The 46,524-nt window shown below is 30.8% G+C and carries 43 protein-coding genes and 2 pseudogenes; 21 read left to right on the forward strand and 24 right to left on the reverse strand.

The window, feature by feature from the left end; genetic code table 11:
• Nucleotides 1-54: 54 nt before the first annotated feature.
• The 14 genes from IX290_RS02630 to IX290_RS02695 form a co-directional block, all read right to left on the reverse strand.
• Nucleotides 55-1,326, reverse strand: a complete 1,272-nt coding sequence (locus IX290_RS02630) for a 2-hydroxycarboxylate transporter family protein (RefSeq protein WP_211491654.1) — start codon at nt 1,324-1,326, stop codon at nt 55-57.
• A 166-nt stretch (nt 1,327-1,492) separates the two neighbouring features.
• The gene (ade, locus tag IX290_RS02635) at nt 1,493-3,226 is read right to left on the reverse strand and encodes an adenine deaminase (RefSeq protein WP_211491655.1); all 1,734 of its coding nucleotides are present in this window, start codon (nt 3,224-3,226) and stop codon (nt 1,493-1,495) included.
• Nucleotides 3,227-3,492: 266 nt separating this feature from the next.
• Nucleotides 3,493-4,062, reverse strand: coding sequence for a 3'-5' exonuclease (locus tag IX290_RS02640; RefSeq protein ID WP_211491656.1), 570 nt, complete (start codon nt 4,060-4,062; stop codon nt 3,493-3,495).
• Between the two features lie 89 nt (nt 4,063-4,151).
• On the reverse strand, nt 4,152-5,324 hold the full coding sequence (locus IX290_RS02645) for a hypothetical protein (protein WP_211491657.1): 1,173 nt from the start codon (nt 5,322-5,324) through the stop codon (nt 4,152-4,154).
• A gap of 62 nt (nt 5,325-5,386) precedes the next feature.
• Nucleotides 5,387-6,115, reverse strand: a complete 729-nt coding sequence (locus tag IX290_RS02650; RefSeq protein WP_211491658.1) for an SDR family NAD(P)-dependent oxidoreductase — start codon at nt 6,113-6,115, stop codon at nt 5,387-5,389.
• 286 nt (nt 6,116-6,401) lie between these two features.
• On the reverse strand, nt 6,402-6,590 hold the full coding sequence (locus IX290_RS02655; protein WP_249168819.1) for a DUF4250 domain-containing protein: 189 nt from the start codon (nt 6,588-6,590) through the stop codon (nt 6,402-6,404).
• Entirely contained in the window at nt 6,583-8,217 is a 1,635-nt protein-coding gene (locus IX290_RS02660; RefSeq protein ID WP_211491659.1) for a BatD family protein, read from the reverse strand. Before IX290_RS02660 ends, IX290_RS02655 begins: the two co-directional genes overlap by 8 nt.
• A 12-nt stretch (nt 8,218-8,229) precedes the next feature.
• Nucleotides 8,230-9,453, reverse strand: coding sequence for a hypothetical protein (locus tag IX290_RS02665; protein ID WP_211491660.1), 1,224 nt, complete (start codon nt 9,451-9,453; stop codon nt 8,230-8,232).
• A complete protein-coding gene (locus IX290_RS02670) occupies nt 9,443-10,411 on the reverse strand; it encodes a VWA domain-containing protein (RefSeq protein ID WP_211491661.1) in 969 nt (322 codons plus the stop codon). Before IX290_RS02670 ends, IX290_RS02665 begins: the two co-directional genes overlap by 11 nt.
• Nucleotides 10,412-10,424: 13 nt before the next feature.
• Nucleotides 10,425-11,375, reverse strand: coding sequence for a VWA domain-containing protein (locus tag IX290_RS02675; RefSeq protein WP_211491662.1), 951 nt, complete (start codon nt 11,373-11,375; stop codon nt 10,425-10,427).
• Entirely contained in the window at nt 11,365-12,084 is a 720-nt protein-coding gene (locus tag IX290_RS02680) for a hypothetical protein (protein WP_211491663.1), read from the reverse strand. The genes IX290_RS02675 and IX290_RS02680 overlap by 11 nt, the downstream gene beginning before the upstream one ends.
• Entirely contained in the window at nt 12,081-12,893 is an 813-nt protein-coding gene (locus IX290_RS02685) for a DUF58 domain-containing protein (RefSeq protein WP_211491664.1), read from the reverse strand. Before IX290_RS02685 ends, IX290_RS02680 begins: the two co-directional genes overlap by 4 nt.
• Before the next feature lie 11 nt (nt 12,894-12,904).
• On the reverse strand, nt 12,905-13,867 hold the full coding sequence (locus tag IX290_RS02690) for a MoxR family ATPase (protein ID WP_211491665.1): 963 nt from the start codon (nt 13,865-13,867) through the stop codon (nt 12,905-12,907).
• Between the two features lie 78 nt (nt 13,868-13,945).
• Nucleotides 13,946-15,082 carry an aminotransferase class V-fold PLP-dependent enzyme gene (locus tag IX290_RS02695; protein WP_211491666.1) on the reverse strand — a complete coding sequence of 379 codons (1,137 nt, stop codon included), beginning with the start codon at nt 15,080-15,082 and terminating at the stop codon, nt 13,946-13,948.
• A 191-nt stretch (nt 15,083-15,273) separates the two neighbouring features.
• On the opposite strand from IX290_RS02695, the gene IX290_RS02700 reads away from it, so the two are divergent.
• Nucleotides 15,274-16,050, forward strand: coding sequence for a hypothetical protein (locus IX290_RS02700; protein ID WP_211491667.1), 777 nt, complete (start codon nt 15,274-15,276; stop codon nt 16,048-16,050).
• A gap of 214 nt (nt 16,051-16,264) precedes the next feature.
• On the opposite strand, the gene IX290_RS02705 is transcribed toward IX290_RS02700, so the two are convergent.
• Together IX290_RS02705 and ahpC are read right to left on the reverse strand one after the other, a co-directional pair.
• A complete protein-coding gene (locus IX290_RS02705; RefSeq protein ID WP_211491668.1) occupies nt 16,265-17,887 on the reverse strand; it encodes an FAD-dependent oxidoreductase in 1,623 nt (540 codons plus the stop codon).
• A gap of 21 nt (nt 17,888-17,908) precedes the next feature.
• On the reverse strand, nt 17,909-18,469 hold the full coding sequence (gene ahpC / locus IX290_RS02710) for an alkyl hydroperoxide reductase subunit C (RefSeq protein WP_211491669.1): 561 nt from the start codon (nt 18,467-18,469) through the stop codon (nt 17,909-17,911).
• Nucleotides 18,470-18,599: 130 nt separating this feature from the next.
• Here ahpC and IX290_RS02715 point away from each other — a divergent pair, with 130 nt between their 5' ends.
• Nucleotides 18,600-19,571 (forward strand): hypothetical protein, encoded by a 972-nt coding sequence (locus IX290_RS02715; RefSeq protein ID WP_211491670.1) that lies wholly within the window; start codon nt 18,600-18,602, stop codon nt 19,569-19,571.
• A gap of 26 nt (nt 19,572-19,597) precedes the next feature.
• Here IX290_RS02715 and tehA read toward each other — a convergent pair whose 3' ends face one another.
• Nucleotides 19,598-20,551 (reverse strand): dicarboxylate transporter/tellurite-resistance protein TehA, encoded by a 954-nt coding sequence (tehA, locus tag IX290_RS02720; protein WP_211491671.1) that lies wholly within the window; start codon nt 20,549-20,551, stop codon nt 19,598-19,600.
• 160 nt (nt 20,552-20,711) lie between these two features.
• Between tehA and IX290_RS02725 the strand changes: the two genes are divergently transcribed.
• The 4 genes and pseudogenes from IX290_RS02725 (at nt 20,712) to IX290_RS02740 (ending at nt 22,820) form a co-directional block, all read left to right on the forward strand.
• Nucleotides 20,712-20,969, forward strand: coding sequence for a hypothetical protein (locus IX290_RS02725; RefSeq protein ID WP_211491672.1), 258 nt, complete (start codon nt 20,712-20,714; stop codon nt 20,967-20,969).
• Nucleotides 20,970-21,087: 118 nt separating this feature from the next.
• Entirely contained in the window at nt 21,088-22,092 is a 1,005-nt protein-coding gene (locus IX290_RS02730) for a restriction endonuclease (RefSeq protein WP_211491673.1), read from the forward strand.
• Nucleotides 22,093-22,103: 11 nt separating this feature from the next.
• Nucleotides 22,104-22,274, forward strand: a pseudogene (locus tag IX290_RS02735) (DUF4299 family protein); the annotation flags it as partial.
• A 24-nt stretch (nt 22,275-22,298) separates the two neighbouring features.
• Nucleotides 22,299-22,820 carry a GNAT family protein gene (locus tag IX290_RS02740; RefSeq protein WP_211491674.1) on the forward strand — a complete coding sequence of 174 codons (522 nt, stop codon included), beginning with the start codon at nt 22,299-22,301 and terminating at the stop codon, nt 22,818-22,820.
• A gap of 250 nt (nt 22,821-23,070) precedes the next feature.
• Here the strand turns inward: IX290_RS02740 and IX290_RS02745 are convergent, their stop codons facing one another.
• The 6 genes from IX290_RS02745 to IX290_RS02770 all read right to left on the reverse strand — a co-directional run bounded on the left by IX290_RS02745 (nt 23,071) and on the right by IX290_RS02770 (nt 28,540).
• On the reverse strand, nt 23,071-23,793 hold the full coding sequence (locus IX290_RS02745; protein WP_211491675.1) for an ABC transporter ATP-binding protein: 723 nt from the start codon (nt 23,791-23,793) through the stop codon (nt 23,071-23,073).
• Nucleotides 23,793-24,584 carry an ABC transporter ATP-binding protein gene (locus IX290_RS02750; RefSeq protein ID WP_211491676.1) on the reverse strand — a complete coding sequence of 264 codons (792 nt, stop codon included), beginning with the start codon at nt 24,582-24,584 and terminating at the stop codon, nt 23,793-23,795. The genes IX290_RS02745 and IX290_RS02750 overlap by 1 nt, the downstream gene beginning before the upstream one ends.
• Nucleotides 24,577-25,548 carry a branched-chain amino acid ABC transporter permease gene (locus IX290_RS02755; RefSeq protein WP_211491677.1) on the reverse strand — a complete coding sequence of 324 codons (972 nt, stop codon included), beginning with the start codon at nt 25,546-25,548 and terminating at the stop codon, nt 24,577-24,579. The genes IX290_RS02750 and IX290_RS02755 overlap by 8 nt, the downstream gene beginning before the upstream one ends.
• 9 nt (nt 25,549-25,557) lie before the next feature.
• Entirely contained in the window at nt 25,558-26,442 is an 885-nt protein-coding gene (locus IX290_RS02760; RefSeq protein WP_211491678.1) for a branched-chain amino acid ABC transporter permease, read from the reverse strand.
• A gap of 56 nt (nt 26,443-26,498) precedes the next feature.
• Nucleotides 26,499-27,620: an ABC transporter substrate-binding protein gene (locus IX290_RS02765; RefSeq protein ID WP_211491679.1), complete on the reverse strand. Its 1,122-nt coding sequence runs from the start codon at nt 27,618-27,620 to the stop codon at nt 26,499-26,501.
• A 425-nt stretch (nt 27,621-28,045) separates the two neighbouring features.
• Nucleotides 28,046-28,540 (reverse strand): hypothetical protein, encoded by a 495-nt coding sequence (locus tag IX290_RS02770; RefSeq protein WP_211491680.1) that lies wholly within the window; start codon nt 28,538-28,540, stop codon nt 28,046-28,048.
• A 174-nt stretch (nt 28,541-28,714) separates the two neighbouring features.
• Between IX290_RS02770 and IX290_RS02775 the strand changes: the two genes are divergently transcribed.
• The 9 genes and pseudogenes from IX290_RS02775 (at nt 28,715) to IX290_RS02815 (ending at nt 39,834) form a co-directional block, all read left to right on the forward strand.
• Nucleotides 28,715-28,954, forward strand: a complete 240-nt coding sequence (locus IX290_RS02775; protein WP_211491681.1) for a TIGR03905 family TSCPD domain-containing protein — start codon at nt 28,715-28,717, stop codon at nt 28,952-28,954.
• Nucleotides 28,955-28,997: 43 nt separating this feature from the next.
• Nucleotides 28,998-30,525: pseudogene (locus tag IX290_RS02780) on the forward strand (ABC transporter substrate-binding protein).
• 56 nt (nt 30,526-30,581) lie between these two features.
• Complete coding sequence (locus IX290_RS02785) at nt 30,582-31,619, forward strand: M42 family metallopeptidase (RefSeq protein ID WP_211491682.1); 1,038 nt, start codon at nt 30,582-30,584, stop codon at nt 31,617-31,619.
• Between the two features lie 165 nt (nt 31,620-31,784).
• On the forward strand, nt 31,785-32,027 hold the full coding sequence (locus IX290_RS02790; protein WP_211491683.1) for a hypothetical protein: 243 nt from the start codon (nt 31,785-31,787) through the stop codon (nt 32,025-32,027).
• 30 nt (nt 32,028-32,057) lie between these two features.
• Complete coding sequence (locus IX290_RS02795) at nt 32,058-32,798, forward strand: toxin-antitoxin system YwqK family antitoxin (protein WP_211491684.1); 741 nt, start codon at nt 32,058-32,060, stop codon at nt 32,796-32,798.
• A 54-nt stretch (nt 32,799-32,852) separates the two neighbouring features.
• Nucleotides 32,853-34,322 carry a TolC family protein gene (locus IX290_RS02800; protein WP_211491685.1) on the forward strand — a complete coding sequence of 490 codons (1,470 nt, stop codon included), beginning with the start codon at nt 32,853-32,855 and terminating at the stop codon, nt 34,320-34,322.
• Complete coding sequence (locus tag IX290_RS02805) at nt 34,309-35,406, forward strand: efflux RND transporter periplasmic adaptor subunit (protein ID WP_211491686.1); 1,098 nt, start codon at nt 34,309-34,311, stop codon at nt 35,404-35,406. The genes IX290_RS02800 and IX290_RS02805 overlap by 14 nt, the downstream gene beginning before the upstream one ends.
• A 10-nt stretch (nt 35,407-35,416) precedes the next feature.
• Nucleotides 35,417-38,503: an efflux RND transporter permease subunit gene (locus IX290_RS02810; protein ID WP_211491687.1), complete on the forward strand. Its 3,087-nt coding sequence runs from the start codon at nt 35,417-35,419 to the stop codon at nt 38,501-38,503.
• 413 nt (nt 38,504-38,916) lie between these two features.
• Nucleotides 38,917-39,834: a homoserine kinase gene (locus IX290_RS02815; RefSeq protein ID WP_211491688.1), complete on the forward strand. Its 918-nt coding sequence runs from the start codon at nt 38,917-38,919 to the stop codon at nt 39,832-39,834.
• A gap of 233 nt (nt 39,835-40,067) precedes the next feature.
• Here IX290_RS02815 and IX290_RS02820 read toward each other — a convergent pair whose 3' ends face one another.
• On the reverse strand, nt 40,068-41,225 hold the full coding sequence (locus IX290_RS02820) for an amidohydrolase (protein WP_211491689.1): 1,158 nt from the start codon (nt 41,223-41,225) through the stop codon (nt 40,068-40,070).
• A gap of 222 nt (nt 41,226-41,447) precedes the next feature.
• On the opposite strand from IX290_RS02820, the gene IX290_RS02825 reads away from it, so the two are divergent.
• The 6 genes from IX290_RS02825 (at nt 41,448) to IX290_RS02850 (ending at nt 46,509) form a co-directional block, all read left to right on the forward strand.
• Nucleotides 41,448-41,720 (forward strand): HU family DNA-binding protein, encoded by a 273-nt coding sequence (locus IX290_RS02825; RefSeq protein WP_211491690.1) that lies wholly within the window; start codon nt 41,448-41,450, stop codon nt 41,718-41,720.
• A 93-nt stretch (nt 41,721-41,813) separates the two neighbouring features.
• Nucleotides 41,814-43,394, forward strand: a complete 1,581-nt coding sequence (locus IX290_RS02830) for an FAD-dependent protein (protein WP_211491691.1) — start codon at nt 41,814-41,816, stop codon at nt 43,392-43,394.
• 22 nt (nt 43,395-43,416) lie between these two features.
• Nucleotides 43,417-44,121 carry a Bax inhibitor-1/YccA family protein gene (locus IX290_RS02835; protein WP_211491692.1) on the forward strand — a complete coding sequence of 235 codons (705 nt, stop codon included), beginning with the start codon at nt 43,417-43,419 and terminating at the stop codon, nt 44,119-44,121.
• 13 nt (nt 44,122-44,134) lie between these two features.
• On the forward strand, nt 44,135-45,022 hold the full coding sequence (locus tag IX290_RS02840) for an autotransporter outer membrane beta-barrel domain-containing protein (RefSeq protein WP_211491693.1): 888 nt from the start codon (nt 44,135-44,137) through the stop codon (nt 45,020-45,022).
• A gap of 84 nt (nt 45,023-45,106) precedes the next feature.
• On the forward strand, nt 45,107-45,967 hold the full coding sequence (gene nfo, locus IX290_RS02845; protein WP_211491694.1) for a deoxyribonuclease IV: 861 nt from the start codon (nt 45,107-45,109) through the stop codon (nt 45,965-45,967).
• Nucleotides 45,968-45,987: 20 nt separating this feature from the next.
• Nucleotides 45,988-46,509 carry a nitroreductase family protein gene (locus IX290_RS02850; protein WP_211491695.1) on the forward strand — a complete coding sequence of 174 codons (522 nt, stop codon included), beginning with the start codon at nt 45,988-45,990 and terminating at the stop codon, nt 46,507-46,509.
• Nucleotides 46,510-46,524 lie beyond the last annotated feature (15 nt).

Genomic DNA, 46,524 nt, shown 5'->3' on the forward strand with positions numbered 1-46,524 from the left:
TACAAAAAAGAGAGCTGAGTAAAACATTTTTTTAAAAATGTTACTCAGCTTTTTTTATAGTAAAATATTTATTAAAAGTGATGTAAGAAGAAGCATAAATGCTCCACCTATTCTCGATGATATTTGAGAAAATGGCATAAGTTCCATTCTATGTGCAGCAGAAAGTACTGCAACGTCTCCTGTACCACCCATATTAGCCATACATAGTCCAGCTGTGATAGAACCTTCAATCATGTAGAATTCTACCATTCTTCCCACTATAGCAGTACCAATTACAGCACCAAATACAGTAGTAGCAACTAGGACAAGATATATAGGACTGAATGACTCAATCACTGTATGAAGGTCTGTGTAAGCTATACCGATACCAACTAACAGTGCAGAGGTAAAGTTTTTCATAATAAATGTAAACCATTTAGCACAGCAAGTTTCGTAGTATTCACTCATAAGTCCACCAATTTTTACAATTGCAACAGTGATAATCATAAGTGCATAAGGATGTATTGGTATAAATTTACTCAATAGACTTCCAAATATAAAGAATGATGTTGAGATAATTACTCCAATACCAAGCTCTTCGTAAGTTATATCTGATTCATAACTGTGAGCTATCATGGAATCATCCTGAACTTTTAGAAGCTTTCCATTTCCAGTAAGTGATGGATATTTTTTTCCAAGTTTGTCTAAAAGTCCTGCTGCAACTATTGCAAGAGCATTACCAAGTGCAACTGCAGGAACCATTACTGCGAGAAGCTCTGTAGGTTCTTTATGCATAGCTTGACCAAATATCTGTGATAGAGGTACAGCACCAGCACCCATTCCTCCACCCATTATAGGAATTGCAATGTAGAAGATAGAATTTATAAATCCATAATTTAATAGAAATCCAACAATACCAGTAAGTATAGTTGCAACAACAACTCCTCCAATTATTACTGGAAGATAACCTAATGCTGCTCTTATAAGCAGTTTTCTGTTCATACCTAAAATACTTCCTACTACCAGTGCAGCGATATAGAAGTCCAGAAATGATTGAGTTGTCATAAAATCTTTTATAATTTTGATATCTTCTTTAGGAAGGATATTAAAATATGCAAGAGCTGCTGAAGCAAATATTATAACAATAGGTCCACCACCTAAATAATCTTTGATGATAGGGGTCTTATTACCTATATAATTTAGAATTGCTCCAAATACCATCATTATTGGAAAAGCACCTAGCATTCCCTTTGGAATCTTTCCCAGATACATTCCAACACAAAGTACAATAAAAATAGGAATGAAATACTTCATCTCTATACCAGCTAGTTTAAAACGTTCTTTCATAAGTATACTCTCCTTTGTATAAACTATCTGCAACATTTATTGCGTTGTCTATAAATACTAACACCAGGAGTAGTATATGTCAATAGAAAAGTGGATATATATTGTATATTATATGAAGAACTAAATTATATAGTTGCTGGTATATATTTAAAAAAATGCGTATATATCAATTAACTTCAAGTTGGATAAAATCAAATTTCATCACATCAAAAAGCCCTTTATCAGTAATTTTTATCTCTGGAATCACTACCAATGACATAAAACAAAGAGTCATAACAGGGTCAACATCACTATTTACTTTTAAAATATCATAAGCTGATTTATGAATTGCTTTCAGTTTTTTATCCACCCATTCACCATCTTTATCACTCATAAGCCCAGCTATTGGCATTGGCATAGATTCAAGTACTTTTTCATTTTTTGTTAGAACAATACCACCTTCCTGTTCAATAAGTAATTTTACTGCAAAGGAGATCTCTTTATCATTTACTCCTACTGCAATAATATTGTGTGAATCATGTGCAATAGATAGAGCTACAGCTCCATGTTTTAAACCATATCCTCGTATAAATCCCACTGCTACGTTACCTGTATTTTTATGCCTTTCAATAACAGCTATCTTTAATATATCTTTTTCAGGATTAAATATAAATTCTCCGTTTTTATCTATATCAATATAATCCTGAGATTTTTTTGTAACAACTCCACCAGGTATAATATCTATTATATTTACTCTATTGGATTCAAGATGTGTTTTTAGCTTTTCTTCTGAAAAATCTTTTACATGCATACTTCCTCTTACCCTAGTAATAGGAGTTTTAGATATAGTATTGAGATATTTACCATCTCTGGCTATCTCTTTTCCATCTATAAATACATTTCGAACATTAAAGTTTTTCAAATCATCTAACAATACAATATTAGCTATAAGTCCAGGAGCTATTCCCCCTCTATCTTTTAAATTATAGCATTGTGCAGCATTTAGAGTTGCCATTCTAACAGCTTCAATTGGGTCAATTCCCTCTTCTACACATATTCTTAAGTGATTGTCCACATGTCCCAGTTCAATCATTGTTTTAGGCTGTCTATCGTCTGAGCATAAAAGACATCTTCTGCTGTTTTGAGTAGTGACACCTTTTAAAAGAGGTCTCAAATTATGACATGCAGATCCTTCACGTAGCAGAATATACATTCCTCTTGATATTCTCTCTTCCATCTCTTCAACAGTAGAACATTCATGGTCAGTTGTAATTCCAGCTGATATATAGGCATTTAAATTGGTAGTAGAAATACCTGGACAGTGCCCATCAATTATTTTATTTCTATTCTGAGCAACAATAAGCTTATCTATAACTTCATTATCACAGCTTACTACTCCAGGGAAGTTCATAAATTCTCCAAGACCAAGGACATTTTCTCTATCTATGACTTTAGATATATCTTCAGAATCGATAATAGCTCCAGAGTTTTCAAATGGAGTGCATGGAACACATGAAGGTATCATAAATTTAACCTTCAGTTCTGTATTTTTAGAAGCCTCCATCATATACTCAAGGCCTTTTATCCCACATACATTTACTATTTCATGAGGATCAGCAATAATAGTCGTACCACCATGTGGAATTATCATTTTTCCAAGTTCTTCAGGCGATACATATGATGATTCTATATGAATATGGCTGTCTATAAAACCTGGAGCAGCATATTTACCATCTGCGTCAATTACGTTATCCCCTTCATAGTTTCCAATTCCAGCTATATATTTATCAGAGATAGCAATATCTCCGTGAATAATTTTTCCTGAATAAACATCTACAATTTTGCAATTTTTGATGACTAAATCTGGGGTTCTGATTTTTTTAGCTGTCTCAATTAACTTGATAAGTGTTTTTTTGTCCATCTTTCCTCCTCAATCTATCCTCTATAAAAAAATTACATACTGCAATCTTGTTATATAAAAAGGGCTGTTGCATTTCTAAAATTATAAAAATAAAATTCTCGGCATTAGAGATTGTTTCGTAATTTATGTAGCGAAACAGAATACTGAAAATTTGACTGTTTGAACGTAGTGAGTTTCAAATTTTCTTTCTGTAAGCAAAATAAATAGAAAGAATTGATAGCCAAGAGAATTATATTTTTAAAGATTTGCAATAGCCCTTTAGTTTGCTATTTAACAAGTTTTGTAGTCTGTAAAATAAGTTTTTTTGTAGCAATAATATCATTTAAGCTGTCATGTGCATCAAGCTCAATTCCAAAATGTTTGCACCATGTTTCAAGTTTATTGTTTTCAAGTATCGGCAGTTTTCCACACATTTGGAAAAAAGGTATATAGGTAAATGGATCAAGTACCATTTTAGATATATAACTATAAAAGAAATTATTGTTATTTCTTTTGAAAAATTCCTGTAAGAAACGAATATCGAAATTAACATTATATCCAGCTACAACGAATTTATCATTCCTGTCATATTTATCAATATACTTATCTAATAAATTAACAAAGTCATTGTAAACTTCCTCTTCACTTCTAAACTTTGGATCTTTTAAATCCTCCATTGTTCTCTTTTGAACATCAAGTGCCTGTTGATCAACCTGTGCTCCAGGAAAAGGTTTTATAAAGTAATTAAAAGTTTCAACATCTTTTTTATTTACTCTAATTATTCCAGATAGTTGTATAAGTGCTGATTCTTTAGGATTTAGTCCTCCTGTTTCAGTATCTACAAATAAGATTTTCATATTTACTCCTTTCAAATAAGGTTTGCATAATCTATGCTTAATTAAAATATACTATATTACCACTTAAAATGTAAAGCCAATAATGTAATCTACAGTTGAGGTTCTGTATTTGAATATAGAGAATCAATCATTTTATTAATCTCACTATTACTCAATTTAATTGACATATCTATCAGCTCATTTTCTGAAATGGTATTTTTTTCAGCTTCACTTCTTGGAAATTTGAAAGAATCAATTGATGCATATGGTCTGTATGGGAAGTACTTAGTCCATTTGACCTCATCTTTAGCAACAATATTCTTAGTGTTTGTAGATATGATATTTCCATTTTTTTCCTCTATTGTGTAAGTTAACTGATATCCTAAAGTAGTTGTCTTAGTATATTTTTCAAATCTGTAATATACGTCATAGTCTTCATATACTGTTGTAGGTACCCATCTAACTACCTCAACCTCTTTACCATTTACTATTTTTGTATCAGTAACTTTTTTCATAACAGTACGTTCTCTAGTTTCTGTATAGCTATCTGTACCTGTTTTAACATCTGTAGTAGGTGGATAGTAATACATATTTGAGATAGCAATTTTAAGATTCAGGTTATAACTGTTGTCATTTCCAATTGAAAATATAGGATATTTCTGTATATCCTGCTGTGCAAAAAACTTTATCTGTGAAGGAATATATTCGTTACCTATTGAACTGTTCATTGTAATAATAAACTTACCACTGGCTTTATCCTTCGCATTTAGATATTTATTAGTTATCTTTTTATCTCCAAGAACATTATACTTTTGAGCAGTTTCAAAATATCCATAAGCTTTAAGCTTAGATAGATATGAATCTGTTGGCATATTTTCTCCTAAAGAGTAAAAGTTCAATGCTATCTGTTTTTTCAGCTCATTTCTCTCTGCAAGTGGTGGCTCAATAATAGCCATAGATTTTTTACTAGTCTCAGGAAGATTAAAATAGATATCCTGAATTTTCAAAAGGTTGAGCATAGCCTTAGTATAAGCTCTCATATTGTATGCCTTATTAGCATCAATTTCATCATAGTATCTTTTCTCAGCATCTGGAAATATGATTTCAAATGCATCAAGAGTTCTTCTATCATCATTATGCTCTCTTAAAATCCCTGAAAGATTTTCAATTGAACGAACATAATTACCTTTATTTGCTTCTTTTATTGCATCTTTTACTTCAAAATAAGTACATCCATAGAGTACAGATGTAAGTAGCATTGTAAGTAAAATCTTCCCTTTCATCTTTCCTCCCCTTTATCTCTCATCTTTTTTATTTAAAAGTTTATTTTTCTGTATCTTTTCAACTAGTGAATAGATATTTTACCTGGTAGTATTTTATCAATATAGTATAAAAGTTTATTAATCTTTCCTGGAATAATAAGAAATCTATCTTTAACAACTCCTTTATAAAGCTCATTTGCAACTTCTTCAGGTGTTGTAATATATAGTTTTTCCATAAAAGATAGTTTTTTAGGTATTCCTACAAAAGTTGTTTTAGTAGGTCCAGGAGCAAGAAGTATAATTTTAACTTTTTTTTCCTTGGCTTCTCTCCTTAAAGAGTAAGTAAGAGAGTTTACATAGCTTTTAGTAGCATAGTAAACAGCCATAAGTGGTCCTCCACATTGAAATCCTGCAGTGGAAGATATATTTATTATAGTTCCTCCTCTTTTACACATCTCTTTATAAAAATAAGAAGTGAATCTTGTAAGTGCCGTAATGTTTATATCCATCATTTTTTTTAGTTTTAGGTATGGAGTTTTTTCAAAGTAATTTAGTTCTCCAATCCCTGCTCCATTGACTAATAGATGTATTCTAATTTTACGTTCCTTTAAGAAATTGAGAAATACCTCAATCTCATATTCTACAGACAGGTCAATAGAGTAACAAAGTATCATATGGCCATATCTATTTTGTAAATTTTTTAGCTCTTTTCTGTTTCTTCCTAATGCTATTACGTGGTAGTTATTCTTTATAAAAACATCAATTAAAGCCTTACCTATTCCACCAGTAGCCCCTGTTATCAACACATTCATAATAGACCTCACATTACAACATTATTATACCCAATTTTACCACATATATTCTTTTATTCAAATAAAAAAGAGACTGTTGCAAATTTATAAAAGATAAAATTCTTTAAGCTATCAATTCTTTCTATTTATTTTGCTTACAGAATGAAAATTTGAAACTCACTGCGTTCAGACAGTCAAATTTTCTGTATTCTGTTTCGCATCATAAATTACGAAAGAATTTCAAATGCCAAGAATTTTATTTTTATAGTCTAAGAAATGCAACAGACTCTTTGTTAATCGTTATTTTTTATTTTGAAGTAAATTGGTTTCTAGCAGTATCGTAGAAATATCCATGTCTTTTAAAATATTCTTTTAGGTTGTCAATATCGATATTTTCAACCTGGCATAGTTCCTCAAGATCAGGGTATTTATCCCTAAGTCTCATATTTATAATACTATATGCCATATTGACATCCATTTTAAAGTAGTTACTCAAGATTTTTCAACTCCTTTTTAATTTTCTTAACTGTATCTTTAATATCTATTGGTGTATCACTGAAATATGCATTTTCAATCTCATTATTAAGTCTTATAAACTCATCACTGAATCCCAGTCTTACAAGTCTATCATCAAGATGTACCTTTGGACTGAATTTAAATTTATCCTTCATAAAGCTACAATAAGCCTCGTAAAAATCCTTGTTATTTTTTGTATTAGCAAGATCAGACAGGTCAAATTTATCATGTTTTTTATTCTTTGTAAATAAAAGATAGATAATAATTCCACCTTCAACTATAACCAATACAATTAGTCCGATAATCATTTTATTATTAAATAATTGATTATGGTTTTCACCTACAGAAGTGATTTTGATCTCTTCCTGTGGTGCAGTGTTACTATTATTTACTGGAGCTACAGTAGAACTGCTATTTCCTCCAGGTATATTTTGCTGAATAGTTCCTGAAGTTTGACTACCTTCTACTGTTATTGTCTTAGAAGGAATAGTTAACTCCTCAAATTTCTTTGTTTGTGTATTGAAATATGGAATTTTAACTTCTGGTGTCTTTAAAGTTCCTGTCTTTTTAGGTATAAAAGCAACTTCAAAGTTTTTTACTGCATAGTATTTTCCATTTGAAATTCCTTCGTTAAATCCCTTTACATTTTCAAATATATTGAAATCAGGAAGTTCTCCTGTAAATATCTTATCAAGAGTATCCAGGTTTACACTTCCACTTATATTTATACTCAGTACTACTGAATCTCCGTAGTTTATCTTATCTTTATTCCAAGAGAAATCTATTTTTGGTGTACCAACTACATTTTGAAATCCAACTGGTCTTTCCTGTGGTAGTGGTAGTATGTTTATATTGATTGTTCCACCACCTGCATATTTTGTATTAGAGCTTCTTGAAAAAAAGAAGTCATCTTGCAGTGCTTCAGTATACCCTATTCTACCTGGATTAATAGTTTTTTCTCCAGATGAATCAGGCATCAGAACACCTTGATATGTGATTATCTCAATACCTCTATTTCCATTTTTATCAGTAAAATACTTCTGCTGATACTGTCCGTTACTGTCTACAGGTGTCATATCCTTTGATGAAAAATCATTAAAAGCAGGTGGATTTACGTAACCTAATGAATTGATCTGTACAGTAGTTAAAAATCTTTCATAAAATGGGATCTTTTCTCCAAAGTAGTAACTGCTTTTATTCTTTAGATTTGTTTGAAAAGTTACATTTTTACTTACAGATTGCACTGCCTGTGTAGATCCTTCTCCTACATTTAGAGTAAGTGTATTTGAAGCAGTTTTTCCATCAGTAGTTTTAACCTGCATCTCTACTTTTCCCTTTTTTAATGGAATTATCTGATATACATCAGCTATTGATGATGATTTTTTACCATTTACTATTGAATAACTTGATTGAGAACTTCTGGAAATAATCTGAAAATTTTCCATACCTGTTAAGTTATAATCTTTTTTTGATTCGTTACTGAATGTTACCTGAAGTATAAATGGTGTATTTACACTTGGGTTTTCAGTACTTGTCTGCAGTATAACATCTCCAAATATCATTGGGGAGATTATACAGAATAAGAGTAATACAATGATTTTTTTCATTACTTCACCTCATTACCATCTGTTTGTGTTGCTGTCATCGCTTATATCAATAAAACGTTCGTTGTTTTTAAATGATTGTTTCTCATTTCCTTCCAGTCTCTTAAGGATAGCTCTGATTTCAGCTTTCTTCATATCCTCTTTGGATAACTTTTGAGTTTCCATCTCCTGTGGGACTCCTGACATGGATTTTTCTTTTGATTTATCACTATTCATATCCTTATCAGGTTGTTGTTTTTCATTATTTTGTTGTTGATTTTGTTTATCTTGTTGCTGATTGTTCTTTTGATCCTGTTTATTGTTCTTTTGATTATCTTTATTATCCTTATTTTGTTGTTGATTTTGTTTATCTTGTTGCTGATTGTTCTTTTGATCCTGTTTATTGTTCTTTTGATTATCTTTATTATCCTTATTTTGCTGTTGATTTTGTTTATCCTGTTGTTGATTGTTATTTTGGCCTTGTTTATTGTCTTTTTGATTATCTTTATTATCCTTATTTTGCTGTTGATTTTGTTTATCTTGTTGTTGGTTATTCTTTTGGTCCTGTTTATTTTCCTTCTGATTATCTTTGTTATCTTTATTTTGGTTTTGATCTTGTTTATCCTGTTGTTGGTTATTCTTTTGATCCTGTTTATTGTCTTTCTGATTTTCTTTGTTATCCTTATTTTGTTGTTGATCTTGTTTATCTTGTTGTTGATTATTCTTTTGGTCTTGTTTGTTATCCTTCTGATTGTCTTTGTTATCTTTATTTTGCTGCTGATTTTGTTTATTCTGTTGTTGGTTATTCTTTTGGTCCTGTTTATTATCTTTGTTTTGCTCTTCATTAAGCATCTTAAGGACAATTTCGTAGTTTTTCTTAATATTTATATCTTCAGACTCCTTCATACTCTCTTTATACTCTTCCAAAGCCTTAGTAAGAATTTCTTTCTTATCCTGACTCTTAGCAGAGGTATATACATAGGAATTTCCTTTTAGAAAACCATCTTTATATTTTGATTTTAAAAGTTCATCATACTTTTTTTCCTCGTAAAAAGACCTTAAAATATTCTTTTTCAATATATCAATATCTTTATCTTTTAAAATATGCTCATAAACTTTTCTGCTTTCATCAAATTTTTTATCTCTGAATTTTGAGTTTCCAGAGGAAATATTAAAATACAGTTTTGCATCTGGAATATTATTTAAAAAGAATGCTGAAGATACGATAAGTGCACCAATAGCTATAATCTTATTTCTCATCTCTCTTCACCTCTTTCAATAGATATCCAAGTACTATTAAAACTATTCCTATTCCTAAAGGAATCTGATAGTATTTTTTATAGTTCTTAATATTTTCGCTTCTGTTATTCTTTCTTTCAAGATTAGCTATATCATTTGAAAAATGAGAGGTTGTATCCTGAAGGTTATTAACCTCATAATATTTTCCTCCACCTTTTTCAGATATCTCTTTTAGGAAAGATGAGTTAAGTTTACTTATAACAGCAGAACCAGAGTTGTCTTTGATAAATCCAACTTTCTGTCCATTTTTATATTCTGGAATAATAGTTCCACCATTAGTTCCAACTCCAACAGCATATACATTTATCTTGTGCTCTTTTATAAAATCCAGGGATTTTTTATCAAAATCTCCACCATCTGAGAGTATAAGCACTGTTTTATTACTACTTTGAATCTCTTCAAATGATTTTTCAGCAAGCTCTAAAGCCTGGTAAAGCTGTGTACCTCCACCAGATATAAGGTTACTGTCAAGAGCATTTATATAGTTTTTAGTAATACCATAGTCATCTGTAAGTGGCATCTGAATATATGCACTGTCAGAAAATGGTATAAATCCTATTCTATCTCCTTTTAATTGAGAGATAATATTTCCAAGAACCTTCTTTGTCATTTCCAATCTGTTAGGATATACATCTTCAGTCATCATAGATCTTGATGTATCAATTAATGCATAGATATTCAATCCCTTAACTTTTATCTCCTCATCATCTAACTGTTTTTGTGGAGAAAGAAGGGCAACTACCACTAGAAGTGCTCCAAGTACCAGAAAGACTCCTTTAATTATAGCAATAAATCTATTATCCCGCATTTCAAGATAGTGTAAAATCTTTCTTCTTTTCTTCATACCAAAAATATATATAAAGAGGAGAAGAATCGGGAAAATTATAAATATCATATTATTTAAACTTCCAAGTTCCATTTTTCACCTCTTTTTATGGAATTCTAATATATCTTAAATATTCTAAAAAAGCTCCAATTATAAGTAGTAAAAGAGATAGGATAAGTATATTTTCGTATATCTCTATATGCTCATAATAGGTTCTTCCATCAATTTTTGATTTTTCCAACTGGTCTATTTTATTAAAAATAGTTTCAAATTCTTTTTCATTACTTGCTCTGAAATATGCACCATTAGTTGTAGAAGCAATCTCTCTTAAGAGATTTTCATCAAGCTCTGTATTTTTTACAGTTCCAAATCCATAAGAAAATTCCTTTGCTCCAATACCAATAGTATAGACTTTTATTCCCAATTCCTTAGCAATATTTGCTGCTCCCATTGGGCTCATCTCTCCTGAGTTATTCTCACCATCTGTCATAAGAATTACTACTTTAGATTTTGCATCAGAGTTCTTAAGTCTGTTAAGAGAAATTCCAAGTCCCATTCCAATAGCAGTTCTGTTGTTACTTGTAATATCTTCAGTTGTAATTTTAGATGTTATATCTTTTACTACATTGTGGTCAAATGTCAATGGAACCTTTGTATAGGCATCTCCACCAAATACCACAAGTGATATTCTGTCATTTGGTCTCTTATCAATAAATTTACCTAGAAGTTCCTTTGCAACTTCAAGTCTGTTTGGGGTAAAATCCTGCTGCATCATTGAATTTGAAAGGTCTAATGCTACTACTATATCAATACCGTTTTTCTTGATTATCTTGTTTTCAGATGTCATCTGAGGTCTTGCAAGGGCAATAATCATCAAAATGATAGATGTTAGTATCATAAGTTTTCCAAGTAAGTATTTTTTACTTTTAACTTTAAATTTTCTAACTGGCTTTATTCCTGGTATCTTAATTCCACCTGTATTTCTTAATTTATAAAATAAAAAAATAACTAAAGGAATAAGTAGTAGAAAATAAGGTGAGGCAAATCTAAATGTCATGTTTTTCACCTCTTAATCTTTCGTAAATGGCTTTTACTTTAGTTATACTTTCATCTTTAATATTTTCTTTTTCATCTGAAAATTTATAGTTATCTAAGAAAAGTAAAAAGTCAATGTCCTCTTTAGTTATAGGATCAGACACTACATAGATTCCATTTGTAAAGTGTGTTCCAAGTTTGCTATCAATATACTCTCTTATTGCAAGGCTTATTTCAAATGGCCAATTATCATCATCAATATTTGCCATTCTATCTGAGTATTTTTCATCAGGAGAGAGTATCTTCTCATTTCTTTTAAATTTAACAAGTGATAACAGATATCCGATAGATAATATTGCTACCGCACCTGAGATAACCATTGTATATGGAAATCTAATATTTGAAGGCTTGGTATTGCTGTTATCAGAAAGATTTGGATAAATCTCCTTATCTTTATCTGTAATTACACTTTTAGTATCAATTATAAGTTTTTTATTTCCTATATTTAAAATTGTTTCTCCAGGAGTAAAGCTTCTGAATTTTACAACATACTTATCATTATCTTTCTCTATTGAATCAAGGTCTAATTTGCTTTTTTCAAAGGCTTTTGATATCTCCTCTCTACTGCTTCCATCTATCTCAATAGTGATAGGTGTTCCTACATTTATATCTTTTCCAAAAATTGAAATAGACAGTACAAATAGAGCAGCCAGATTTATTATTTTTCTCATAAACGCCTCCTTCTTTTGAAGTAGTTGGCAAGTTTTACAACATAGTTTTCATCAGTATATATTGTCAATATTGTTTTAGGGTAATCTTCACTGATATCGTAGTTCTTATTGAAATTTTCAATTACAATCTGTTCATCTGTTTCAGAGTCTTCCAATGTAAAAATTGCACCTTTTGGAAGTGTTTCAAATTTCCTGTCAGCAATTCTTATTGGTATAATATCATGCCTAATCTTTGTTAAATTGATTGGTTTTTCATAATCTTTATCAATGAAGTCTGAGATTAGAAACACAATAGAACGCTGTTTTGACATCTTATTAAATGCATATAATACATTTGCAATATCAGTTCCATTGCTTTTTGGTTCAATACTTAAAAGGGTATCAAGGATTATAAGCCCCTGTTTCTTTCCTTTTTTTACAGGTATTATTTTTTCAATCTTATCTGTAAAAAATATTGCTCCAACCTTATCGTTGTTTTTAATGGCACTGAATGCAAGAGTTCCTACAATCTGAGTAATCAAATCTCTTTTTGCTATAAAGTCATTTGATTTGGATACGTCTATTAAAAGGTATATAGACATCTCTCTTTCCTCTGTAAACTGCTTGATATATGTCTTTCTTTGTCTTGCACTTACTTTCCAGTCAATTTTCTTTACATCATCACCTGGTGCGTATCTTCTTATATCTGAAAACTCCATCCCATTCCCTTTAAAATATGAACGGTAGTTACCACTGAATATCTCATTAGCAAGTAGTGTTGAAGATATCTCTATTTTTTTTATTTTCTTTAATATCTCTTCTTTCTTCATAACTGCCCTCCTTATGGAAGTTCAACAGTTTCCATTATATTAGTAATTACATTTTCAACATCTAATCCCTCAGCTTCAGCTTCATATGTAAGGATTATTCTATGACGTAATATATCGAAAATTACCTTTTTAATATCCTGTGGTATTACATATGATCTTCCTTCTAAAAATGCATTTGCTTTACTTGCTATAACCAGTGCAATAGAGGCTCTTGGTGAAGCTCCACAAGTGATATATTGATTTTTTTCTCTTGTTTTAAATATTATATTAAGTATATAGTCAACAAGTTTTTCATCTATTGTTATCTTTTTAATAAGTTCTTTTATCTCGTTTATCTTTTCTTTATTTAATACCTCATTTATCTCGATTCCATCATAATCTTTTTCTGTAGTCAGTAAATCAAGTATTTGCTTTTCTTCTTCAATTGTAGGATACTCTATTTTTACCTTCATCAAAAATCTGTCCTGTTGAGCTTCAGGTAATGGATATGTACCATCCTGTTCAATTGGGTTTTGTGTAGCAAGTACTATAAATGGTCTATCAAGTTTGAATGTGTTATTTGCAATTGTTATCTGCTTTTCCTGCATAGCTTCCAAAAGCGCTGATTGAACTTTTGCAGGGGCTCTGTTTATCTCATCTGCAAGGACAATATTTGCAAATATTGGTCCCTTTTTAGTATAGAACTCTCCAGTCTTTTCATTGTATATCTCAGTACCTATAATGTCACTTGGTAAAAGGTCCGGTGTAAATTGAATTCTTGAAAATGAAAGTCCTAAAGTTTGTGCTAAAGTGTTAACAGTTAAAGACTTAGCAAGTCCTGGTAGACCTTCCAGTAAAATATGATTACCTGTGAATATTCCTATAAGAATCTTTCTTATCATATCTTTTTGTCCAACTATCTTTTTTTGAATCTCTTGTTCCAATTTCATTATTGTCTGTTGTTCAGCTTCAATTGATGTTTTTAACTCTTCCATATATTCCTCCTTAATAAATTTAATTTACATAAAACTTAGACGATATAAAAAGTGTTTTAGTTTTAATAAGATTTTCTTTTATAAAGCAGATATATTTTTTATTGCAGAAATTGCATAGTCAACTTCTTTAAATGTATTAAAAAAAGAAAAACTAAATCTTACAGCTCCCTGTTTTGTTGTCCCTAAGGCATTATGCATTAAAGGTGCACAGTGCCCACCTGCTCTACAGGCAATCCCGTAGCTTTCTATAAGCTCCTGTTCGACCTCACCTGAGTCATATTCTCCAATATTGAAGGTAACAATAGGTGAACGGTTAAAATCACTGAAATCACCATAAATAACGACTCCTGGAATATCTTTAATACCATTATAGAAACGTTTCATAAGATTTATCTCATGATTTCTTATATTATCAAGACCTGTTTTCTTAATAAAATCCACTCCAGCTGATAGCCCTACTATTCCATGTCCATTTAATGTTCCAGCTTCAAGGTGTGTAGGCATGATCTCAGGCTGAGTTCTACTATAAGTCTGTATTCCTGTTCCACCTGATTTTAGTGGACGGATAACTATTCCTTCTTTTACATATATTCCTCCAGTACCTTGTGGACCATATAGGCTTTTATGTCCTGTAAAGCAAAGTACATCTATTCCAATATCCTCTACATCTATTGGGAATATTCCAGCAGATTGAGAAGCATCTACTACTAGTATAAGGTTATATTTTTTACATATTTTAGATATTTTTTTTAGATCTACCAGGTTACCTGTAAGGTTTGAACTGTGAGTACAGATAATCCCTTTAGTTTTAGGATTAATATTTTTTTCTATAGTCTCATAAAGTAAGACACCATTTTTATCAGTATTAATCATAGTTGCAGTTACACCTTTATTTTGGATCTCATATAAAGGCCTCAGGACAGAGTTGTGCTCCATCACTGTAGAGATAACATGATCTCCAGGGTTAAATAATCCTTTGATAGCTGTATTTAGAGCTTCAGTAGAATTTGATGTAAATGCAAGTCTACTTGAATCTTTTATTCGAAAAAAAGAAGCTATATTTTCTCTCGCATTGTATATTGCTCTGCTAGATGAAAGAGAAACACTATTTCCTCCACGTCCAGCATTTCCAAGATGAGTCATAGCATTTATAACTGCATCTATTACCTCTTTAGGCTTGTGCATTGTAGTTGCAGCATTATCAAAATATATCATATAAAAGACCTCCAATAATAAAGTATGTTCATATTTAGTTTAACACAGTACAGAACAGTAGTAAAGTTTTAATAGATTTGCTACATTATATATAGTCCGATAATCATATAGAATAAAAAAGATTTATATATTTTGAAAAAAACTTAAAAATAAACTATAATGATATTATAGAGTATAGGAGGTGGAAACTAATGTATAAATACTTACTTATATTTCTCATTACCTTTGCATCCAGCTATAGTTATCAGATGATTTTTCCAATTACTGAAACTGAGAACTATTTTATAGATGATAAAGAGATTACATTGGAAGACCCATCTTTTAGAAATAAAGAGCTTATAACTGAGGACAGATTAAAAGAGATTATAGAAGCAGCTAAAAGTGCACCTCTACCAGAGGAAAATGTGGATACTCATAAAAAGCAATTTTTAACTGTTCATGACTCTTTTGCAGATAAAACAGATATTAAACTTTTACATGATCTTGAGAGTACTTTTGATAAATACAACTTTTCTACTAAAAGCCAGGATATACATGTAGGAAGAATAAATGCTAATGAGTTCACCTCAGATAGAATAATAGATAATGGGGAAATAGGAGTTGGAATCTCATATAAAGAGAATGAGAATAATAAACATCTGGAGAGAAAAAAGGATGATTCAGAGGATTGGAATTATACCCCTGTATATGCAACTGGAAAATATAAGATAAGTGAAGGGGAAGATAATGTAAAATACCTTAAAGTTAATTTAGGTTACTCTTTTAAAGAGTTGAAAAAGGATGAAAGAAAAGACACAGATGACAGAATCCAAGGTGGTATATATTATGGAGTCGGTGGTGGAGTTGACTATCGTGATATGTCTGTTGGTCTTATGTATCAGGTAAATAAAGATGGAATCGAAAATAATAAGATGCATAAGGATGATTCGAGAGTTACCTTTTCTGTAGATTATAAGTTAGGGGAATAAAATAAAAAAGGCTGTTGTATTTTTAAAACTGTAAAAATAAAATTCTTGGCATTAGAAATTGTTTCGTTATTTATGCAGCGAAACAGAATACAGAAAATTTGACTGCTTGAACGCAGTGAGTTTCAAATTTTCTTTCCGTAAGCAAAATAAATAGAAAGAATTTATAGCTTAGAGAATTTTATCTTTTACAAATTAGCAACAGCCTCTTTTTATATTATAGGTCTAGGAGTTCTTCTATTGTTTTTACTCCAAAATAGATTTTTTCATCTTCTGTTATAAGGGCAGGAACACTCATTATATTATATCTTTCTTTAAACTCTTTAAAGGCAAATACATCTATTATCTCAACATCAATACTGCTATTTTCAATTGAGATTCTTTGTGCTCCCTGAACAAGCTCAGGACATTTATTACAACTTAAAGAGATACCAATTTTCCATCTCTTCTTTCCTGTAATATTTTTTATCTTCTCAGATGTTTCTGGTGATAGCTTTTGTCCAGGACCTGCTATATTATACATTGCAAGAATAAAGGAATTTAACTCATGACCACTTGGAAGTGTTGAGTATTTTATTCCTCTATATCTATTTTCACTATCCAAAATTGTAATAGTAGGAACTTTATTAAGAGCTATATATTTTTCAAATTCTGGATTTTCTCCTCTGTTTAATACTTTGTATCTGATTTTATCAGAAGTAGAAGCAATCTCTAAAACCATCTCTTCCATATCTTTGGACAGGGAACTTTCTTTTTCTTTAATTACAACGATGTTAATAGAGGATTCAAACTTTTCGGCAATTTGTGAAAGTTGATTTTTAAGATTGCTATCTAAAAACTCTTCTGACTTATCTATAGTTTTAGAAGTAAGTGACTGATCCTCTTCTGGAGCAATATTATACTTCTCTCTTATAGCCTCAACATATTTTTCAATATTAGATGCAGCTTCAGCACCATCAGAAACAGCTGTCACAAGTTGTCTTAATTTCTTAGGTCTTATATCTCCAGCAGCATATACACCTTGAATGTTTGTTTGAAGATTTTCATCAGTTAGAATAAATCCACCATTATCAAGTTTGACAATATCTTTAAACATATCACTTTGTGGCTTATAACCTATGAAGACAAAAATTCCAAAGAATTCACCATCTTTGACATTGTATTCAGTTATCTCTTTTGTCTTGTTATTGATAAATTTGGCACTTCTAAGCTGGATATCACCTTTTGCCTCTAATATCTCTGTATTAAATTTTACCTCAATTTTTGGATGAGCAAGTACCTTATCAGCAATTGATTTGGCACAGGTAAACTCTGGCTCTCTTGCAATTACAGTAACCTTCTTTGCATATTTAGTTAAAAATATCGCTTCTTCTGCAGCAGCAAATCCAGCTCCAATTACAAATACATCCATTCCAGTGAAAAATTCACCATCACAAGTTGCACAGTATGCTATCCCTCTTCCTTCAAATTCTTTTTCACCGGGGAATCCAAGTTTTCTAGGTGACGCACCAGTTGCAATAACAACTGAAAAGCTTTTATATGTACCTTTATTTGTAGTAACCTCTTTTATCTCTTTTGAGAAATCTACACGTTTTACATCTTCAGATATTATTTCGGTTCCAAAACTTAAGGCCTGTTTTTTTAATATCTCTCCATATGCACTACCTGTTGTTTGATAGATTCCTGGGTAGTTTACCACTTCATTGGTTACTGTAATCTGTCCACCTGGAATATTCTTTTCAATGATTAGAGTTTTAAGTTTTGCTCTTCCACCATATATACCAGCAGTTAGACCAGAAGGTCCCCCACCAATGACAATCATATCGTAAATTTTTTCCATATTATGCTCCAATTCTTTTTCTTATAGTTTTCCTACTAAATCAATTGTAGGTTTGATAGTATCTGAACCTGGATGCCATTTAGCTGGACAAACCTCTCCATGTTCTGCAACAAATTTTGCTGCCTGTAATTTTCTTAGAAGTTCACTTGCTTCTCTTCCAATAGAAGTGTCATGTACTTCATATGCAACAATAACTCCTTCAGGATTGATAATGAAGCTTCCTCTTAATGCAAGTCCTTCCTCTTCTATTAATACTTCAAATTCTCTAGAAAGTTTTCCAGTTGGATCTCCTACCATAGGGAATTTAATTTTTTTAATTCTATCTGAGGTATCATGCCATGCTTTGTGTACAAAGTGAGTATCTGTTGAAACTGAGTATACTTCGCATCCTTCAGCTTTAAATTTTTCATAGTGTTCTGCTAAATCTTCCAGCTCAGTAGGACATACAAATGTAAAGTCTGCTGGATAGAAAACTACTGCTGACCATTTACCTAAAAGGTCCTTATCTGTAATTTCGATAAAATTTTCATTTTGATAAGCTGTTGCTTTAAACTCTCCGATTTTCTTTCCTATTAATGCCATAATGTTACCTCCGTTTTTTGATTTGTTTTTAATATATTTTGATTATAAAACAATAAGAGGATAAAGTCAATATAATTAATCAACATTAAATAAATTTTATTTACTGACATAATTTCTAAAATATTGTATAATGATAAATAAAGACTTTGTTGAGGGTAAATGGATGAAAGATAGGAAAGTTATATTACTTACAAATGAAAATTTTGAAAAAGAGATACTTACTGTACTTAAAGATGTAGATACCTATTTTCTTATAGTTTTATATTTTGGAAATGACAGCAGTAAGAATTGGGAGCTTCTTGAAAAAACGAGAAAATATTTTTGGAAAAAGGAAAAGAATTTCTATTTAGAAAATGTAGTTATAATATCTGGTAGAGAATATATAGCAAATGATCTATTTGTAGAAGCTGTTATTACTCCAAATGATATTATGACATTTGATTTTTTCTCTTTTGCTGAGGAATATGAGAATTTTGAAGGTAAAAGAATTGCTGAATTTGTAGAAAGAAATTTCCTAAGATTTAAGTATAGTTTTGATCTATATAATATGGAGAATCCCTGGATATATCAAAATAACGGGACAAATATTTTGAAGATAACAAATGGTTTTAGAAAGAAAATACTTAACAATTTCCATAAGATAAAAAATATAATTCCAGAGATGATAATATCCTTTTTTGAGAAGGGGAACAATGAGAATCTGATTAGGATAATTAAACTAATTGGAGCAGATGCTCAGCTAATAATTGCTTTTGTAAATAACTCTGAAGTAACATATAATAAAAGAGCAGATCTTTTTATTCATATTGACTCAGACGAATATGAAAAAATTGGAACAGAGTTTATAAATGAATTTATAGATTGTAATGATAAGGAAAAAGGGTTAGAAGTTCTTAAGAACTTTTTTGAGATTCCTGATAAAAACTTTGATGCAGATCTTTTTTATGATGAAGAGAAAGAGATAGATAGCAAAGAGGAAAAACATTATATGATGGAAGTAGAAGAGGGTTCATCGCTTAAGAGCTTTTATGAAATCAATGATAATACACTGCTATTTAATTATGGATTGAAGAAAAAATATATAATTAAAAAGACACTTTAGATTTTTATTCTAAGTGTCTTTTTCTTTTATTTTACAAAGAATTTACCTTTAAATATAAGTTTTAATGTAATAAGTAAAAGCAATGCAATTAATATAGATGCTACAATAAACATTATAAGACCAATAGTTGAAACAATATCTCCTTTATACTGTACAAACATATGCATTCCAGTATTTGCCATAGATTCAAGACCGAATGAAAATGCCCAGAAACCTGTTGTAAAACCATCTTCAATTACCCAGTAAAATAGTCTTACAAGAAAGAAAAAGTTAAGTAGTCCATATCCTATAAGCATTTGAGCAAATACATCAACTTTTCCACCATTTATACTCAGATAAGCTGCACATGCAACAAATGCTGGTGCAAGTTGAATTCCTATTACTGGTCTTATTTTAGATGCCAATTCTTCTGTTCTCAATCTTTGAAGTGTTACTGCTTCAAAACTAATCCATGAGAACATTCCAGCTCCAAAAAATAACATACCAAGTTTATCATATCCAAGTGCTCCTGCACCAATTGCACTTGCAAAACCTGCAGCAATAGTTGGCAGATAAATAACAGGAGTTGTGGCAGTTATAGAGTGAATTCCTCTCCACATTTCACCTGTATGATAAGAAGAAAAGATAAGTTGCCCTATTATTCCGCTAAAAATTAATATTTCTGCAAAAATTCTTGATAGTGGAATAACAGCTACTCCTAAAAGAATAGTTGTAATAGGGATAAGGCTTATAAAGCAACCTTGAATTGGATTTTTTAACTCTGCATAAGCTGTATCTCCTCTATAAAATAATCTATAGATATATATTCCAATAAAGACAATCCAAATTGATGCTGCCAATATCAGAAGTACCTCAGAAAATAAAAAAGGGACTCCAGCAGCTTTAGCTGCATATCTGTAGGCAAGTCCCAGACTAAATAATCCCAATGAAATACCAAAATAACTTGTTGGCATCATAAATGATCCTGATTTGTTTTCCATAATACCACCTATTTTTCATAATTTTATATAAATAACAGAGTGATTTTACTGCTACATCTAAAGTAAGTCAAGAATTATTTGAATTTTATCGTGTCTTTTTTTTCACGATATAGTATACTTAATTCAAGAAGAGGTATTTGATTTTATAAGGAGGTTATCTATGGACAATCAATTACTTGAATTTGCTAAAGAGCATTTTTATTATATCTTAATGGCATGTGGACTTTTAATTATCATTGGTTCAATATTTGATTGGAAGTGGATAACTAGGATATCATCACCTGTAAAATTTGGTGCAATTCGTACCTGGATTGAAGAAGTCTATGGAATTGAGGCAAGATATAGATTTGAAAGAGTCATTATCTTTATTTGTGGAGTGGTTATTTTTGTTGCAGGAATAATATATTGGCATTATTAACATCTCTTTCATTCTTTAGCACCTAAAAGATTTTAAAAAATTTTGCTGAAAAATCAATCCTCAAACGTTTAAGGATACAAAGGAGATATAAACAAAAAAATAATAGGAGGTTTTTATTATGAGTATATTTGCTTTAAAAGTTTCAGAAGATATGAGAAATACTGTCTTCACATCATTAAAAGATGAAGGTATAGCACGTTTTACCTGGTCTTATGTAGAGGAAGGAAATCTTTTAACTATTAGGGAACAAATAAATAATAGTGGATGGAATAGTTTGAATAATCATCAAAAAGATTGTTGGAAAGCTAACTTTATGTTAAATATTCAACCTAATGACTATATTGTATATATTAATGTTCCTAGTTATGGAGAGTGTACTATTGCTCATGTTACTAGTGAGTATTTCTGGGGTTGGGATAAATATAAAATGGACGGAAGCCATTGTTTACACATAGATAAAGATTCTATTCAAGTATTCAATAGAAATGATGAAGGGATACCTTCTAATTTATCTAGAAGATTCAAACTTCAAGGAAAATATTGGAAAATTTATTTAGAAAAGGAATTTGCCAAACTGGTTGATGATTTAAAAAAAGGAAATTTGAGTGGAAAAAATGCTACTCCTGAAAGTAGACTAACTAGTTGTATTAATTCTAACGTTAAACCATATTTAGCTAAAATTTGTGAAGAGCTACAAAAATTCCATACTGGAAAACATTTAGAAGAATTAATTGCAAGTATATTAAGGAATATTCCCAATGTTGAAAATGTACAAATTAAATCAGGAACTTCAGATAAGGGTGGAGACATCATATTTGAATATAAAAACGAACTAGGAGATATTTTAGGTTTTCAAAAAATTGAAAAAGTAGCTATTCAGGTAAAATCATATGAAGGTACTATTTCTAATACACAAGCTATAGAGGATTTGAGAAACGTATTTAATTATGATGATAAGATTACTACTGGCATTATCATGACTACAGCAACTCTAGTAGATGAAAACTTTGATAAAAAATTATCAGATTTACAAGAGGAATTTCCTGAAAAAAATGTTTCCATTATCCATGGAAGTGATTTTGCTAATTGGATTCTAAAATATGGATATAGTAAAGAAAATTAAATAAAACTAATGGAGATCCAAATGATAGCAATTCTTATGAATCATTGGGAATTGTTGATTATTCAAAGTTTATTGAAAATCTGCCACTTGATAAATACTCCTTTATAGATGGAGAATACATTGTAGTAGAATCATTGGAAAAAGATGAAATGAAAAGACTATACAATTTATTGACAAAATAACAGAATAATGGAAGGGAAAGAATTATGAAAATTGAACTAAAAAGATTAACAGAAGAATACAAAGATGAGTTAATATACATTTGTAATAATATAGACAGGAAATATTTATCAAACAGAATGCCAAAACCTTATAAAGATTCAGATGCAGACTGGTGGCTGGATTATGTTGGGAAAAATGAGGGAAAAGATGGACTGTTTAGAATCATTGCTGTAGATGGGAAACTTTGTGGGATGATAAGTATTGAAAGAAGAGAAGATATCTATACCAAAGAGGGCTCTTTAGGTTATTGTCTTTTGACTGATTATTGGGGAAAAGGTATAATGACTAAAGCAACAGAAGAGATTTGTAAATTAGCATTTAACCAACTGGATATTATTAAAATAATGGCAACTACCTTTAAAGATAATATTGGTTCAAGAAAAGTAATTGAAAAAAATGGGTTTAAGTTAGAGGGTATAAGAGAAAAATCCATATACAAAGATGATATAGTCTATGATGAATACCTTTATGGAAAATTAAAAGATAATAATAAAGCCTATTTATAATTTTAAGGCCAATTAGTAATCTGTCATAAAAGAAGAGGCTATTGCAAATTTGTAAAAGATAAAATTCTTAGCATTAGAAATTCTTTCGTAATTTATGAAGCGAAACAGAATACTGAAAATTTGACTGTTTGAACGAAGTGAGTTTCAAATTTTCTTTCTGTAAGCAAAATAAATAGAAAGAATTGATAGCTTAGAGAATTTTATTTTTACCGTTTTATAAAAATAGCCTCTTTTGATATTATAGCTTATATTATGCCCCTAAATAGGCTTTTTTAACATCTGGATTATGTAAAAGTTCTTTTGCTTTTCCTTCCATAGTGATTTTACCAGTTTCAATAACATAGGCATAGTCTGCAACTGAAAGTGCCATTTTAGCATTTTGTTCAACTAGTAAAATTGTAACTCCAGCCTCTTTAAGTCTTTTTATAACTCCAAATATCTCCTTTACAAAAAGAGGAGAAAGACCCATAGATGGTTCATCTAAAATTAAAAGCTTAGGTCTGCTCATAAGAGCCCTTCCCATTGCAAGCATCTGTTGTTCCCCACCAGATAGTGTACCAGCCATCTGATTTTTTCTCTCTGACATTCTTGGGAAAACTTCGTAAAATTTAGCTCTATCTTTTTCCAGATTTTCAGGTGTATCATCTACTGTAAATGCTCCAAGTTTAAGATTATCTTTAACTAATAGTTTTGCAAAAATTCTTCTTCCCTCTGGTACCTGAGCAATTCCTTTTTTGCAGATAAGATGTGATGGTGATTTAGTAATATCTTCTCCCTGAAATCTTATCTTTCCTTTTTTAGATTGAATAAGTCCAGATATAGTCTGTAGAGTTGTAGTTTTCCCAGCACCATTTGCTCCTATTAAAGATACTACCTCTCCCTGTTTAACCTTTAATGAGATTCCTTTTAGAGCGTGAATATTATCATAATATACGTGTAAATCATCAATTTCTAACATATAATCTTTTTCCATTATTTACTTTCCACCTCATCTTCATCATCTTTTCCCAGATAAGCAGTTACAACTGTTGGATTATTTACTACTTCCTGTGGGTCTCCCTGGGCAATTAAAGTCCCATGGTCTAAAACAAGTAATCTTTCGCAGATACCAAGTACAAGCTTCATATCATGCTCAATTAATAAAATTGCTATTCCAAATTTATCCCTTATAAGCTTTATAGTTTTCATAAGTTCATCAGTTTCTGTTGGGTTCATACCAGCTGCAGGTTCATCTAAAAGTAAAAGCTTTGGATTTGTTGCCATAGCTCTGGCTATTTCAAGTTTACGTTGTTGTCCATATGGAAGATTTCCAGCTGCGGTATTGGCAAATTTATCAAGGCCAAATATTTTAAGAAGCTCCATTGCTTTATCCTTTGCTATTTTCTCCTCTTTCCAAAAACCAGGTAGTCTAAATGTCCCAGTAAAAATACCATATTTCATATTGAAGTTATTAGCTACCAATACATTTTCAAGTACAGTCATATATTTAAATAGACGGATATTTTGGAAAGTTCTTGCAAGACCACTTTTAACCAGTTTATATGTAGGAGTCTTTTTTATCTCTTTTCCATTAAATATATATGTTCCAGATGTTGCAGAATAAACTCCAGTTAAAATATTAAATACAGTGGTCTTTCCTGCTCCATTTGGACCAATCAGTCCAACAAGCTCATTTTCTTTTATCTCAAGGTTAAAATCAGTTACAGCTTTTAAGGCTCCAAATGTAATTGAAATATCTTTAGCACTAAGTATTGTCTTACTCATCTGAAACCTCCTTTTTCTTTAAAAATCTGTTAACTATTTTAGAAATCTGAAATTCTTTACGACCAAGTAATCCTGTTGGTCTAAATATCATTGTAAGAATTAGAAGCAGTGAATATACAATCATACGATAGTCTGCAAAGCCTCTTAACACTTCAGGAAGTATTGTAAGAACAATTGCAGAAATGATTGAACCTGTAAAACTTCCCATTCCTCCAAGTACTACCATAACCAGAATATTGATTGAATAGTTATAGTCAAACTGTTTTGCACCTAAAATACCTAAGTTATGTGCATATATTCCACCAGCTACCCCAGCAAATATTGCAGACACTGTAAAGGCAAATGTTTTATAATAAGTTGTATTGATTCCTGAAGCTCCACTTGCAATTTCATCATCTCTAATAGCAAGAATAGCTCTACCATGTCTGCTGGTCATAAGTGAAAACATCATAATTACGCATACAACCATGATAATATAGATAATTCCAAAATTATTAAATCTAGGGATTTTTCTAAGTCCCTGTGCTCCACCTGTAAAGTGAAAATACTCAATTAAAACTCTTATAATCTCACCAAATGCCAAAGTTATAATAGCAAGATAGTCTCCGTAAAGTCTCAAAGCAGGGATACCGATAATGATACCAATTATTCCTGCAACTATACCACCAATTATAAGAGCTACAATATATCCAGGTAGCCCAGACATAAGACCAGATTTTGCAAATAGTGCAGCTGCATAAGCTCCTACTGACATAAATCCAGCATGTCCAATTGTAATCTGTCCCAGACACCCTACTGTGATATTTAAGCTCACAGCTAAAATTATATTAATACAGATAAAAATCATAACAGTAGTTTGATATCTTGAAATAACCTTTGTACTGATTAAGGTTGTAAGAATAAAGTAACCAGCAACTATAAATAAAAGAGTTAGGAAATAACTCCATTTCTTTGTCCTATCCATTTTCTCCCCCTATACTTTCTCTCTGATATTTTTTCCAAGTATTCCTGTTGGTTTTACAAGAAGCACGATTATAAGTATTGCAAATACAAATGCGTCAGCCAGTTGTGATGAGAGATAAGCTCTAGTTAAGCTCTCAACTATTCCAAGGATAAATCCTCCTATAACTGCTCCTGGAAGTAATCCAATTCCTCCAAGTACTGCTGCAATAAAAGCTTTTATTCCAAGCATTGCACCCATTAAAGGTTCTACCTGAGGATATGCAGATACATATAGAACTGAAGCTATTGCTGCAAGTCCACTACCTATTGCAAATGTAAGCTGGATAGTATTGTTTACATTTATTCCAACCAGCATTGCTGCTCCGTAATCTTCACTTGTTGCAAGCATTGCCTTACCATATTTAGTCTTCTTCATAAAGTACTGCAATCCAAATGAAAGAATAAGAGTCACTGCAATAGTAATAACAGTACCAAAGTTAAGATGAAGCTCTCCTATTTCTATAGGTGCCTGAGTAAATACCTTTGGAAAAGCTCTTGTATTTGGTGTAAAGAGTTTCATAAAGACATTTTCTAATAATAAACTTACTCCTATGGCTGTGATAAGATTAGATATTCTAGGTGAATTTCTAAGTGGTCTATAAGCCACTCTTTCTGTCAACATCCCTAATACAACACAGACTACTATTGAGGGAATAACTGTCAGCCATACGGGCAATCCCATTTTTGTAAATGTAGGTATGCAAAAGAGAGATACATATGCTCCTACCATAATAATGTCCCCATGAGCAAAGTTAATAAGTTGAGCAATTCCATAAACCATCGTGTATCCCAAGGATACCAATGCATAAATACTTCCAATCTGTAAACCATTAATTATCTGTAATAAAAATTCCATTTTTTTCCCCTTTCGATATTTTTCCAGAGGAAGCAGAAGCTTCCTCTGGTTTTTATTTATTTAATTACAGTATCATATGTATATTTACCATTAACAATTTTCAATACAGTAACTGCTTTAATTGGGTTATTTTTATCGTCAAATTTTAGTTCTCCTGTTACTCCATTAAAGTCACTATTCTTAATTGCATCAATAACAGCTTGCTTATCAGTAGTGCCAGCTTTTTCAATTGCATTTTTAACTAGATATGCAGCATCGTATGAAAGAGCAGAGAAAGCTGATGGGTCTTCACCATATTTTGCTCTATAGGCTTTTAAGAAGTTTTGTACCTTTTCACTTTTATCATCTAATGAATAATGGTTAGTAAAATAACTTCCTTCAATTGCTCCATATGCTGAACTGTCAAGTGCTTTTGCTACTCCGTCCCATCCATCAGGACCAATAAATTGAGATTTGATTCCAACTTCTCTTGCCTGTGTTGTAATTAGAGCTGCCTGTTCATAGTAGTCTGGAATTAGTAAAACATCAGGATTTGTACTTGCTATTTTGGTTAGCTGAGCTCTGAAGTCTTTATCTCCCTCTCCATATCCCTCTTTAGCAACAACTTTAAGTCCTAACTTTCCAGCCTCTTCGATAAATGATTTAGCAACTCCATCAGAATAGTCACTAGAGTTATTAACAATAACAGCTACTGTTTTAGCATTAAGTTTTTCTTTAGCAAGTTTTGCTAGAATTACTCCTTGATATGGGTCAGTAAAACATACACGGAATACATTTGGTCCAGCCTCAGTAATATTAAACTGTGTCCCTGTAGGAGTTACCATTGGCATATTGTCATCAGCAGCAATTTCAGCAACTGCAAGAGATGGTTTTGATGTAATATCTCCAACTAATGCAACAATATCATCATCTACAAGTTTATTATATGCAGTTACAGCTTCTGTAGAATCTCCCTTTTCATCAAGAAGAATAAATTCAACAGGTTTTCCTAAAATTCCACCATTTTTATTAATCTCTTCAAAAGCAAGTTTAGAACCATTTGTAGCAGATACCCCATATATAGCTACAGGTCCAGTTAAAGGTCCCAATCCACCAATTTTGATTACATCTTCTTTCCCATATACAAGAGACGATAATAAAAATGTTGTTCCTAAAAGTGTTAAATTAAATCTGTTCATACTAAATTTCCCCCTTTAAAATAAATTTATATTGTTTTTTAAGTATTACAATCCACCTACAGTGTACTTTTGATTTGGGTATAAAAAAACAGCCTAGTCAGGCTGTTATTTTCTATACTTATACTCTATCTATACACTCTTTTATATATAGTTATACAAGGATATATTTACACTACCTAACATAATTTTTGGCATATGAAATTGTGCTCATAATTATATGTATGAGTATAATAAAGCATATGACAAGTATTATGTAGTTATGTGCTAACATATCTTTTTCCCCCTATATTTTATTAGTTTTATATTTGTTAAAGAGAGTATAACTCTATCTTTTTTAAATTGCAAGAAAATTTTTATATTTTTTCAAATATTCTTTTAATATAGTATCAATAAAAGCACATGTCCATTTTTTTAGTATATTAAAACTAATTAAAAAGGCTTTCTATTTTAGATTTTAATCCATCTACATCAACTACGTGTTGTTCTATATTAACAAGCTCACCATTTTGATATTTTTTAGTAATTAAAAGCTCGTTCTTATCATTATATATATTCCAATCTCCATCTTTAACTCCATTTACATAGCTTCCTTTATATGCAACAGTTCCGTTAGAATAGTATTTTACATATTCACCAACAGGTACTCCCATATCATATGTTGCTTTCTCTTTTATCTGTCCATTGGAATAATAACTTGCCTGTTCTCCATTAAATTTTCCATCTTTATATATTTCAGAAACTTCTATTTGACCATTTTCATATTTTCCAATCATTTTACCAGAAAATGGTTTTTCTCCATTAACTACATAGACAATTCCATTTCTATCTTGTTTTTGAGATATATCTACCTCTTTATCAAATGGCGAATTACAAGCTGTAATTATAGATGTAATTAAAACTGCTAATAGTATTTTTTTCATTTTCTCCCTCCAATTTATTTTGTATTTCACTTATATTATATTACATATTTTTCCTTAAAAGTAAAATTTTTAATAAATAATACCAATTAAGTCAGAAAAAAACAATATAAAAGTTGAGTTTGAATTCAATTTTAGGTATAATGTTTCTGTATAAAAAATTTTAAGGAGGATATCATGACTTATTACGAAACAACAGGAATATGTGCAAAAAAAATAGGAGTAGAAGTGGATTCTAATGGAACAATTACAGAGGTTGAATTTTGTGGAGGATGTCACGGTAATACTCAGGGACTAACAAAATTACTTATTGGAATGAATAAAGATGTTGTTATAAATCTATTATCAGGAATACAATGTGGAACAAGAGGTACATCTTGTCCAGATCAACTGGCACAAATTTTAAAAAAAATATAGTATAGAAATATAGCTATATAAAAATAAAACGGGGGGAATTTTTATGAAAAAACTTTTTTTAGCATTTTTTGTAGTAGCCTGTGGGCTAATAGCAGGCTGTGGTAAAGACAATGAAGCAGCAAAGGACACTTCAGTGAAAAAGGAGAAAGTAGTTGTAGTTTCACAAGGTTCAAAACCTAAAAGTTTGGATCCTGCAATGTACAATGAAATACCTGCTCTTACTATTACAAGACAGATTTTTAATACATTGCTTAGAATTGATGACAATGGAAATATAGTTCCAGAACTTGCTGAATCATATGAGTATTGTAACACCAACTGAACTTGTAATCAAACTTCGAAAAGGTGTTAAATTCCATAATGGAGATATACTTACAGCAAAAGATGTGGCTTTCAGCATTAACAGAATGTTAAACAAACAGGCAAGTAAAATAATGATCAATGTTGTTAAAGATGTAGTTATTGTAGATGATAATACTGTTAAGTTAATCTTATCACAACCATCTTCACAACTTTTATTTGCTCTTGCACATCCATTGACATCAATCTTAAATGAGAGAGATACTGTTGCAAATAAAGATGATGTTGCTTCTCATCCAATTGGAACAGGACCTTATAAATTTGTAGATTGGGGAAGTGGAGAGAAGATTGTACTTGTAGCATTTGATGACTATTTTGAAGGAAAGCCTAAAATTGATAAACTTATATATAGAGCTATAAGTGAAAACACAAGTAGATTGGCTGCCCTAGAAACAGGTGAAATAGACATAGCTTATAATGTGGCACCAATTGATGCTGATACTATAAAAAATAATAAAAATTTAGTATTAATTTCAAAACCATCAACATCAACAGAGTATATTACATTTAATAATACAAAAGCACCTTTTAATAATAAAGATTTCAGACTTGCTGTAAACTATGCAATAGACAAACAGGGAATAGCTGATTCTATATTCATGGGAAAAGCTCATACAGCAAATTCTATTGTAAATCCAAATGTTTTCGGCTATAATAAAGATGTTGCAGGTTATCCATATAATGTTTCTCTAGCAAAGGAATATCTAGAAAAATCTGGAATTAAAAATCCTAAATTTACCTTATTTGTAAATGACAGTCCAATAAGACTTCAAATTGCTCAAATTATTCAAGCAAATTTAAAAGACATAGGAATAGATATGAATATTGAAACTCTTGAATGGGGAACATACCTTCAAAAAACAGCTCAAGGAGAGCATCAAGCACTTTTAGGAGGATGGGTATCTGGAACTTCAGATGCAGATATAGTTTTATATCCATTATTACACAGTAGTTCTCATGGTGGAGCAGGAAATAGAGCCTTTTATACAAATAAAGAGCTAGATAAAATAATTGAAGCAGCTCGTGAAACATCAAATGTTGAAGATAGAAAACAACTATTTATGAAAGCACAGGAAATTCTTCAAGATGATGCACCTTTAGGAATTTTACTTTATAAAAATGAAAATATAGGGTACAATAAAAATATAAAAGGATTTGAATTCAGTCCAACAATGATGCATGTACTGAAAAACTTAGATAAGCAACAATAGTTACAACATAAATATATAAAGGAGGCCGTATACTGTAAAGTATATGGGGGGATGTTATGGATTTTAATATTGATATGAACTACGTCTTGGATATGGCAGTTGAACTAATAAATATTCCAAGTCCAGTAGGGTACACTCATGAAGCAATTGAAAGAATTGGTGAAGAATTTTGCCAGCTAGGAGTAAAAAATTGTACATTAACACGTAAAGGAGCATTAATTGCTTATATCGAAGGTGAAAATAACGATTATAAGAAAATGATTTCTGCTCACGTTGATACAATTGGTGCAATGGTAAAAAGAATAAAACCAAATGGTAGACTTGAAATGGTAAACTTAGGTGGAGTAAACTGGGCTGGAGTAGAACATGAAAATGTACTAGTTCATACTATGGATGGCCAAGATATAGAAGGGACAATTGTTCCAATAAAAAGCTCTGTTCATATTTATGGAGATGAAGCTAGAGATTTACCAAGAAATCTTAAAACAATGGAAATTAGACTTGATGAAGATGTTAAGTCAAAAGAAGATGTTGAAAAGCTTGGCGTTAGAGTTGGTGACTTTGTTTCTTTTGAACCACGTACTGTTATTACCGAAACTGGATATATAAAATCTCGTTTTATTGATGATAAAATGTGTATTGCTCAAGTATTAGGATATTTAAAATATCTCAAAGATAATAATCTGAAACCAAAAAATGGTTTATATGTTTATATATCTAACTATGAAGAAATAGGACATGGAATATCAGTTATGCCAGAAGATATGGATGAATTTATAGCACTTGATATTGGTTTAGTTGGAGATGAAGCTTTAGGTGATGAAAGAAAAGTAAGCATCACAGCTAAAGATAATAAAACTCCTTATGATGTAGAAGTTAGAATGGGACTTATTGAAGCAGCTGAAATGAATGATATTCAATATACAGTTGATGTATATAATAGATATGGTTCAGATTCAAGTGCAGCAGTAGTTCAAGGATTTGATTTTAAATGTGGATGTATTGGTCCTAGTGTAGAAGCTTCTCACTCTTATGAAAGAACTCATATTGATGGAGTAAGAGAGACTATAAAACTTCTAATAGCTTATCTATAATAGCAATAAAAACCAGTAAAATATTACCTTAGTGCAGTTATATATTTTAACTGCACTTTTTTTTACGGATAAATTTGTGAAATAAAATATTTATTTTGTACATAAATTTTTGTATCTAGAACTAATATATGATATAATATTCCTAAAAAGATTGGAGTATTGGAAATGAAAGACAAATTTTGGAACGAATGGTTTAAATTTGTATTAATGCTTTTAGGAATTGTTTTTTTATGGGTTTTTATTATATTTATATGTGACAAAGTATTTCATAAGTCTTTTGAACAACTAAAATATATACACTATTTCATATTTTTTGCAATGTTAATGAAAGCTAAAAACTTATTCTTAAAAAGGATAAATAAAGAGGAAAAAACAGATGAAAAAATTGAAAACAACGAGAAAAATTAGAAGTAATAAATATGGAGGAGAAAGGGATTTATGAGTAGAAGAGAAGAGTTTTACAAAAATCAAATGATCAATGGACTGATCTATATAAGTGGAGAAGACAAGCCTTTCTCTGGAGTTCTTATTTATAGATATCCAAATGGAGATATAAGGGAAACTGAAACTTATGTTGATGGAATAAAAGAGGGAACAGATGAAAAGTTCTATGAAAATGGACAGCTTAAAGAAACTACAGAGTTTATAGATGGAAGACTTTGTGGTGACTGTATCCAGTTTTACGAAAATGGAATGATGAAAGAGTCGATGGTATTTAAAGATGATCGTCTTAATGGTGAATGGATAAAATACTATGAAGATGGAGCAATTAAAACCAGGGGATACTTCTTTGAAGGAAAACTAAATGGAAAGAAAATCAACTACTTTCCAGATGGTAGCATAAAAGAGATTGTTTCATTTAAAGATAACATTCTACATGGGGAGTACATTTCTTACTATGAAAATGGCGAAGTCAAAGTAAATGAAACCTTTGTAAATGGTCTTCTTGAAGGAGAAGCAGTTTATTACTATGAAAATGGTGAGGTAAAAATCCGTGAGGAATACAGAAACCAAACTAAGAATGGTAAATTTGTAAGATACTATGAAAATGGAATTGTAAATGCAATTGGAAACTTCAAAGAGGGAAAAATGAATGGAGACTGGAGCATGTTCTATGAGAATGGAAAACTCCTTGGTACTGTGTCATTTAAAAATGGTAAGGTAAAAAAAGAAGATTAAAATATATACAAGGGATGGCACTGTCATCCTTTTGTTATTTGATTAGGAGGATAGATGAAGAAAATTTTGTTTTTAATAACAGCAGTGTTATTAATAGGATGCTCTTCTAATGATATCAAAAAAGAACGAGAAGAGATTCTTAGTGATAAGGAAAAAGTTACTGCTAACATTTTAAAACCTGACAAAGTTTTAACTCTTGATGAAGCTATCAAAATTGGAGTAGACAGAAATCTGGATTTAAAAACTAAAGAGATTGAAAGAGAGATTGCAAAATATGATAAGAGAATTGCCTTTGGTAATTTCTTACCAAAATTATCTGTAACTTACTCAAGAACTCTTTTCAATGAACAATTAAGAGCTAAGGCGTTGGATACAGGATTGGAAGATATTCCAAAACAGATTGCTAAAAACCCTGCATTGGCAAGAAATCCCTATATCGCAGGAATGGCAGGAATGTTCCCAACATCTTTAGAAGCAAGACTTTTAGATAAAGATTTTGCTATGTTTGGAGTAAATGCTCAATTGCCTATATTTGTTCCATCTACGTGGTTCTTATATAGTGCAAAGTCTAAAGGAGAAAATATCTCTGTACTTACAAGAGATCTTACAGAAAAGATGATTAAGCTGCAGACAATTGGAAAATACTACCATGTCCTTGCACTTGAAAGTGAAAATGATTTCTTGAAAAGAGAGGTTGAAGCAACAGAACAGTTAAAACACAATGCTGACCTTGGACTCAAGACGGGAAGTATTCTACCTTGGGAAAATAAACGTGTAGAAGTTTTCAATGAAGTAAAAAAACACGCATTGAAAGAAAATGAAAGAGACTTACAATTAGCTAAGATATCTCTTTTAAATACATTGGATCTATATCCATTTGCTGATATAAAACTTCAAATGCCAAAATTTGATGAAAAAGAAGATATCACATTAGATGCTGCTATATATGAAGCACTTGAAAATAGCGATATGTTAAAAATAAGAGAAGAGGGACAAAAGATAAGTAAGGATGTCAAAAAGATAGCTATTACTAATTTTCTCCCTAAAATAATGATTACAGGAGGATATGTAAATACAAATGCAGAAGCACTTGTAAATCAGAACTTCTTTATGGGAACTATAGGTGGAATATTCAGTATATTCAACGGTTTCCAAAATGTCAATGAGTATAAGATAGCAAGAGAGAAAGAGAAGATAGCTTATATTAAAAAAGAGCAGGAAATGGTTAAGATTATATATGAAACTGTCAATGCATATAACCAGATGGGTTCTGCAAAAGAGGAAAAAAATATAGCTGATCACAACTTTGAAGCTATGGAAGGTATGATCAATCAGAAAAAACTTGAAAGAGAAACAGGAACAATTGATGATTGGGAATATATCCAGACACTTGCTGACTTTGAAAAAGCACTTAGCTTAAAAGAAAAAGCAGACTTGAAATATAGAATGGCTTGTGCAACACTTGATATGTTAATGGGAAAATCAATATTTACTAAAGGAGACAACGGTAATGAGAAAAAATAGATTAAAAGTTATGACAATAATTGTACTTGGAATGCTTCTTTTAGGATGTAAGCAAAAAGAATTTAAAGAAGAGATTATAAGACCAGTTGTGGTATTGGATCTAGCTAAAGAACAACAGATGCATGATATCAACTTCCCTGGAATAGTTGTAGCTGATAATGATACAACCCTTGCATTTAAAATTCCTGGAAGTATTTCTAAAATCAACGTATTACCAGGTGACTTTGTTAAAAAGGGAGATATAATTGCTACTTTAGATACTAGTGATTATAATGTAAATCTGGAAGCTAATAGAAAACAATATGATGCAGCAAAAGCTGGCTATGAAAATATGGCAGCACAATATAAAAGAGCTGTAATTCTTCATGATGGAAAAGCTATGTCAGATAAAAACTTTGATATAGTTACTGCTCAATATAAAGCATCTAAAGCTACTTTAAAAGCTGCAGAACAAGGTGTTAAAAACGCAATGAACAGAGTAGAAGATACAAAACTTAGAGCACCTTATGATGGATATATTGGTAAAAAGATTATGGATGAGGGAAGCGTTGTAACAGCTGCTGGACCAGTTGTAACAATTGTTTCTCAGGAGATGCCTAGAGTTGATATAAATATAGCTGGTAAAGATATTGATACAATTCAAAAAGCAGAATCATTTACATTTAGAACAGCTAATAAGACTTATATATTAAAACTTGCAAAAGTTGGTAAAAATACAGATCTTTTAAAACTAACATATCCAGTTACATTTGATTTTATAGACAGTGCTGCAAAGGATCTTATAATCGGAACTACTGGAACTGTAGTAGCTAACATTGCAAATGAAAATCATAAAGAGATTACAGTACCTTTAACTGCTCTATTTGAAAAAGATGGAAGTAATGTTTACCTTTACAATGATGGTGTAGTAAAAGCTCAAAAGGTTGAGTTAGGAGCACTAAAATCAAATGGAAATATAACAATTACAAAAGGATTAAATAGAACAGATAAAGTTATAATAGCAGGAGTTCATACAGTGACTGAAGGAGAAAAGGTTAAAGTTATCCAACAGCCTTCAGAAACTAATGTTGGTGGAGTACTTTAGGAGGTTATAAATGAGCATAATTGATTATTCAATAAAGAATCGTGTTGTAACTCTATTCTTCACTGTTATTATACTTGTTGGAGGAATAATATCTTACTTCAAAGTTGGAAAACTTGAAGACCCAGAATTTAAAGTTAAAGAGGCAATTGTCCTTACTGTTTACCCTGGGGCAACTCCTCATGAGGTAGAGTTAGAAGTTACTGATGCTGTTGAAAATGCTTTACAAAAGATTCCAAATGTAGAATATATTGAAAGCGTTTCAAAGGCAAATTTTTCAGAGGTTAAAATTAAACTTAGTGAATCATTGAAAAATGAAGAGATAGATCAATATTGGGATAATGTAAGAAAGAAGATAAACGATATTAAAGGATCACTACCTAGTGGTACTATGGCTCCAATGGTCTTAGATGACTATGGGGATGTATATGGAATGTTTTTGGCAGTTACAAGTGATGGATACTCTAAAAAAGAGCTGGATAAATATGTTTCATATATTCGTAGAGAACTGCAATCTATCCACGGTGTATCAAAAACTACAGTAGTTGGGAAAAACGAATCAGCAATAGAAGTAGTTATTGATAGAAATAAGATGGCAACTTATGGTTTAAATGACAAGATGATAATGGCATCATTTATTGGTCAGGCATTACCTGCTTATACACCATCTCTTAATCAGGGTAGCCAGTATATAAGAGTTAACATTGAAAATAAATTTAAATCAATAGAGGATTTAGAGAACTTTGTTATTTTCTCCAAACCTGGAAAAAATGGACAAATTGTTGTAAGAGTAAAAGATATTGCAAAAGTTCAGGAGACATATGTTACTCCAGTAAGAACTATGATGAGATATAATACAAGAGACGCAATAGGACTTATGCTTTCACCTGAAAAAGGGACTAACGTAATTCATACTGGTAAAGCAATAGATGCTAAATTAGAGGAGTTAAAAGCTCATCTTCCTGCTGGTATAGAAGTTGAAAAAGTATACTATCAGCCAGACCTTGTATCAACAGCTATAGGAGTCTTTGTACAAAACTTAATTGCATCAGTAGTAGTTGTTGTTGGAATACTTCTATTTACAATGGGAATGAGAACAGGTCTTATTATAGGAAGTGGACTTATATTTTCAATCTTAGGAACTATAATATTTATGCTTGCAGTAAATATAGATATGCAAAGAGTTTCATTGGGATCTTTTATTGTTGCAATGGGAATGCTAGTTGATAACTCCATAGTTATAGCAGATGGTATTCTGGTTGGTTTTGAGAATAATGAAGATAGGTTCACGGCACTTACTAAAACAGCTAAGAAAACGGCAATACCATTACTTGGAGCTACATCAATTGCAATTATTGCCTTCTTACCAATGTATCTAATGCCAACAGATGCTGGATCATATGTATCAAGTCTATTCTGGATAATGGCTATATCATTGGGATTAAGTTGGGTTCTTGCACTTACTCAGACACCAGTATTCTGTGATATGTATCTGAAAGTAGATACATCTAAAAAGCCAAGTGGTAGAAAAGAGAAATTTTATAAGAAATGTCGTGCTTTTCTAGTTAAAGTACTTGCACATAGAACTTTCTCACTGGGAGTAATAATAGGAGCATTTGTTATTTCAATGTTACTATTCTTTAGATTACCTTTGACATTCTTCCCAGATTCAGATAAAAAGGGATTCCTTTTAAATGTATGGACTCCTGTGGGAACTACACTTGAAGGTACATCAAATGTAAGTAAAATTCTTGAAAAAGAGATATTAAAAGATAAAGATGTTATAAATGTTACTGCATCAGTTGGGGCATCACCAGCTCGTTACTATGTAGCAACTATACCAGAGCTTCCAAATGAATCATTATCTCAGCTTATAATAACAGTTAAAGAGCTGGATAGTATAGATAGAATTGGAGATCACATTAAAAAATATACAGCAGAAAATATACCAGATGTAAAAGTGGAACTTAGAAAATATGTAAATGGTATTCCTACTAAGTATCCAATTGAGCTTAGAATATTAGGACCTGACCCAGCAGTGCTAAGAGATCTTTCTGAAAAAGTAATGGATCTTGTAAAAACAGTAGATGGTACTACAGATATTCAAACTGACTGGAAAAATAAAGTTCTTACTTGGACACCTGAGATTTCACAACAAAATCAAAAGAAAAATCTCATTACACCATTTGACGTAGCTAACTCATTTAGTAGAGCTACTTCAGGATTTACAATTGGTAAATTTATGGATGGAACAAATCAGTTACCAATACTTTTAAAAGAGAATGTTGGAGAACAGGATCTTGATATGAACAGTGTTGGACAACTTCCTGTATGGGGTATGGGACCTCATAGCATACCTCTAAATCAATTTGTATCAAATAATAAACTTCAATGGGAAAACCCAGAGATATGGAGAAGAAATGGAGTTAGAGCTATTAAGGTTCAGTGTGATACAGATGGACAAAGAACACCAGAAAGTATAAGAAGAGATATAGATAAACAGCTTAAAAATATAGAATTCCCTGACAAATACACTTATGAGTGGAGTGGAGAATACTATGAGCAACATAAAAACATTGCAGCAGTACTACAATCAGTACCACTACAAAGTATCCTTATGTTTGCTATATGTGTACTTCTTTTTGCAAGTTTAAAAGATCCAATTATCATATTTGCAATACTTCCACTATCATTTATAGGTATTGTTCCAGGATTATTTATAACTGGTAGATCATTTGGTTTCATGTCAATTATAGGAGCAATAAGCTTATCAGGAATGATGATTAAAAACTCCATAGTATTGATTGATGAGATAAAATATGAGATAAATGTAGAGAAGAAGGACCCATATATAGCAGTTCTGGATTCTGCAGTAAGTAGAATAAGACCAGTAAGTATGACATCTGCAACAACAATATTTGGAATGCTTCCTCTTATATTTGACCCATTGTATGGAGATATGGCTATTACAATAATATTTGGTCTTACATCATCAACTATATTGACACTATTTGTTGTACCGCTTCTATATGCAATGTTCTATAAGATTCATCCAAAAGATAATAGTGATGAACAGGTAACAGTTGAACAGATTCAATAAAAATAATTAAGGTAGTCTTTAAGGCTACCTTTTTTATATTGTATAAAGAATAATCAATATATGAGAAGTAAATTAGCAAAATTGTTTAATTTATGAAATGAATGTTAAATATTCATTGACATTCCTCCCATATTGTGATAATATATTCTCGTAGAACAATGACAGTTTGTTTCTAATACCCATAGTTCACGGAGAGTGAACAAAACCCATATGACCCTAACTTACCCAGGTTAGGGTTTCCCTATTTTTTGGAGAAAATAACAATTTTTTGGATAAGAAATGATCATAAAAATAGCAAAAAAGAAAGTGTTTAATTATACTTAACGACTTTTTTTGTTTTTATATTAGTAAAAAAAATCAAATCATGTTAGAATGATGTAATCATAATGTAAAAATTTTAATGGAGGATTTCAATGGCCGTTTATACAGATTTAAATGCTAAAGATATAGAGCTGATACTTAATAACTATAATCTTGAGCTTATAGAATATCATAAGATAAAGAATGGTATATTAAATACCAATTACTTTATAAAAACGGACAGGGGAAAGTTTGTTCTTCGTGTATTTGAAGGGGGTAGAAAATTTGAAGAGGAAAATCTTGAACTTGATTTTCTACTTGATTTAAACAGTGTTTTACCATGTTGTCTACCTCTAAAAACTGTCACTGGAGAAAATTATGTAGTATGTAATGACAAGATGGTAGCACTTTTTCATTTTATACATGGGGATCCAATTAAAAGAGTTGATGAAGAGGTTATTAAAGAGATTGCTAAATATATAGGAATGTTACATAACTATTCAATCAATAAAAAGCTCAATAGAAAATCAAGAATAGATATGGATTTTTACTATAACAATATATATTTTGAAAATAACAACATACCTGAAGAAGATAAAAAGAAAATATTATCAGCTTATGAAAAGGTTAAACATATTGATTTTTCAAGACTTCCAAGTGGAATAATCCACAATGATATTTTTCCTGATAATGTTTTTATTGATAATAATAAAATAGTTGGAATATTGGACTTTAACGAATCTCAAACTGGACCTTTTATAATGGATCTGGCAATTATAATAAATTATTGGATTAGAATTAACAGATTTCCAAAGGAAAAGGAAGATAGGTTTATAAACCTTCTATTAGATGAATATCAAAAAGAAAGACCTCTTACCAAGGAAGAGATGGAACTTTTAAAATATGCAAATTTAAAGATGGCAGTTACATTTATTCTTTTAAGATTATATAAATTTAACTATGAAAATCTCAATGATATTTTGATTGAAGAAAAGAACTATACTCAACTTATGCCACTTTTAGAAAAATAATTATTGAATATAATAAGATAGGGGTTGTTGCAAATTTGTAAAAGATAAAATCCTCTAAGCTATCAATAGTTTCTATTTATTTTGCTCACAGAAAGAAAATTTGAAACTCACTTCGTTCAAACAGTCAAATTTTCAGTATTCTGTTTCACTGCATAAATAACAAAACTATTTCTAATGCCGAGAATTTTACTTTTACAGTTTTATAAATGCAACAGCCCCTTTTATATTCTAAATTATTTTTTATAAACTATCTCTCCGTTAATCAGAGTATATTCAACAGAGGACATAATATCAAGTGGTTCACCTGACCAGATAACTATATCTGCATCTTTTCCAACTTCTATAGAACCTACTTTATCATCTATTCCTAGGATTTCAGCAGGATTAATAGTAATTGCCTTATATGCTTCAAACTTATCCATTCCCTCTTTAACAGCTAGTGCTGCACATATTGGAAGGTGTTGCAATGGGATTACAGGACTATCAGTAGTAATAGAGATTTTAATTCCTGCCCTGTTCAACTCACCAGCAGTTTTAAAAGATTTATTTACAAGTTCCACTTTTGTTCTGTGGCCTAAGCTAGGTCCTACAATCATATCAAATTTTTCCTTAGCTAACTCATCTATAACTGCTCTTGCATCTGTTGAGTGATCAAGTGTCATTTTAACATTAAACTCTTTAGCAATACGAATTGCAGTAAAAATATCACTTGCTTTATGAGCATGTGCCTTTAATGGTATTTCTCTTTTTAATACTGGTATAAGAGCCTCATAGCTCAAATTAAATGGTGGAAGCTTATAAATATTATCTCCAGCTGCTTCCTTTTTCATCATATATTCTTTAGCTTTGTAAAGAGTATCTCTAAGTGAGCTTGCTATTGCCATTCTTGTAGTAGGTTTTTCTCCTCTCTCTCCGTAAAAACGTTTTGGATTTTCTCCAAATGCGCATTTCATAGCAATAGGTTCTTTAATTATCATATTATCAATTCTTTTACCATAAGTTTTAATTGCTGCAAACTGTCCACCTAAAATATTTCCACTTCCTGGTCCTGTTGCAACAGATGTTACTCCACCTTGATAAGCTTCTTCAAATACTTTATCCATAGGATCTATTGCATCAATAGCACGTAGTTCGGGACAGATAGCTCCTGATCTTTCATTTAAATCATCATTTTCTTTTCCAACACTATCTCCAAGTAGTCCTAAATGACAGTGTGCCTCTACTAATCCAGGAGTAACTATCTTTCCAGAAGCATCGATTACAAGATCTCCATTTTCTCCTTTGATATTTTCACCAATCTCCTTAATTTTGCCCTTTTCAATGGCAATATCTCCTAATAAAAACTTAGAGTTTTTTACATCAAGGTATCTTCCACCTTTAATAATAATCATAATTTCTCCCCCCCTTGTGACGTTCTTATCACTATTGTATAACAAAATTCAAAAAAAATCTATAATAGTTGTTCAAATTCCCAATAAATGTGATATAATATAAATGTGGAGTGAAGGGCTAATATAAATTTTTTAGAAAAGCTATTTACAAAACTTGAATTAGATAGTATATTAAGTTAAAGGAAAAGGTTATCTTAATATAATTAAGGAGGATAGATAAGTATGACAAAAAAAGAATTTGTTGAGTTGTTTGCAAAGAATGGGGAAATGTCTAAAAAAGATGCTGAAAAACACATCAATTTATTTTTAGATTCTGTTCAAGAGGCATTAATAACTGACGGAGAAGTTGGATTTGTAGGTTGGGGAAAATGGGAAGTACAAGATAAAGCCGCAAGAAAAGTAAGAAACCCTCAAACTAAAAAAATGATGACTATTGAAGCTAGAAAAGTTGTTAAATTCAAACCTGGTAAATTATTATCAGAAAAAATTAAATAGTTTTCAGTAGCTAAGGGGAGACTTGATTATTCAAGTCTCTTTTTAACTTTCTGAAATAAAAAAATTATGGTATAATCCACTTAGAGGTGTTATATGAAAATCAATGTAAATAATCTTATTGTCTCTTTAAGTAAAAATCAGGATAAAGAGATTATGAGACAATTAAAAGAGAAGAAAATCGAAGCAAATAATATTAAATCTATTAAGTGGAATAAAAGATCCATTGATAGTAGAAAGAAAAATGATATAAAGTTTATCTATAACCTGGAAGTTGAGTTAAAAACTCCAATAGATGTAGATAAAATAAAAGACGTAACAAAGGTTAAGGAAAAAGAGAAAATAGAAAGAGTTCCCCTTCTAAAGAATAAAGAGGTAGCAGTAATTGGTGCTGGCCCAGCAGGGTTATTTGCAGCTCTAAGACTTGCAGAATATGGTTATATCCCATATGTATTTGAAAGAGGAGAAGATGTAGAGCATAGAGATGCTACTACTGATACTTTTATTAAGAAGAGTATTTTAAATCCAGATTCAAATATACAATTTGGTGAAGGTGGAGCTGGAACATATTCTGATGGAAAACTTAATACAAGAATTAAAAGTGAATATATAGAGAAGGTCTTTAATGAATTTGTAGAGTGTGGAGCACAGGAACAAATTCTATGGGATTATAAACCTCATATTGGAACTGATATTCTAAAGGTTGTAGTTAAAAACCTTCGTGAAAAGATTAAAACTCTGGGAGGTAAATTCTTCTTTAACCACAGACTGGAAAATATAGTTATAAAAGATGGCAAAATATCTCAAATTGAGGTTATTAGTGATAAAGGTATTAAAAACTTATACTCTTTTGATAGCGTTATCTTAGCTATTGGACATTCAGCAAGAGATACATATAGAATGCTGCATAAAAATGGAGTGCATATGGACAGTAAGCCTTTTGCTGTTGGAGCCAGAATTGAGCATCTAAGAGAAGATATAGATAAGATGCAATATGGTAAAAGTGCTAACAATCCTCTATTAGGGGCAGCTACATACAGTGTTACATATAACAATAGAGAGGAAAATCGTGGAGTATTTTCATTTTGTATGTGTCCAGGTGGGGTAATAGTAAATGCTGCATCTGAAGAGAAAACAAGTCTTGTAAATGGAATGAGTTATTCAACTCGTGATGGAAAGTTCTCTAACTCTGCTATAGTAGTTGGTATTAAGGAAAATGACTTTGGAAATGATCTTTTCTCTGGGATGGATTTCCAGGAAGAGCTTGAACATAAAACATATGAACTAGTTGGTAACTACGGAGCTCTATATCAAAATGTAATGGACTTTATGGGAAATAGAGTTACATCTCATGAGATAGAAAGCAGTTATGAAATGAAAAAGACTCCATATAATTTGAGAAACTTTTTCCCAGAAAAGATAACAGCTAATATGAATGCTGCATTTGAATACTGGTCAAGAAATTCTCTATTTATCTCAGATAGAGTAAACCTTATTGCCCCAGAAACAAGAACCTCTTCTCCTGTTAAGATAACAAGAGATATAAAAGGAATGTCTGTAAATATAGATGGCCTTTACCCAATAGGAGAGGGAGCAGGTTATGCAGGTGGAATTGTCAGTGCAGCTGTAGATGGATTAAAAGTAGTTGATTTATCTTTTACAGCTTTAAAATATTAAATATCTTATAGGAGGTTTTATTATGAATGAATTCAATGAAAATGGTTTTTTTACTTCTGATTTTAGCGTGGAAAGAACAAATAATTTTGTAAGAAAAGTTTTGTTAAACATGGTATTGGGGCTAATTATTACTGCAGTTGTACCTTTATATCTTGTATTTATTGATCCTGAGATGTTATATAGAACACAAATGTATTTTAAGCCAATTATAATTGGTCAGTTTGTTCTTGTTGCAGTTTTAAGTTTTGCTATTAACAAGATATCTTCAACAGTTGCAAGATTGCTTTTCTGTATATATGCAATAAGCAATGGAGTGGTTCTTTCAAGTATTACATTTATATTTTCTCCAATCAGTATCTTATATGCTCTTGCAATAACAATTATTATGTTTATAGTAACTGCAATATATGGATATACAACTAAAGAGGATTTGACTAAATATAGTGGATATCTAATGGCTGGACTTATTACAATTATAATTATATCTCTTATCAACTTTTTCTTTAAGGTATCTATGATTTACTGGGTAGTTACAATACTAGGAACTGTAATATTCTCAGCTCTTATAGCTTATGATATCAACCGTATTAAAAATCTTGCAATAAATGCTGGAAATATAGATGGTGAAACATTAGAAAAACTTGGAATATTTGGTGCTTTAAGCCTTTACTTAGATTTTATAAATCTATTTCTTTATATCTTAAGACTGACTTCAAGAAAAAAATAGGAGAATAGTGCTGATGAAATTAAAAACATTTATATGCTTTTTAATGTTAAGTTCTATTCTCACTGCTCATGAATATCAGAACAACCTGGGAGATATTCACAGTAGATTTATCCTATACAGAGGAGAAGAGCAGTTCAGAACAAATATAGTTGCACAGGAGTTAGAACTGGCAGGACAAAGCAATTCAAATCAATATATTGAATATGTAGGTAAAGCCTATGGAGAAAATGGTGATGATGCAGATTACACTAAGACTAAAAGTTTTTTACTAGGGACTAATAGTAATCTTGTAAAGCATCCAAATGTATTTGCTGGAATATCACTGGGACATATGAAATCAACTTTAAAAATTGATGATACTCATAATCTTATTAGATCCTATGGTTTTGATTATTTAATAGGATATAAGAAAGAGAATACAGTGTTTATTGGTAAACTTGGATATACTGAAACTAAAAATAATCTATTTAACCACAAATACAGAACTAAAAATTATGGTGTAGGTGGAGAGATAGGATATAACTATTTTGTTGATACTACAACTGTTCTATACCCATTTGCAGGAATTAATTATACTCAATATACTCTAAAAGGGCATAAAGGTATTAGTACTAATAATCAGGATATTTTTAGTGGATTAGTTGGTTTAAATATGATAAAAATATTTAATGATAAATTTATGATAACTGCAGGTATAGATTGGAATATGAATTTCAAAGATAGAAAATATCCAGTTACAGATTCAATAATGAAAACTATTGAAAAAAACTATGGACAGTTCCATATAAATGCAGGATACTTTATAGACCCTGATTTTCTATTTACTGTAGGTTATAGAAATCTTTTCAATAAGGATTACAACTATAAAGTTATATCTATTGGATTATCACATTACTTTTAAGAGCTTGGTTTCAAGCTCTTTTTTTATACTATTCTTTTTGAATCAACTTTATGGTATAATTACAGGGAAGGGGGATAATATAAGATGAGTGATAAAAAAATAAATAAATATATAGGTGCACATGTAAGTGTGCAGGGTGGACTTATAAATGCATTTAAAAATGCTGAAGAGATAGGAGCAAAGGCAATTGCTCTATTTACTAAAAATCAAAGAAGATGGGATGCAAAACCTCTTGAGGAGAAAGAGATAGAGGAGTTTAAAAAGGCAATGGGGGAATCAGGAATAACACCTGAATTTATACTTCCTCATAATAGTTATTTGCAAAATCTAGGAAATCCAGATCCAGAAAAAAGAGAGAAATCATATAACGCTTTTGTAGATGAAATGGAAAGATGCAACCAGTTAGGACTTAAATACTTAAATATGCACCCAGGAAGTCATTTAAGAGAGATAAGTGTTGATGAGTGTATAGATTTAATAGCTGATGCAATAAATAAGGCTATGAAAAAAGTTCCTAATGTAGTTGTAGTACTTGAAACAACAGCAGGACAGGGAAGCAATGTAGGAAGTAAATTTGAAGAGATTGCTAAAATTATAGATAAGATAGAGGATAAATCAAGAGTTGGTGTATGTATTGATACATGTCATATACTTGCTGCAGGATATGAGCTAAAAGATGAAGCTGGATATAATAAAACAATGGATGATTTTGAAAAGATAATTGGATTTAAATATCTAAGAGGAGTTCATCTAAATGACAGTAAATTTGATACAAATTCTAAAAAAGATAGACATGACAGTATTGGAAAAGGTGTCTTAGGTGAGGAGTTCTTTATTAGATTTATGAATGATCCAAGATTTGATAATATTCCAATTGTATTGGAAACAATTGACAGTAATATATGGAAAGAGGAAATAAACTATTTATATAGCCTAATTAGATAATCATATAAGGGGGAATTCAAATGGATTACATGACAAGAAGAAGTATCAGAAAGTACAAAGAGAAAGAAGTAGAAAAGGAGAAAATAGATGATCTTATAAAGTCTGGTTTAGTTGCTCCTACAGGAAGAAATAACCACTGCACAGAATTTGTTGTAGTTGATAACAAAGAGATTATTGAATATCTTTCAAATGTAAGAGCTGTTGGATCACAATTTTTAAAAGGTGCACCTTTAGTTATTGCTGTTTTAGGTAAAAAAGAAAAATCTACAACTTTAATTCCAGATTGCTCAATTGCAGCTTTTGCTATTCAAATGAGAGCTCATGAAATAGGTCTTGGAAGTTGCTGGGTACATATGCAAGATAGAAAATCAGCAGATGGACAGGATTCAGAAGAACTTGTAAAAGCAAAACTTAACATACCTGATGGATATATTGTTATGTGTCTATTAGGAATTGGATATCCAAATGAAGAAAAACCAGCTCACACTTTAAGTGAAATTGATTTTAATCGTGTATCTTATAATAACTTTAATAATAAATAAAAATATCAATTTTGG

Origin of the sequence: Fusobacterium sp. DD2 (genome assembly GCF_018205345.1) — a bacterium.
GTDB lineage: Bacteria > Fusobacteriota > Fusobacteriia > Fusobacteriales > Fusobacteriaceae > Fusobacterium_A.

Excerpts from the sequence above, each read along its gene's own strand:
- IX290_RS02630 (WP_211491654.1), bottom strand. The coding sequence starts at position 1,326 with ATGAAAGAACGTTTTAAACTAGCTGGTATAGAGATGAAGTATTTCATT.
- ade (WP_211491655.1), bottom strand. The coding sequence starts at position 3,226 with ATGGACAAAAAAACACTTATCAAGTTAATTGAGACAGCTAAAAAAATC.
- IX290_RS02640 (WP_211491656.1), bottom strand. The coding sequence starts at position 4,062 with ATGAAAATCTTATTTGTAGATACTGAAACAGGAGGACTAAATCCTAAA.
- IX290_RS02645 (WP_211491657.1), bottom strand. The coding sequence starts at position 5,324 with ATGAAAGGGAAGATTTTACTTACAATGCTACTTACATCTGTACTCTAT.
- IX290_RS02650 (WP_211491658.1), bottom strand. The coding sequence starts at position 6,115 with ATGAATGTGTTGATAACAGGGGCTACTGGTGGAATAGGTAAGGCTTTA.
- IX290_RS02660 (WP_211491659.1), bottom strand. The coding sequence starts at position 8,217 with ATGAAAAAAATCATTGTATTACTCTTATTCTGTATAATCTCCCCAATG.
- IX290_RS02665 (WP_211491660.1), bottom strand. The coding sequence starts at position 9,453 with ATGAGAAATAAGATTATAGCTATTGGTGCACTTATCGTATCTTCAGCA.
- IX290_RS02670 (WP_211491661.1), bottom strand. The coding sequence starts at position 10,411 with ATGGAACTTGGAAGTTTAAATAATATGATATTTATAATTTTCCCGATT.
- IX290_RS02675 (WP_211491662.1), bottom strand. The coding sequence starts at position 11,375 with ATGACATTTAGATTTGCCTCACCTTATTTTCTACTACTTATTCCTTTA.
- IX290_RS02680 (WP_211491663.1), bottom strand. The coding sequence starts at position 12,084 with ATGAGAAAAATAATAAATCTGGCTGCTCTATTTGTACTGTCTATTTCA.
- IX290_RS02685 (WP_211491664.1), bottom strand. The coding sequence starts at position 12,893 with ATGAAGAAAGAAGAGATATTAAAGAAAATAAAAAAAATAGAGATATCT.
- IX290_RS02690 (WP_211491665.1), bottom strand. The coding sequence starts at position 13,867 with ATGGAAGAGTTAAAAACATCAATTGAAGCTGAACAACAGACAATAATG.
- IX290_RS02695 (WP_211491666.1), bottom strand. The coding sequence starts at position 15,082 with ATGATATATTTTGATAATGCTGCAACTACAATGCACAAGCCTAAAGAG.
- IX290_RS02700 (WP_211491667.1), top strand. The coding sequence starts at position 15,274 with ATGTATAAATACTTACTTATATTTCTCATTACCTTTGCATCCAGCTAT.
- IX290_RS02705 (WP_211491668.1), bottom strand. The coding sequence starts at position 17,887 with ATGGAAAAAATTTACGATATGATTGTCATTGGTGGGGGACCTTCTGGT.
- ahpC (WP_211491669.1), bottom strand. The coding sequence starts at position 18,469 with ATGGCATTAATAGGAAAGAAAATCGGAGAGTTTAAAGCAACAGCTTAT.
- IX290_RS02715 (WP_211491670.1), top strand. The coding sequence starts at position 18,600 with ATGATAAATAAAGACTTTGTTGAGGGTAAATGGATGAAAGATAGGAAA.
- tehA (WP_211491671.1), bottom strand. The coding sequence starts at position 20,551 with ATGGAAAACAAATCAGGATCATTTATGATGCCAACAAGTTATTTTGGT.
- IX290_RS02725 (WP_211491672.1), top strand. The coding sequence starts at position 20,712 with ATGGACAATCAATTACTTGAATTTGCTAAAGAGCATTTTTATTATATC.
- IX290_RS02730 (WP_211491673.1), top strand. The coding sequence starts at position 21,088 with ATGAGTATATTTGCTTTAAAAGTTTCAGAAGATATGAGAAATACTGTC.
- IX290_RS02740 (WP_211491674.1), top strand. The coding sequence starts at position 22,299 with ATGAAAATTGAACTAAAAAGATTAACAGAAGAATACAAAGATGAGTTA.
- IX290_RS02745 (WP_211491675.1), bottom strand. The coding sequence starts at position 23,793 with ATGGAAAAAGATTATATGTTAGAAATTGATGATTTACACGTATATTAT.
- IX290_RS02750 (WP_211491676.1), bottom strand. The coding sequence starts at position 24,584 with ATGAGTAAGACAATACTTAGTGCTAAAGATATTTCAATTACATTTGGA.
- IX290_RS02755 (WP_211491677.1), bottom strand. The coding sequence starts at position 25,548 with ATGGATAGGACAAAGAAATGGAGTTATTTCCTAACTCTTTTATTTATA.
- IX290_RS02760 (WP_211491678.1), bottom strand. The coding sequence starts at position 26,442 with ATGGAATTTTTATTACAGATAATTAATGGTTTACAGATTGGAAGTATT.
- IX290_RS02765 (WP_211491679.1), bottom strand. The coding sequence starts at position 27,620 with ATGAACAGATTTAATTTAACACTTTTAGGAACAACATTTTTATTATCG.
- IX290_RS02770 (WP_211491680.1), bottom strand. The coding sequence starts at position 28,540 with ATGAAAAAAATACTATTAGCAGTTTTAATTACATCTATAATTACAGCT.
- IX290_RS02775 (WP_211491681.1), top strand. The coding sequence starts at position 28,715 with ATGACTTATTACGAAACAACAGGAATATGTGCAAAAAAAATAGGAGTA.
- IX290_RS02785 (WP_211491682.1), top strand. The coding sequence starts at position 30,582 with ATGGATTTTAATATTGATATGAACTACGTCTTGGATATGGCAGTTGAA.
- IX290_RS02790 (WP_211491683.1), top strand. The coding sequence starts at position 31,785 with ATGAAAGACAAATTTTGGAACGAATGGTTTAAATTTGTATTAATGCTT.
- IX290_RS02795 (WP_211491684.1), top strand. The coding sequence starts at position 32,058 with ATGAGTAGAAGAGAAGAGTTTTACAAAAATCAAATGATCAATGGACTG.
- IX290_RS02800 (WP_211491685.1), top strand. The coding sequence starts at position 32,853 with ATGAAGAAAATTTTGTTTTTAATAACAGCAGTGTTATTAATAGGATGC.
- IX290_RS02805 (WP_211491686.1), top strand. The coding sequence starts at position 34,309 with ATGAGAAAAAATAGATTAAAAGTTATGACAATAATTGTACTTGGAATG.
- IX290_RS02810 (WP_211491687.1), top strand. The coding sequence starts at position 35,417 with ATGAGCATAATTGATTATTCAATAAAGAATCGTGTTGTAACTCTATTC.
- IX290_RS02815 (WP_211491688.1), top strand. The coding sequence starts at position 38,917 with ATGGCCGTTTATACAGATTTAAATGCTAAAGATATAGAGCTGATACTT.
- IX290_RS02820 (WP_211491689.1), bottom strand. The coding sequence starts at position 41,225 with ATGATTATTATTAAAGGTGGAAGATACCTTGATGTAAAAAACTCTAAG.
- IX290_RS02825 (WP_211491690.1), top strand. The coding sequence starts at position 41,448 with ATGACAAAAAAAGAATTTGTTGAGTTGTTTGCAAAGAATGGGGAAATG.
- IX290_RS02830 (WP_211491691.1), top strand. The coding sequence starts at position 41,814 with ATGAAAATCAATGTAAATAATCTTATTGTCTCTTTAAGTAAAAATCAG.
- IX290_RS02835 (WP_211491692.1), top strand. The coding sequence starts at position 43,417 with ATGAATGAATTCAATGAAAATGGTTTTTTTACTTCTGATTTTAGCGTG.
- IX290_RS02840 (WP_211491693.1), top strand. The coding sequence starts at position 44,135 with ATGAAATTAAAAACATTTATATGCTTTTTAATGTTAAGTTCTATTCTC.
- nfo (WP_211491694.1), top strand. The coding sequence starts at position 45,107 with ATGAGTGATAAAAAAATAAATAAATATATAGGTGCACATGTAAGTGTG.
- IX290_RS02850 (WP_211491695.1), top strand. The coding sequence starts at position 45,988 with ATGGATTACATGACAAGAAGAAGTATCAGAAAGTACAAAGAGAAAGAA.